Genomic DNA, 41,784 nt, shown 5'->3' with positions numbered 1-41,784 from the left:
CGAGGGGCACCATACCAACCCCGGACTCCAGTTATGACTGGTAGAGCTTTGGGGAGCACGTCAGCAGCGACGCGCGCCTCGTCGGAAATGTCGATCTGGAATACGTCCGCAGAGCCACCGGTTTCCCGGATTTGCGTGGCGATCGTCTCTGCACCGTCCAGATTGACGTCCGCCACGACGACGTTCGCGCCAGCCTCCGCCATGCGCAGGGCGATGGCGGCACCGATTCCCGAAGCGGCGCCGGTGACGATGGCGACCTTGCCTTGCATAAGGGGTTCCATTCTAGCTCCTCTCTTTTTCATTGCGGAACTGACCCGCTCTCATTCGGATCAATATCGATCGTGTATCGCCTTGATCCGATGATGATGGTCGCCCGGCACCTATCGAATGATATGTTTCGCGCTTTTCCTTCAGCGCCATTACGACATGGTTTCTGCCGTTGAGCCGGGCGTGGCCGCGTCGGCATAGGCGTTGCGCAGGAATTCGGTGATCTGCGCGCGATAGGCGGCTGCTTCCTCCGGCATGAGGCGGTCGAACGTCTGGGAACCGTGGATCTGCTCCTCCCAGAAGGCATAGGTGGTGGGCACACCGGCATCTGCGAGACGGCGGGCATAAGCCTCCCCCTCCGGCTGCAACTGGTCATATTCGGCGCAGATCACGAGTGCGGGCGGCAGGTCTGCAAGCGTCACTGCCAGCAAGGGCGAGGCGCGGGGGTCGTGCGCGTCCGCTTCGTCGCGCAGATACATCGGGCCATATCCCTTTTCGGGCGCGATGGTGATGCCTTCGTCCTCGAAGCTCAGTGCCTGCGCATGGGTGAAGTCGGTGACGGGAATGTCGAGGACCTGCGCGAGGATCGGCGGACCTTTGCGATCGCGGGCGAGTTGCGCGACGACGGCGGCAAGACCGCCGCCGGCACTGACCCCGCCCACCGACAGCCGCGCCGGATCGATCCCAAGTGCACCGGCATTGTCCACTACCCACAGCAGCGCAGCATAGCTGTCCTCGGCCGCGATCGGAAAGCGATGCTCGGGCGCGAGACGATAGTCGACGGAGACGACGACGCAGCCTGCTTCGCCGGCCAGCCGACGACATACGTCATCGAAATGCTCCAGCGCGCCGACGATGAAGCCTCCGCCGTGATAATAGACATGGCAGGGCAGGATCGCGTCGCCGGAAATATTTCGGTACAGGCGTGCGCCGATCTTCCCTCCGTCGACAGGGATCGTCAGGTCGCGCTTGGTTGCCACCGCCGGCACAGGAACCGAAAAGGCGAAGCAATTCTCCTGCATCATGGCGTGAACCGTTTCGCGCATCTGTGCGGGATCGACGCCCTCCGGGATCAGTGTCGGAGAATTCTGTGCGTCGAACATGGCTTTCAGCGCGGGATTGAGGGGCATGTCGGTTCTCCGGAAAGGTCATGCAGGGGCGATGGGGATACCGTTCAGGATCCGTTTTCGACCTTGGACGCTTCCTTCGCTGGAAACGTCATGTTCGACGAACACGGCGTCACCGCCGATTTCCGGAGCGACGTCGCGACCAGCCGCCGCAGTGAGATCCGTCAGGACGACCTTTGCGCCCCCTTCGCCTTCGTCGGCGCCCATGCCGCTTCCTGCGCCGGTGACGATGGCGACCTTGCCGAACGACTGCATCCCGGTTCTCCAGTTTATCGTCTGTTTTCGTCGGCGGCCTCGCTCGGGTGATATTCTTGGGCAACGGGCGGCCGAATACACATATCTTTGGATAGGGCGAGTTTATCTCCCCCGCACGACGGGGCGCATCGAACGGCTCTCCGGCGCCGTCGCGACCGCCGTTTTTATCGGCGACAGCAGATCAGCCAGAAATTTGCCGCTCGCCTTGTGCGCATCCGCCGAACGCCATCGTTCCGGAAAAAGGAAAACCGACTGGTTCTCCATGTCCTGGTAAAGAGCCACGCCGTTGCACCCATCGATCTGGCGAACGGCGTCGGGCGGCATCGGGCCGACGCGACACGCGGCCCGTGTGGAAGCTCGTGCTCGCAGCACGTTCGAGATCGAACGCTACAGCCGCGAAGGCGCGAAGTGGGCTTCGGTCAGCACCGCAAAGCCGAAGCCCGCCGCACAGCATCGGAGGAGATGGAGTTCGCGGCCGGAGTGATGCCGTATCGGCCAGCATCCGGCTCTGGAACGCTCCCCGCCAGCAGAGCAGCCGATCCGCCAACCCGTTTCCAACTATTTCGCGGGCGGCCCCGGCGTGGGATCGCGGTCCCCGCGTCAGCGTTCGACGACGTCCCGGTGCATCGGCGCGAGTTTCGCGAGGAAGCGGTTCTGCGCCGCGAACGGGACGCCCTCCGCGCGCATCGACGCCTGGAGGTTCTCGACCAGCGCGCCCATGTCCGCGCGCTGGACGCCCAGGTTCCTGTGCGCATCCTTCATCGTGCGCCCGGTGTAATCGCACCCGCCACCCAGGATGTGGCAGAAATGCTCGCGCAGGACGCGGCGCAGGCGGACGAGGTCCTGCCCCTTGAAGATGTCCGCGATCCGCGCGTCCTTCTGCACGCGGTCGACCATTCCGTCGACCACGCGGCCGACGCCCGGCCCCTCGTGGAAGGCGCGCCACAGCGCCGGATCGGCCACCGGCGTCGCGCCCGCATTGGCGTTCGACACGACATAGGGATCGACCGGCTCCTCGCCGGCGGGAAGCGCCTGCACCAGCAGCGCGAGGGCGAGGATCATCAAAAGGCTCCCTGGATCGAGAGGAACGCGCCGCGCTGCTTGCGCACGGTCGCGATGTCGCCGAGGTCGACATAGGCGGCGGTCAGCGACACGTTGCGTGTCACCGCCCAGGCGGCGAAGGCATCGAACGCGTCCTGTTCGCGTGCGAAGCCCAGGTTGTCGGGCTTCGTGCGATATTCGGTGCCTACCACGATGCGGCGGCTGAGCATATAGGCGGCGGATGCCTCCACCTGCGCTTTGTGCGCCGCGCCGCGATCGCCGCCGAAGCCGAGCAGGCCGAACTGGTTCGCCTTCGTGAACCGCACCGTGCCGTTCAGCAGCAGGCTGCGCGCCAGCAGCAGCTTCGTCGCGGCGACGTACAGGTCGGTGCCCTTGTCCTCGCGCCCGCCGACCGCGCGGATCACCGCGCCCCGATCCGCGCGCTTGTGCTGCACGCCCACCGCGATCTGCGGCAGCCAGCGGTCCTGTTCCCACACCGCGTCGCCGATCACGCGCACCTTCGCGCCGATGACGTGCTGCCCGAACGTGAACCCGCGACCCAGCCCCAGCGCGGCGCCCGCGGCGCGCGTGTCGAAGCTCTGCCGCGCGTAGGACAGCTCGACGCGATCGGCGATTCCGACCGCCGCGCCGAAGGATTCCAGGTCGAAATCGGGCAGCGCGACCAGCGTGGCATGCGCCGACGCACCGATCCCGTCGCGCGTCTCGTTCCCCGCGATCACCGCCCAGGTCGACAGCCCGCCGCCCGAGCTGCCCTCCACCGTCGTCACGCCGTTGGTCAGCAGCAGCTTGCCGCCCGCGCGACGGCTGCCGCCTGCGCTCGCGGGGGTGGCGGCGACGGCCAGCGCCACCGCGCCGGTGAGGATGATGCGGTTCATGGCCACGGCTTTTGGCGGGAAGGCGCAAAGACATGGTTAACGCCGCGAACCTTTACGGTCGCGAAAGCAACATGCCCTAACGCAGCGCGTATGCGCATCCTTCTGCTCTCCGCCGTCGCCGCTCTCGCCCTGCTGCCGGTGGCGGCCGGCGCGTCCCCCGTGGTGGTGACCGTGACCGGCTTCGACGGTCGCCCGCTGGAGGGTGCGGTGGTGACGCTGGCGATGCCGGGCGTCGCCGCGCCGGTGCCGCGCGGCCCCTATGTCATGAAGCAGCAGAACATCGCCTTCGCGCCGCATATCCTGATCGTGCCGGTCGGCGCGTCGGTCAGTTTCCCCAACCTCGATCGCGTGCGCCACCACGTCTATTCCTTCTCCGCACCGCGCAAGTTCGACCTGAAACTGTACGGGCGCGAGGAGAATCGCAGCATATCGTTCGATCGCGCCGGGGCGGTGGCGCTGGGGTGCAACATCCACGATGCCATGAACGGCGTCGTCTACGTCGTCGCCACACCCTATGCGGCGGTCACGGGCGCGGACGGCCGCGTGCGGATCGACGTCGACGCCGCGGGCCGCGGGACGCTGTCCGTATGGCATCCGTCGATCCGCGCGTCGGGCAACGTCCTGTCGCAACCCGCGGCGGTCGGCGGCGCCGGGCTGACGACCGCGGTCCGGCTTCGCCGGTGAGGGCCGCGGTGCGATTCGGCACGCTCAGGACGCGGCTGACGGTCCTGTACGCGGGGCTGTTCACGCTGGGCCTGATCGCGCTTGCGGTCACGGCGCAGATCATGATCCGCGACGGGGCGCAGCGGTCGGCGGCGGACGGGCTGGCGGCCAGCGGCACCGTGTACGACCGGCTGTGGCAGGTGAAGGAGCGGTCGCTGACCGGCGCGGCGGACGTAGTCGCGCGCGATTTCGGCTTCCGCGCCGCGGTGGCGACGAACGACACCGCGACGATCGCGTCCGCGCTGGACAGCCTGCGCACCCGTGCGGAGGTGCCGCATGCGGTGCTGATCGACCAGGCGGGCGGCGTGATCGGCGACGCCGGGCCGCTGCGCGGGCGCATCGCGGGGCTGACCGACGTCGACGCCGGGGTGCGCGACACGGTCGTGGCGATGCACGGCCGCGTCTACCGCATCGTCACCGCACCGGTGATGGCGCCGTTGCAGATCGGCCGGATCGCGTTCGTCCTGCCGATGGACGACCGCGAGATGAACGCGCTGGAGCGACTGTCCGCGATCCCGCTCACCGCCTCCCTGGTGATCCGCCGCCCCGACGGCCGGTGGAGCGACGGGACGACGATCCTGCCGGGCGACACCGCCCCGTCGACCGTCGCGATGCTGGCGACCGCCGCCGGGCGCAGCTTCGCGATCCTGAAGCCGATGGCGGGGCCGGACGGCGGCGCGCAGGCGGCCCTGCTGCTCAGCTACCCGATGGACCGCGCCATGGCGCCGTATCGCTCGATCCAGATCGGGCTGGTGCTGGCGGGGCTGGCATGGCTGATCGTGATCGTGCTGGGCAGCGGGCGGCTGGCGCGCGGGATCGCCCGCCCGCTGGCCGCGCTCGATCGCGCCGCGCGACGGCTGGAGGACGGCGAGCGTACCGAGGTGGCGGTGGAGGGCGATGACGAGATCGGGCGCCTCGCGACCTCGTTCAACCGCATGTCGCGCGGGATCAAGGAGCGCGAGGAGCGAATCACGCACCTCGCCTTCCACGACGGCCTCACCGACCTGCCCAACCGCACCTTCTTCCACCAGGCGCTCGACCAGTCGGTGTCGCGCGCGGCGCGGACGGGGGAGCAGGTAGCGATCCTGTGCCTCGACCTGGACGGGTTCAAGGGCATCAACGATACCTTGGGCCATCCCGTCGGCGACGCCTTGTTGCGCAGCGTCGCGCGGTTGCTGGGCGACCTGGCGGAGGATGCAATGGTCGCGCGGCTGGGCGGCGACGAATTCGGCATCGTGGTGACCGAGAGCGAGGATCGCGGCCGCGCCCGCCGGCTGGGGCAATCGATCCTGGACGCGATGCTGGAACCCTTGGACGTCGACGGACAGGTGCTGGCGATCGGCACCAGCATCGGCATCTCCGTCTACCCCGCCGACGGCACGAGCGCGGAGACGTTGGTCAAGAACGCCGACCTGGCGCTGTATCGCGCGAAACAGGACGGTCGCGGCGCCTATCGCTTCTTCGAACCCTCGCTGGACGAGGCCGCGCGCCGCCGCCGCCGGATCGAAAGCGACCTGCGCGTCGCGATCCGCACCGGGCAGCTGGAGCTACATTTCCAGCCGATCGTGGCCAGCGGCAGCGCGTCGATCTGCGGGTTCGAGGCGCTGTTGCGCTGGCCCCACCCCGAACGCGGCTTCATCCCGCCCGTGGAATTCATCCCCGTGGCGGAGGAGACCGGCCTGATCGTCGCGATCGGCGAATGGGTGCTGCACGAGGCATGTCGCCTCGCCAGCCGCTGGCCGGAGGATATTCGCGTCGCGGTCAACGTCTCCCCCATCCAGTTCCGCTCGCCCGGCTTCCGCAGCATCGTGATGCAGGCGCTGGCGCAGAGCGGGCTGGCGCCCGGGCGGCTGGAGATAGAGATCACCGAATCGGTGTTCCTGGAGGGGCAGGACAGCGTGAAGCAGGTGCTGGGCATGTTGCGGAAGATCGGCGTGCGCGTCGCGCTGGACGATTTCGGCACCGGCTATTCCTCGCTCAGCTACCTGCGCGCCTTTCCGTTCGACAAGATCAAGATCGACCAGTCGTTCGTCGCCAACATCGCGAACGACCCCAGCGCGGCGGCGATCGTGAAGGCGATCGTCGACTTGGCGACCGCCTTGCATATGGAAACCACCGCGGAAGGGGTGGAGAACGACGGTCAGCTGGCGCAGCTGGAATTGCAGGGGTGCAGCACGTTGCAGGGCTATCTGTTCGGTCGCCCGCTGGGGATCGACGCGTCCACCGCGCTCCTGAACCTGCAACGCGCCCCCGTCGCCGTCCGCGCGTAGGCGCGCCGGACGCTTTCTGACCGGGATCGTGGCGACCCCGGCGGCGGGTATGCGATCACAGCAGCAGCCGGACGCCGACGATCAGCAGCACCGCCGCCAGCGCGGGCGTCACCACCTTGTCCGACACCCGCGCCGCGAACGTCGATCCCAGCGCCACGCCCGGGATCGACCCCAGCAGCAGCCAGCCGAGCAGCGACAGATGGATGTTGCCGATGAACGCATGGCCGATCCCCCCGACCAGTGCGACGGGCACCGCGTGCAGGATGTCGGTGCCCACCAGCCGCCGGGGCGTCAGCCGGACGGGGTAGAGCAATAGCAGCAGGCTGGCGCCCAATGCGCCCGCGCCCACCGACGTGAGGGTGATGAGCGTGCCCAGCAACGCGCCCGACGCCACCGTCAGCACTGGTTGCCAGCGCAGGAACGCGGCGCTGCGATGCCCCCCGACCCGCGCCGCATGCGCGACCAGCCGCGCGCGGAACGGCGTCAGGAGCGCGGACAGGACCAGCGCGATGCCCAGCGTCGTGACGATGACGCCCGTCTTCTCCGCCGATTGCTGGTGCGCCCACAGCCACCACAGGGTCAGCAAGGTCGCCGGGATGCTGCCCAGCCACAATCGCCGCGCCACCTGCCAGTCGGCATTGTCGTGGCGGTGGTGGATCGTGCCGCCCACCGCCTTCGTGATCGCGGCGAACCACAGGTCGGTGCCCACCGCGGTGGCGGGCGCGACGCCGAACAGCAGGATCAGGATCGGCGACATCAGCGATCCGCCGCCCACGCCCGTCACCCCGACGATCGCGCCGACCAGGAATCCCGCCAGCGTGCTCAGCCAATCCACCCGTTGCTCCCCGTCGTGCGTCGCCGCGGCATGGCGGAGGGACGGGCGCGGTGGCAAGCAAGCAAGTCTTCACGCCCGGTCGCGCGGAACCTTGCCGCCCGCGCGGGGATTTGGTGCGCGAGCGGCGGAAGGAAGCAGCATGAAACTGGCGATGATCGGTCTCGGCCGGATGGGCGGGAACATGGCCCGGCGACTGATGAAGGACGGGCACGAGATCGTCGCCTGGGACCGCGACGCCGACGCGGTGGCGAAGCTGGCGGCGGACGGCGCGATCGCGGCGGACTCGCTGGACGACGCGCGCGCGAAGCTGGGCCAGCCCGCGCATTGGTGGATCATGCTGCCCGCGGGGCAGATCACCGACGACGTGATCGACCGCATCGCGGCGGGCGCGCAGGCCGGCGAGGTCGTGATCGACGGCGGCAACAGTTTCTACAAGGACGACATCCGCCGCGCGAAGGCGCTGCGCGAGAAGCAGGTCGATTACGTCGACGTCGGCACCTCGGGTGGGGTATGGGGCATCGACCGCGGCTATTGCATGATGATCGGCGGCCCCGACGACGTCGTCCGCCGCCTCGACCCCGTCTTCGCGACGCTCGCGCCCGGCATGGGCACGGTCGGCCGCACCGCAGGCCGCGTGGAGGGAAAGACCGATCCGCGCGCGGAGCAGGGCTATATCCATGCCGGCCCCGCCGGCGCGGGGCATTTCGTGAAGATGATTCACAACGGCATCGAATACGGCCTGATGCAGGCCTATGCCGAGGGTTTCGACATATTGAAGGGCAAGGCGTCGGACAAATTGCCCGAGGACGAACGCTACGACCTGAACCTGACCGACGTGGCGGAGGTGTGGCGGCGCGGCAGCGTCATCTCCTCCTGGCTGCTGGACCTGACCGCGCTGGCGCTGGCGAAGGACGGGAATCTGGAGGCGTTCGAGGGCAAGGTCGCCGATTCGGGCGAGGGCCGCTGGACGATCGACGCTGCGATGGAGGAGGCGGTCCCCGCCAACGTCCTGAGCGCCGCGCTGTACGCGCGCTATCGCAGCCGCGTCGACACCACGTTCGGCGACAAGATCCTGTCCGCGATGCGCTTCGGCTTCGGCGGGCATGTCGAGATGCCGCAATAGCATGACGATCCGCCTGTTCGTCTCCGACCTCGACGGCACGTTGGTCGATCCCGACAAGGAACTGACCCCCGGCACGATCGCCGCGGTCGCGCGGCTGCGTGCGGCGGGGGTGAAGTTCACGGTCATCAGCGCGCGGCCGATGTCGGGGGTCATGCCGCTACTGGGCCCGCTCGCGCTCGACGGCACGGTCGCGGCGTTCAACGGCGGCATCCTCTTCCGCCGCGACGGCACGATCCTGTCGCGCCACACCGTCCCCGCCGACGTGGCGCAGGGCGTCGTCCGGCTGGCACGCGAGACGCCCGCCGCGATCTGGGTCTTCGCCGACGACCGCTGGTACGCCACCGACGGCACCGGCGCGCACACCGACGGCGAGCGTGTCAGCGCGGCGCAGGAGCCGGTGGTGGTGGACGACATCGCGACCGTCATCGATCGCGCCGACAAGATCACCTTCGTCGACGACGACGCGCCGCGGCTCCACGCGCTGTGGGAGCGGTGCCACGCCGCCTTCGGCACGCAGGCGACGATCGCGCAGTCGCAGACCTATTATCTCGACGTCACCGCGCCGGCCGCGAACAAGGGCGACGGCCTCGCCGCGCTGGCTTTGGCGAACGACGTGCCGCTGGACGCGGTCGCCGCGATCGGCGATCAGGCCAACGACCTGCCGATGCTGGCGCGCGCCGGGCTGGCCATCGCGATGGGAAATGCGCCCGACGCCGTGAAATCCCGCGCCGGCCACGTCACGCTGTCCAACGACCGCGACGGCGTCGCGCACGCCATCGATACGCTCATCCTCGGGAGTGAATGAATGAAGAAGCTCGTCGCCTTCGACCTCGACGGCACGCTGGCATTGAGCAAGCAGGCGGTGCAGCCCGACATGGGCGAGGCATTGTCCGACCTGCTCCAGGTCGCCGACGTCGCGGTCATCTCCGGCGGCGACTGGCCGCAGTTCGAGAAGCAGATCGTGCAGAACCTTCCCGGGCGCGCCGACCTGTCGCGATTGTGGATGATGCCCACCACGGGGACGAAGCTGTTCGTCCATCGCGAGGCTGCGTGGCAGACGGTCTACGCCGAACTGTTCGACGACGCGGAGCGGAAGAAGATCGTCGACGCCTTCACCGCGTCGCTCGACGCCACCGGCTTCGCGCCCGAGAAGACGTGGGGCGAACGGATCGAGGATCGCGGTAGCCAGATCACCTTCAGCGCGCTCGGCCAGCAGGCGCCGATCGAGGAGAAGGAGCATTGGGATCCCAAGTTCGAGAAGCGCAAGGTCATCCAGGCCGACCTGAAGCAGCGGCTCCCCGGCCTCGCCATCAACATGGGCGGCGCGACCTCGATCGACATCACCCGCGAGGGCGTGGACAAGGGCTACGGCCTGAGGAAGCTGGCGGAGCATAGCGGCTATACCCTTGCCGATATGCTGTTCATCGGCGACGCGATCTTCCCCGGCGGCAACGATTATCCGGCGAAGGAAGCCGGCGTCGACGTCGTGAAGGTCCGCGATCCGGCCGAAACAATCAGCGTCGTGACCGCGATCGTCGCCTGCCAGAAGTGAGCGGGGCTAGTGTGCATCTCTACGACGGCGGGACGTTTGGGACACCCGGCGAGTAGCCACCAGCACACCGTCACCCCGGACTTGTTCCGGGGTCCATCGTGCCGCCGGATCAACGGCTTCTGCTCTCGCGGCACGGTGGATGCCGGGACACGCCCGGCATGACGGAGATGATTTCTGCAACGGTCTGACGAAGGCCGCGCGGCGTCCATGCGCGATAGGATAACGACTACTTGACCGACATCCCCGCCCTATGGTTCCGGTTCGTCCAGTGGATCGGCGACGGCACCGGCCTGCCCGACGCGATCCTGCACATCCACGCGGGCATGGCCGTCCTGATCGTCGCGCGCGTGCTGACCGGACGCGGGCTGGGGACGTTCATCCCCTTCTGGTTCGTCGTCGCCGCGGAAACGGCGAACGAGGTGCTCGACCGGATGCATTACGGGTCGTGGCGCTGGCCCGACACGACACTGGACGTGTTCAATACGCTGTGGTGGCCGCTGGTGCTGACGATCGGCGTGCGGCTGCGGCCGATGCCGGCGAAGGACCGGCGGCGGCGGTAGGGGGCGGTTCGGATCGCGCGATCTACCCGCGCTGCACAAGCTGTTCGATCGTGTCCGGCGCGGCGCCGATCAGCGCCAGCAGGACCCGCGCCGGGGCGTCGGGCTGGCTGCGACACTGTTCCCAGTCGCGCACCGTTCCCAGCGGCAGATGATATGCCCGGGCGAACTGGTCCTGCGTCTTGCCCGTGCGCTTGCGGATGGCGGCCACGTCGATCGGCGTGGCGAGCTTGCCCCGCCCGGCTTGGCCGTTGGCATGCGCAATGGCGTCGTCGAGGCCGGCTGCGATCTTGTCGAAAGCGCTTTTCATGTCTTCCTCGCGAGGCTGTCCGTCAGTGTCTTCGTCAGGACCGCGAGCGCATTGCGTTCGCCCTTGGTCAGGTTCGTCTTCTCGTTCTTCCCGAACACGGTAATCAGGAAGGTGGGGGTGTCGATGCCCGCATAATAGGTGATAATCCGATACCCGCCGGATTTTCCGCCGCCGGGCCGTGCCACCCGTAACTTTCGCGCGCCGCCGCACCCCGGCATGATCTTGCCGGCATCCGGCTTCGCGGCGATGAGGTCGACCACCGCCTGCTGCTCTTCCACGGTCATCCCGGCATCCTTCGCCGCGGCGAGATAGGCACTGGTTTCGATGACCGCCTGCATGGACTGCTTATACGGGATACCCGTAGTCGAGCAAGTGGCGAAATGGGTCCTACCGCCCCATCGCCACCGCCGCCCGCTCCGCCAGATGCGCCACCGCCGCGCCATGGATGCCCGGCGCGCTCACCAGCACGCCGAACGCGCGCGGATCGGGCTTGTTGAACGCCAGCGCCGCCCCCAGGGCGTCGGTCGCCGCGGCGCCCGCCTCCGCCGCTAACAGCACCGCGGCGGCGATGTCCCATTCGTTGCCCCAGCGCAGCGTCGCGACCAGGTCGGCGCGGTCGTCGGCGACCATCGCGATGCGCAGCGCGATGGAATTGGGCTTCTCCACCGCGGTCAGGATGCGGTCGGCCTTGGGCAGGGCGTCCACCGGCACGCGCGCGCCGTCCAGCATCGCGCGCGTCCCCGCCCGCACGCCCGCGCCGTTCAGCGTCGCGCCGCCGCCCGCCGCCGCGGTCCATGTCTCGCCCCGCGCGGGCGCGTCCAGCACGCCCAGCACCGGCCGCCCGTCCTCGATCAGCGCGATCGACACGCACCAGCCGGGTCGCCCCCGGATATAGTCGCGCGTGCCGTCGATCGGATCGACCACCCAAACCCGCCGCGCCGCCAGCCGGTCCGCATTGTCCGCCGTCTCCTCCGACAGCCAGCCGGCCTCGGGTAGCAGCGCGGTCAGCCGCGCGCGCAGCATCCGGTCGATGTCCAGGTCGACCTCGCACACCGGGCTGCCCGGCGATTTCTCCCACCGCGCGAAATCGGTGCGCCAGCGCGCGAAGGCGAGCTGCCCTGCCTCGCGCGCGATCCCCGCGACCGCCTCTGCCAGCGCGGGGTCAGCCACCCGCGACCGTCATGCCGTCCACACGGATCGTCGGCACGTTCACGCCGTAGCGAAAGGCGAGGTCGTTGGCGGGGGTCAGCTGCCGGAACATGTCGGTCAGGTTGCCCGCGATCGTGAATTCCGCCACCGGACCCGCGATCTCGCCGTCCACGATGCGGAAGCCCGCGGCGCCGCGGCTGTAGTCGCCGGTGACCGGGTTCACGCCCTGTCCGATCAGCTCGGTCACGTACACGCCGTCCGCGATGTCCGCGATCAGCGTCGCGACGGGCACCTTGCCCGCTTCCATGTACAGGTTGCTGGTCGTCACCCCCGGCCCGCCGCCGATGCCGCGCGACGCATGGCCGGTCGGCTCCAGCCCCAGCTGCCGCGCCGACGCGCTGTCGAGCAGCCACGTCTCCAGCATCCCGTCCTCGACCAGCGCGACCGGCGACACGGGCAGGCCCTCGCCGTCGAACGGGCGGCTGCGCAGGCCGTGCGGGCGATGCGGATCGTCGCGGATGCAGATGCCGGGCGCGAAGACGCGCGTGCCCAGCGCGTCGAGCAGGAAGCTGGTCTTGCGCGCGATCGCCTGTCCCGCGATCGCGCCGGTCAGGTGCGCGATCAGGCTGGACCCCAGTCGCGGCTCGAACACCACCGGCATCGGCCCGCTCGCCACCTTGCCGGGGTCCAGCCGCGCGACCGCGCGCTCGCCCGCGCGGCGGCCGATGTCGGCGGCGCGGTCCAGCCGGTCGCGGTGGCGCGCGGAATGGAAGTCGTAGTCGCGCTGCATCCCCGCGCCCGTGCCCGCGATGACGCTGGCGGAAATGCCGTAGCCGGTGGTGCAATACGCGCCCGCGAAGCCGTGGCTGGTGGCCAGCGCCCACACGCTTTCGGACGCCGACGCGCCGCCGCCCTCGCTGTTGGTCACGCCGTCGACCGCGCGCGCGGCATCCTCCGCTTCCGCCGCCGCGTCGCGCAGCCGTTCGGGCGTGGCGTCGGCATGGTCGGCCAGGTCGAGCAGCGGCGGGGCGCCATGCATCAGCCGCTCCTGCGGCGCGAGGCCCGCCCAGCGATCCTCCGGCGCCTCCCGCGCCATCGCGACCGCGCGCGCGGCGAGCTGCTCCAGCGCCTCGCCCGACAGGTCGGTGCTCGACACGCTGGCGGACCGGCGCCCGACGAACACGCGCAGGCCCAGGTCCTGCGATTCGGACCGGCCGACGTCCTCCAGCTTGCCCAGTCTGACCGACACCTCGGTCGCGGCATCCGCGGCGAAGACGGCATCGGCGGCGTCGGCACCCGCGGCGATCGCGCGGCGGACGATATCCTGGGCGCGCTCCTGCGCCTGATCGGGGGTCAGCATGAAGCGGACTTAGGCGCGGGCGCGGGCGAGGCCAAGGGTGGTTCGCGCGAAGACGCAGCGGGCAGGGGGGTCACGCGGAGGCGCGGAGGCGCGGAGGAAGAAGGGGTGTTCGCGCCGAGGCGCAGAGAACGCGGAGGCGTCGTGGCCATTGCCACGTCGGCTGCGACAGCAGCCCCTCCGCGATCGGCTGGCGACGAGTATGAAGGTCTCGCTGATGCGAGACGACGGCGACGAACGCAACACCTCCGCGCCTGCGCGAGAACGATCAGATCATCGTCCCCACCGTCACGCACGCCAGGAACACCAGCAGCCCCGCGAACCGGTTCGACCGGAACCGCGCCAGTGCCCCTGCGCCGTCGTCGGGGCGCAGCGTCGCGACCTGCCAGGACAGATGCGCCGCGGCGGGCAGCAGCGCCAGGAACACCAGCGGATCGGCGCGCACCTGCCACAGCGCCGCGCCCCACAATATCACCGCCAGCGCGTAGCATCCCGCCACCCCCGCCCGCACATGCGCGCCCAGCCGCAGCGCGCTGGAGCGGATGCCGACCAGTGCGTCGTCCTCGCGGTCCTGCAATGCGTAGATCGTGTCATAGCCCACGACCCACAGGATCGTCCCCGCATACAGCGTCAGGCCCGGCCACGTCGGCGCGCCCCACCCTTCGGTCCAGCCCACCAGCGCGGCCCAGCTGAACACCATCCCCAGCCACGCCTGCGGCCACCAGGTGATCCGCTTCATGAACGGATAGGCCGCCACCGGCGCCAGCGCGACGAGCGCCACGATCGCGGCGGGCAGGCGCAGTTGCAGCAGCACGACCAGCCCGACGAGCGCGAGCGCGACCAGCCACACCCACGCCGCGCGCACCGACACCGCGCCGCTCGCCAGCGGGCGGTCCCGCGTGCGGGCGACCTGCCGGTCCAGGTCGCGGTCGACGATGTCGTTGTACACGCACCCCGCGCCGCGCATCGCGATGCTTCCGACGAGCAGCCACAGCAGCAGGTCCCAGCGCGCGAACGCCTGCCCCGCCAGCGCGACGCCCCACGCGCCGGGCCAGAACAGCAGCCACCACCCGATCGGCCGGTCGAACCGCGCCAGCAAGGCGAAGGCCCGCACGCGCGGGGGCAAAGCGGCGACGAGCCCGCGGGCCTCGCTGTCGGGGACGATGGCGGTCATGGGGGGCATCTACCCATTCCTACCCTTCTTCGTCACCCCGGGCTCGTCCCGGGGTCCACCGTGCTGCGACATGACGCTGTCTGTTCTTGCGGTGCGGTGGATGCCGGAACAAGTCCGGCATGACGGGTGGTCTGGCAACGTCACGTGCGCGACAGGGCGACGCGAGTCCTGCGCACATCCGTCACCCCGGACTTGATCCGGGGTCCATCGTGCGGCGAGGATAGGGTCCGTTTCTCTCGCGCTCCGATGGACGCCGGATCAGGTCCGGAATGACCGCAGCCCCCCCTCACATCCCGAACATCTTCAGCCCTGCGTCGATCATCCCCTCGATCCCCCGCGCCGGCCCCGCGCGCCGCCCCGCGAACGGCGCCTCCTCCACGATCAGCACCCCGCCGCCCGCCTCCACCCGGTCCTTCAGCAGCGATTCGCGCCCCAGCAAATACGGCCAGAACGTCTCGGTCCGCGTGACCGAATAGGCGAGGTCGGCGGAGAAGCCGACCAGCTGGTCCTGCCCGAACACGCGCCCGCGCTCCGCCCGCTCGACCCGCACGCCCCGCCCGCCCTTCACCACCAGCCGCGCGGGCCCGTGGAAGACCAGGTAGCGCAATTGCAGCGTCAGCCACGCGTTGAGCGACCCCAGCCGCCAGTGACTGGTCACCCGCAACGCCCGCCCGATCGGCTGCGCCACCGCCGCGAGCGCGCGCGGATGCAGCACGCACGCGGCGCCGTCGGGCAGGTCCACCACCGTCACCTCCGCGAACGGATCGCGCGTCGCCGACACGGTCGTCACCTCGCCCGCACCGCGGATGCGCGTCAGGAAGGTCAGGCCGGTGACGACGCTGGCGAAGGGATGGCGCCAGTCCAGCAGCCATTGCGTCCCCTTCGCGCCCGCATGGCTGGTGGTCTGCAAATAATCCTGCCGGACCAGCACTTCCCACCCCTCGTCCAGTCGCACGCCGACGGATGTCGCGGACCGGTCCGCGGGCGGGATCGCCACCCCCGCACCGCCCGGCACCGCCAGCCGGATCGCCGCGCGCCGCATCGCGACCGGCGCGAGGACGTAATAGCAGAACAGCCGGATCAGCAGCGGCATGGCGAGGATCAGCAGCAGCGCGATCCCCGCCGCGCGCATCGCGCGCGGCACCTCGTTCGCCTCCGCCCAGGTCCGCGCCTGCTCGATGCGGTTGTCGGTCAGCGCGCGCGCCCGCTCGTCGGTCAGCGCGGCATAGGCATCGCGCGCCCGCGTCATCGCCGCCCCCGCCGCCTGCGTCGCGCCCGCGACCCCGCGCTGCGTCGCGGTCAGCGCCTCCACGTTGCGCCGCGCCGTGGTGTGATATCGCCCGGCGGACGCGATCAGGACGCGCAGCGCGGCCATGTCGGTGCGCTGGAGGAAATCGGGCACGTAGTCGCCGTCCAATATCGCCAGCTTCGCGCGCGCCGCGCGATCGATCGCGGCCGCGCGCGCCATCACGCGCCGGTGGCGCGCGATCGCGGCATCCACCGTCTCGCCCGGCCGCCGCGCGTCCACGCTGCCGCGGATCGCGCGCAGCGTGTCGATCTCGCGCGTCAGCATCGTCGCCTGGAAACAGCGCCTGCGGTTCTCCACCACGCCGCCCGCACCGCGCAGCACCAGCGCGCCCAGATCGCCGCCGCACGCCGCCTGCAACGGCGCCCTTTCCGCGGTCGCCGCCGCGATCCGCGCGTCCAGCGCCGCCGCGCCCATCGCGCCCGCCGCCGCGACGCGCGCATTGGCGGCGTCGATCGCGCCGGTTCCCGCCGCCGCGACGTCGGCGCGCCCCGCCTGCAACCCCGCCGCCGTATCGCGCAGCCGCCCGTAGCTTTCGAACGACGGCCGCGTCGACCAGTAGAACAGGATCGCGCCGACGAGCGCGAGGTACAGCAACCCCTTGCGCCCCAGCCATCCCATCACGCGTCCGATCGTCGCCATGCGGCACCCGTAGTGCGGAACGGGCGCGCGCCAAAGGCCGCACATGTGCCATTTGTGTCCCCGCGAAGGGCACCCATCAAAGTATTACTTTGATGGGACCCAAGGCGGGGACACAGTCTGGGCTCCCGCCTTCGCGGGAGAACGGGGAGGCGTGGCGGACGCAGCCGTTCGATTGGAAGCCGCCTTACCTTCGCCCCAACCACTCCCTACCTTGCCCCCATGCGTATCCTTCCCTTCCTCGCGGCCGTCGCCGCCATCGCCACGCCCGCCGCCGCGTCGGCCCAATCCATCGCCGGCACCTGGCGCAATCCGGGCGACAGCGTCCGCATCCGCGTCGCCCCGTGCGGCCCCGGCCTGTGCGGCACCGTCGTCGCGGCGAGCGAGCGAGCGAAGGCGGACGCCGCCGCCGGCGGCACGCCCGACCTGGTCGGCACGCAATTGCTGCGCGATTTCCGCCGCGGACCCGACGGGGGGTGGGAGGGCAGCGTGTTCGTCCCCGACGTCGGTACCACCGTCGACGGCACGCTGGCGCTGGACGGGCGCGACACGCTGGTCGCCACCGGGTGCCTGTTCGGGATGCTGGGGTGCAAGGCGCAGCGCTGGACCCGCGTCGCCGCCCCATCGGCGAAGCCGCCCGCGAAGAAGGCGCGGTGATCCACCTGTCGGTCGCGATCGGCCGCTTCTTCGAAGCGTTGCTGTTCGCGGTCCTGCGCGTGGCGGGCATGGTGACCGGCGTCGTCCTGCTGATCGCGCTCGGGGGTGGCCTGCTGTTCCTCGCCGCGCGCTTCCTGCTCGCGCGCGGGCGGCCCTAGATGGGCGCGACTCCCGCCTGGCCGCCGCGCTCGACCCCGCGCCTGTATGTGGAACGGCCGCTCGCCCCCGGCCCGTTGACGCTGTCCGGCCCGCCCGCGCATTACCTCGTCGGCGTCATGCGGACGAAACCGGGCGACCCGGTCCGCCTGTTCGACGACGCGACCGGCGAATGGCTCGCCGTCGCCGCCAGCGTGGGCAAGCGCGATATCGTCCTGGACGTCACCGATCACCTGTCGGGGCGCGAGGCGGTGCCCGACCTGTGGCTGGTCGCCGCACCGCTGAAGAAGGGGCGGGTCGACTGGATGGCGGAAAAGGCGTGCGAACTGGGCGTCGCGCGACTGGTCCCCGTCGTCACGCGACGGACGGTGGTGGACCGGCCCAACACCGACCGCCTGCGCGCGCACATGATCGAGGCGGCGGAGCAATGCGGGCGTACCGCGCTGCCGCAGGTGGCGGAACCGGTGAAGCTGGCCGCGCTGCTGCGCGACTGGCCCGCGGCGCGCAGCCTCTTCTTCGCGGACGAACTGGGCGGCGCGCCCGCCTTGGCGGCGATGCGCGACCGGCCCGGTCCGGCGGCGATCCTGATCGGGCCGGAGGGCGGCTTCGACGACGAGGAACGCGCGCTCGTCCGCGCGCATCCGCAGGCGGTGGGCATCGCGCTCGGCCCTCGCATCCTGCGCGCCGACACCGCGGCGGCGGCGGCGATCGCCCTGTGGATGGCGGCGGCGGGGGACTGGTAGCGCCTGTCCTACATCCGTGGCGAGGGGCATAAGGGGGTATGCCGCCACCCGATCCAAAGTTGCGAGCGACCGCCAAAAACGCGCCGGCGCCTCAACATTCGCAACATTCGCGGATGCGGCCCCCGCCCACTAGCGCGTCCGTTCATCCCGGCGTAAGGCGCGCGCCATGACGACGAAGACGGTTTCATCCAGCAACTCTCCCATCGTCGAATCGCGCGACCAGCTGATCGCGCATTTCGCGGGCGGCGAGAAACCCGCCGACCGCTGGCGCATCGGGACCGAGCACGAGAAGTTCGTCTATTCGGTAGCCGATCATCACGCCCCGTCCTACGACGAACAGGCGGGCATCCGTGCCTTGCTGGGTGAGCTGGTGCAGCACGGCTGGAAACCGGTGGAGGAGGGCGGGAACGTCATCGCCATGTCGGGCGCGGACGGATCGATCAGCCTGGAACCGGCGGGCCAGTTCGAACTGTCGGGCGCCCCGCTGGAGAATCTCCACCAGACCTGCGCGGAAACCGGGCGGCACCTGGCGCAGGTGAAGGCCGCGGGCGAGAAGCTGGGCATCGGCTTCCTCGGCCTCGGCATGTGGCCGGACAAGGCGCGGGCCGAACTGCCGATCATGCCCAAGGGCCGCTACGCCATCATGCTGCGCCACATGCCGCGCGTGGGGTCGCTCGGCCTCGACATGATGCTGCGCACCTGCACGATCCAGGTGAACCTGGACTATGCCAGCGAAGCCGACATGGCGAAGAAGTTCCGCGTCGGCCTCGCGCTGCAACCGCTGGCGACCGCATTGTTCGCGAATTCGCCGTTCACGGAAGGAAAGCCCAACGGCTTCCTGTCCTTCCGCAGCAACATCTGGTCCGACACCGATCCGCACCGCACCGGCATGCTGCCGTTCGTGTTCGAGGACGGGTTCGGCTACGACCGCTACGCCGACTACATGCTCGATGTGCCGATGTACTTCGTCTACCGCGACGGGCGCTACATCGACGCCGCCGGGCTGTCGTTCCGCGATTTCCTGCGCGGCGAACTGTCGGTCCTGCCGGGCGAGAAGCCGACGATCGACGACTGGAACGACCATCTGTCGACCGCCTTCCCCGAAGTGCGGCTGAAGACGTTTTTGGAAATGCGCGGCGCGGACGGCGGGCCGTGGAACCGCATCTGCGCGCTGCCGGCGTTGTGGGTCGGGCTGCTGTACGACGATGCCGCGCTGGATGCGGCGTGGGACGTGGTGAAGGGGTGGACGATCGCGGAACGTCAGGCGCTGCGCGACGCGGTGCCGAAGCTGGGCCTCGCCGCGCCGATCGCGGGCGGGGGGACGCTGCGCGACATCGCGGGGCCGGTGCTCGACATCGCGCATGGCGGGCTGGAGGCGCGCGCGCGGCACAACGGGTCGGGCGACGACGAGACCGGGTTCATCGAACCGTTGTACGATATCGTGCGCAGCGGGAAGGTGCCGGCGCAGCGCCTGCTCGACCGCTATCACGGCGCATGGGGCGGCGACGTATCGAACGTATACGCGGAAGAAAGTTTCTGACGTCGGGACGCCCCTGCCCGTCGGGGCAGGGGCCTGTCCTTCAGGCGAAGGCGACCCGCGCCTTCGTCGCGTTCCGGCGGCGCATCGCGCCACCGACCGCCCCCATCCCCAGGATCATCAGCGCCCAGGTCGTCGGCTCCGGCACCCCGCCCGCCAGCGTCTCGATCGAGAAGCTGCGCGCGCCGATATACCCGTTGCTCAGCACCAGCGACGAGATGTCGTTGGACGTGCGCGAGAAGCCCCAGAAGCCCGGCGCCAGCATATTGCCCTTGCCGCCGTCGAAGGTGATCGTCTCCAGGAGGTTGGCCGACGAATCGAAGATGGAGGCGGTGACCGTCTCGCCGTATCCGCCCGCCCAGTTGATGTCCGCCACCACGCCCGACACCGCGCTGGCGAAGGTGAAGGTCATCGCGCCGCGGTTGATGTTCAGCCCCGCCATCGCGTCGCCGCCGCTCCACGACCCGTTGCTGTCGAAGCCATAGCCCCTGTCGTACCCGATCACGCTATTGCTCTCGGTCGAGGCGTAGGTGATCGGCCCGAACGTCGTCCGGTCCGCCGTGAACGACTGCGTCACCGGCATCGCGACCGCGGTCCCGCCCGGCAGCGCCCTGACGATGTCCGCCCCCGCGGGGACCGCGATCGCGAGGGACACCAGGGCGGCGGCGGAGAGGAAAGCCTTCATCGTTTCGATCCTTTTGCGGTCGCCGTCACGGCCCCGTCGCGGCCCTGCGTACCGACCGCAGGCACCGCGCCCAGCCGGTGGCGCGGGCGAATTCGTGCCGAAACGGGAATCGGGGCCGGGACGGATGAAGGGGCAGGGTTAAGGCCCCGGAACGGGACGGACGGCGGCGGTCACTGCCGCGCGGCGCGGTCGATCGTCGCCCAATATCCCTTTCCCGTGGCGTCGTACCGCCGCATCGATTCGATCATGTCGCGGCGCGACCGGGTATCCACCATCGCGGCGGGCAGCAGCGGGTCGAGGTTGATCGCGCGGATGACCGACTGGCCCAGCAGCAACGTCTCGCGCGCCGCCTGCGTCGCGGACAGGCCCGGCAGTCGCGCCTCGCTCGCCGCGATCTGCGCGATCCAGTGGCGATATCCGTCCGCGATCTCCTCCCCCGGCCACAAGGCGCGCCACGCCGCCGCGGCGTGGTCCGGAACCGCGACGTCGCCCAGCACCGGCGCGCCGGGTTCCAGCCCCAGCGCGCACAGCTGCGCCGCAAGATCGGGCAGCGGCAGCGCCAGATTGTCGGGGCGCACCCACAATCCGCTGTCCGCGCGTACCAGTCCGGTCAGCCGCAACGCCCGTTCGCGCAGCCGCAGCGCGCGCCGGTCGCCGCGGCCCAGGTGGTCCACCGCCACGACGATCCACCGGCCGTGCCAGTCGCGCACCCGCGCCTCCGCCTGCGCCCAGCCGCGCGCAAGCCGGTTCACCGCCTGCCCGCGCGCGCCAATCGCGTACAGGCCCCGCGCGGGCTGCTCCACCACGCCGTCGCGGACCAGCCGTCCCAGCGCCATCCGCACCGCCGCGCCGTCGACGTCGCATATCTCCGCCCGTCGGATCAGCGCGGCGGTCCGCATCGGTGCGCGCGTCGTCGACAGGAACGCCAGCGCCACCGCGCGCGCCGACAGCGGCGTGCGCCAGTCATGTAATTCCATTTGACCCAATCGCGCGTTTCCCGTTACAAAATGACATGGCCCGAACCACGAGTTTCACCGACGTCCTGACCCGCGAGGAAGTGGCACGTCTGACCCGCACATCCAACGCCCGCGCGTGGTGGACGGTTGTCGTCAACTGGGCGTTGATCGCGGGCGCCTTCGCCATGGCGATACGCTGGCCGTTGACCATCCCGCTGGCGGTGCTGGTGATCGGCGGTCGGCAGCTGGGGCTGGGCATCCTGGTCCATGACTGCGCGCATCACGCCTTGTTCCGCACGCGACGGCTGAACGAGCAGGTCGGTCATTGGCTGGCGGGGGTGCCGATGATGACCTCGCTGGCGAAATATCGCACCTATCACCTGAAACATCATCGCCACGCCGGTACGCCCGACGACCCCGATATCGGTTTCGTCCGCCATTATCCGGTCACCCGCGACTCGCTGCGGCGCAAGTTCGCGCGCGACCTGACCGGACGCACCGGATTTCGCGATCAGGCGCAGGCGTTGAAACGTTTCGACATGGCGGAACACTGGCCGTGGCTGGCGTTTCACGCCCTGCTACTGGGTGCCTGTACGCTGGCCGGTGGATGGTGGGCGTACGCCCTGTGGTGGGTGGCCTTGCTGTTCGTCTATCCCGCGATCGTCCGGTTGCGGCAGATCGGCGAGCATGGCGTGGCGAGCGATCGGACCAGCCTGGATCCGCGGATGAACACGTCGACCACGCTGGTCGGCTGGTGGGAACGGCTGTTCATCGCCCCCAATCACGTCAGTTTCCATCTGGAGCATCACATGGCGGCGGGCGTGCCGCCGTACCGGTTGCGCGAGATGCATCGGTTGCTGGCGTCGCGCGGATTCTACGACGGCCATGCCTGCATCGCGAAGGGCTATGCCGACGTGCTGCGCCGCGCCGTCGCCGCCTGAGGCCCGCGCGCCCAGCGCCAGAAACGCGGCACCGCGCCGTTGCGCACCATCCACGCGCTGTAGGCGACGTACGCGGGATCCGCGCCCAGATGCCGCTCCTCGGTCTTCGCGCGCCAGTAATAGATGCCGCTGACCATTCCGAGCAGGATCGTCGCCCGCGCCGCATCGACCATGCTGCCGGTCGACAGGATCGGGATCGTCGACAGCCACCAGAACAAATTCTTCGAAAGATAGGCCGGATGCCGCGACCATGCATACGGTCCGTGGGTCAGGATGCCGCGATGCGTGAGGTTGGAGAAGCGCAGCCCGAACGCCACCGTCGCCCAGGCATAGATCGCGGTCAGCGCGACCAGCGCCGCGCCGGTGACGGCCAGCAGCCACGGATGCCCCGCCATCCAGTAGGACCATTCCGCGGTGCCCGGCCGATAGTCGAACGGCCGCCCGTCATCCATCATGATGAAGGGCGGATAGCACAGCAGCGCGGCGGTCCATGCGGCGGCATGGGGATCGGCGCTGCGGATGTGCGCGTCCAGCGGGCGCATCGTCAGCAGGTAGCCGACGCAGGCGAAGGCGACGTCGACGACGAACATGAGGGTGATGAGCCAGCCCGCGAGCCGCACGGGATCGCGCCACGCCGCCGACAGGTCGGTGCGGACGAAATCGCCGAAGCCGCCGGGCACGATCGCGATCATGAAGGCGAGGAAGAATCCCTTCACCGCCCATGCCCGCGCGTGGCCCGCGACCGCGGGCGCATCCAGCGGCGCGGCCCCGATCATCCACGCGCCCAGCTTCCACGCCCCGTCGCGTGGCTCGATCAGGTATCGGTCGAGCCACAGGACGTAGGGAATGGAGGCGACGAACAGGATCGGCGCCGCCACCGCCAGCGTGCCCATCGCGAAGGTGTACGGCCCCTGCCAGTAGAAGCGGAACGTAGCGTAGAGCAGCGCGATCGCGCCCCATGTCGTCCAGAGCCCGGCCAGCTTGACCAGGCCGACATCGATCGTCTCGCGCCATGGCCGGGGGGTCGTCCAGTCGATGCCGGTGGACGGGCGGCGATGTACCTTGTCGACCGCCGTCGACCACAGCACCATCGGTATCCCGCACGCCAGCACGCCGACCAGTGCCGCATACGGGCCGTCCATCCCGTACCATCGCGCCACCGCGATCCACGCGCCCAGGCCCGCCAGCCCGGCGATGCCGACGCCATGCCCCACGGCAGAGGCCGGGCGCGGATCGGCGCGCGTCTCGTGCAGGCGGGGGTCGTGATACATTCCCGCCGGGTAGGACGGGGATGGTTAGGATCGCGTGAAGGCGGTGCCGTCCTCCATGCCGCGGCGCGGTGGACGGCGGGACGGGCCGGGCGTGCCCGCTACCCCACCGCCCGCCCGTGTCCCTGCCAGTATGGTGCGCGCAGCTCGCGGCGCAGGACCTTGCCCGACGGATTGCGCGGCAGGACGGGGATGAACTCCACCGATTTGGGCGCCTTGTACCCCGCGATCCGCGCGCGTGCCCAGTCGATCACCGCCTGCGCATCCGGCGCCGCGCCCTCGGCAAGGACCACCAGCGCCTTCACCGCCTCGCCCCAGCGCGCGTCGGGGACCCCGATCACCGCCACGTCCGCGACGCCCGGGCAGCCCGCGATCGCATTCTCCACCTCCGCGGGATAGACGTTCTCCCCGCCCGACACGATCATGTCCTTGATCCGGTCGTGGACGTGATAATAGCCGTCGGCATCGCGATAGCCCGCGTCCCCGGTGCGCAGCCATCCGCCCGCCAGGGCCTCCGCCGTCGCCTCCGCGCGGTTCCAGTATCCCTTCATGACGATGTCGCCGCGGATCATGATCTCCCCGATCTCGTCGTCGCCCAGCGCGTTGCCGTCGGGGTCGAAGATCGCCATTTCCACCCCCGGCCATGGCTTCCCGCACGACGTCAGCCGCCCCGGCTCGTCGTGGCTGCCGGGCGACAGCGTCGATCCGCTGCCCGCCGATTCGGTCATGCCGTAGAATTGCACGAAGCCGCAGCCAAACACCTCCCGCGCGCGGATCAGCGTCGCCTCCGAAATCGGCGAGGCGCCATAGGCGATCGTCTTAAGCGCCGGGAACGATGCGCCGTGGATCGCGGGCGATTGCAGCAGCATGCCGATCAGCGCGGGCGCCAGGAAGCCGTGCGCCATCCGCTCCGACTGCATCAGCGCGATGACATCCGCCGGCACAAAATCCCTGACCAGCAGGATGCGCCCGCCCTGCGCCAGCCCGGTGAAGCACAGGTTGGTGCCCGCGACATGGAACAGCGGCATGACGGTCAGCACCACGTCGCCGGGATCGTAGGCGAAGCCGTCGACCGCGGTCGCCAGTTCCAGGAAGCGGCGATAGGTGAAATTCGTCAGCACCACGCCCTTGGGAAGGCCGGTCGTGCCGCTAGTGTACAGCTGTAGCACGTCGTCGTCCATCCGCGGCGCATCGGCGGGCGGGTCGCCGCCGCCGGACAGGAACGTGTCGAGCGGCTCGAACGCGGGATGCGCACCATACAGCGCCACCAGTCGCGGCTTGTCCGACAGGTCCGCGACCGCCGCCAGCGCGGTGGCGAAGAAATCCTCGCCCACCAGGAGCAGTTTCGGTGCCGCGTCGCCCAGGATGAAACCGATCTCGTGCGCGGTCAGGCGGCAGTTGATCGGCGCCAGGCACGCCCGCGCCCGCGCCGCGCCGAAGAAGGCGGCGAACCAGCCGTCGTGGTTCTTGGCCAGCAACGCCACGCGGTCCCCCGCCCCGATACCCGCGGCGACCAGCGCCGCGGCCATCCGTGCGCTGGCCGAATCGAGCGCGGCATAGGTCGTGTCGCGCCCCTCGAACGATACTGCGACGGCATCGCCGCGCACCGCCGCCTGCGCCGCGGGAATGTCCGCCAACGTGCGGATCGCATCCAGATCGAACAATCGCCCCTCCTCTTTTGGCGGCAGGATGTCGGATCGCCGCCGACGTGTCCATCGTCGCCGGCGGGCGGCGGGGACGACCGCAATTCATGCCTAACCGCCCGTTAACCATGGCCCCCCAACCGGCGTTAACCACGCAGCCGCTACGTCCCGATCGACCGAAGCGGAGGGCGAGCGGCCGTCCGCACCCGGGGGATGACGACAGTGCTGGACGATGGTGATGCGCTGCCGTGCGCGGCGCAGGCGGAGGCGTGCGCCCCGGAAATGACGGGCGCCGCGACGGGGGCGGGGAAGGGCGCCGGCGCAATCGGCGCCGCCCTGTTCCTAGCCGCGTGCGGCGGTGGCGGCGACGGTGGTGGCGGTGCGACCGGCGACGTGGGCGGCGGCATCGCGGGACCGACCCCGGTGCCGACCCCCGCGGCGACGCCGACCCCGACGACCCCGATCGTGGTGGTGGAGGCCAAGCCCACCGCCGCGGAGGCGAGCCGCTTCCTGCACCAGGCCACGATGGGCGCCACGCGCGCCGGTATCGAGGCGGTGATGGCGAAGGGCTATGCCGCGTGGCTGGACGAACAATTCGCCACCGCGCGCGAAACCAGCCACTGGGACTGGCTGGTCGCGGGCGGCTTCAACGTGTCCGGCAACATGTTCAACGAAAGCGGCTTCGACGCGACGATGTGGCGGCAGCTGATCGTCGATCCGGCGCAGCTGCGCCAGCGCGTCGGCATGGCGTTGCTGGAGATACTGGTCGTCGGCATCTCGGGAATCGGCGGGGCGTACCGCCAGTTCGCGATGGCGGCCTATGTCGACCTGCTGCTGGACAAGGCGTTCGGCAATTACCGCGATATCCTGGACGCGGTGACCTTCAGCCCCGCGATGGGCAGCTTCCTGACCTTCATGGGCAATCGCAAGGCGAACCCGTCCACCGGCGCGATGCCGGACGAGAATTATGCGCGCGAACTGCTCCAGCTGTTCACGATCGGGTTGCAGCAGCTGAACATGGACGGCAGCGTGAAGACCGCCAACGGCGCCGTGCTGGAAACCTATACGTCGGCCGACGTCTCCGGCCTGGCGCGCGTGTTCACCGGGTTGAACTGGGCATCGACCGACAATAGCACGCCGGACCGCCTGCGGCTGCCGCTGGTCATGAACGCCTCGTTCCACGAAAGCGGGCCGTCCACCTTCCTGGGCACGACCGTGTCGGGGGACGGCGTGGCGGCCATCCGTACCGCGCTGGATGCCATCTTCGCGCATCCCAACGTCGCGCCGTTCATTGCGAAGCAGCTGATCCAGAAGCTGGTCACGTCCAATCCCACCCCCGCCTATATCGCGCGTGTCGCCGCGGTGTTCGCGAACAACGGGTCGGGCGTGCGCGGCGACCTGAAGGCCGTGGTGCGTGCCATCCTGCTGGACGCGGAGGCGCGGTCGGCGGCGGCGCTGACCAGCACGTCGGCGGGCAAGCTGCGCGAGCCGATCATGCGGCTGACCGCGTGGGCGCGCGCGTTCAAGGTCGCGTCGCCGTCGGGCGCCTGGGCGTTCGGCGATACCTCCGCGGTCACGAACCGGCTCGGCCAGTCGCCGGGACGCAGCGGCAGCGTCTTCAACTTCTTCCGCCCCGGCTACACCCCGCCCGCCACGCGCCTGTCCGACGCCGGGCTGCTCGCACCGGAATTCCAGCTGGCGAACGAACAGTCGGTGGTGGGCTATATCAACTACATGCAGGTCACCGTCGGCAACGGCGCGGGCGATGCGAAGGCCGATTACGCCGACATGCTGGCGAAGGCGGGCGACAGCGACGCGCTGGTGGAGGAGGCGAACCTGCTGCTCGCCGCGGGACAATTGTCCCCCGCCACCGTGCAGACGATCCGGACCGCGGTGGACAGCGTGTCGATGACGCTGGGCACCGGCCCGATCAACCGTGTCGGCATCGCGGTCCTCCTGACGCTCGCCGCCCCCGAATTCCTGACGCTGAAATGATCGCGAGGATACGTCCATGAGCCAGTTCCAGCACGACCAGTCGCGCCGCGCCTTCCTGAAGCGTGCGGGCGCGCTCGGCATGGCGGGGGTCGCCGCGCCCTTCGTCACCAGCCTGGGCGCGATCGGCGAGGCGGCCGCCGCGACCAACAGCGATTACAAGGCGCTGGTCTGCGTCTTCCTGTACGGCGGCATGGACTATGCCAACACGTTGGTCCCGTACGATACCGCCGGCCACGCGCAATATCTGGCCGCGCGGCAGAATATCGCGATCCAGCGCGACGCGCTGGCCGCCACCGCGCTGACGCCGTCGGCGGACCTGAAGGGCGGGCGGCACTATGCGCTGGCACCGACGATGGCGTCGCTGAAGCCGCTGTTCGACGCCGGGCGGATGGCCCCGATCCTGAACGTCGGCACGTTGGTCGAACCGACCACGAAGGCGCAATACCAGGCCAGATCGGTGCGCCTGCCCCCGAAGCTGTTCAGCCACAACGACCAGCAGAGCTATTTCATGGCGTCGCAGCCGGAAGGCGCGACGTCGGGCTGGGGCGGGCGGATCGGCGACCTGTTCCAGGGCGGGAACGGTGCCGCGACGCTGACGTGCATCAACGCCAGCGGTAATGCGGTCTACCTGACGGGGCGCAACGCGATCCAGTACGCCACGGGCACCGGCGGCCCGGTCGCGCTGCTTAACAACGCCTCGACCCTGTACACGTCGGGCGCGGCGCAGCAGGCGCTCAAGACGCTGATGACCACCGCGCCGGGGCACATGATGGGTGCGGAACATGCCGCGATCTCGAAACGCGCGCTGGATACCTACGCGCAGGTCGCCGGGGCGCTGTCGGGTGCGCCCACGTCGGCCTTCCCCCTGTTTCCCACCAACAACACGCTGGCGGATCAGCTGAAGATGGTAGCGCGCATGATCTCCGTCTCCGCCGACCTCGGCGCGCGGCGGCAGGTCTTTTTCGTTTCGATGGGCGGGTTCGACCTGCACGACAATCTGGCGACCCAGCATCCGGTGCTGATGGGCCGCGTCGCCGACGCGATGCGCGCGTTCCACGATACGACCGTCGCCCTGGGCGTGTCGGAAAAGGTGACCAGCTTCACCGCCTCCGATTTCGGTCGGACATTGGTGTCGAACGACGACGGCTCCGACCACGGCTGGGGATCGATGCACTTCGTCGTCGGCGGCGCGGTAAAGGGGCGGCGCTTCTACGGCGAGGCGCCCGATATCGGCAACGGCACCGCGCACGACGTGGGGCAGGGGCGGCTGATCCCCGGCATCGCGGTCGATCAATATGCCGCGACCCTGGCGACGTGGTTCGGCGTACCCGCCGGTGACCTGTCGACGGTGCTGCCCAATATCGGCAATTACGACGCCTCGACGCGCGACCTGGGTTTCCTGTAACCGTCGACACGGGTTGATTTGCGTCAACCGCGCGCCGACAGGGGCGCGATGACGGACGCAGGCGACACCATGGACGCGGTGGGCGGCGGACCGGGGGCGCTGCCCCGGTTCGATCGCTATCGCGCGCTGTTCGACGCGATGGACGAGGGTTTCTGCATCATCCGTTTCCTCGACGGTCCGCACGGCCCGTTGAGCGACTACGTCCATGTCGAGGCGAACGCCGCCTACGCCCTGAACGCGGGCATTCCCGACGTGGTCGGGCAGCGGCTGCGCACGATGGTGCCGGACGAGGCCGACGCGTGGCTGGCGCGCTACGGGGAAGTGCTGCGCACCGGGACGCCGATCCGGTTCGAGCAGGAACTGGTCGCCACCCGCCGCGTCCTGGACGTCTCCGCCTTTCGCGTCGGGCCGCCGGAGGACCGGCTGGTCGCCGTCCTGTTCAAGGATGCGACCGCGCGGCGTCGGGCGGAGGAGGCGCTGGAGGCACGTGTCTCCGCCGCGTTGGCGGAACGGCGGCTGCTGGCCAACCTGGTCGACGGCAGCGACGCGTTCGTCCAGGTGATCGACATGGACGGGCGCTGGCGCGCGATCAACAAGGCGGCGGCGATCGAGTTCGAGCGGATCTACGGCGTGCGGCCCGAAGTCGGCCTTCGCGCCGCCGACCTGCTCGCCGACCGGCCCGATCAGGCGCGCAAGGTGGCCGCGGTATGGGAACGCGCACTGGCGGGCGAACCGTTCGTGGAGGTCGACGTCTTCGGCGATCCGGACCGCGACCAGCGTGCGTACGAAATGCGCTACAACGTCCTGCGCGACGACGAGGGGCGGCAGATCGGCGCGTATCAATTCGTCTACGACGTGACCGAGCGCCTGGCCGAACAGACCCGGCTGGCGGAGGCGGAGGAGGCGCTGCGCCAGGCGCAGAAGATGGAGGCGGTCGGCCAGCTGACGGGCGGGCTGGCGCATGATTTCAACAACCTGCTGGCGGGCATATCGGGCGCGCTGGAGATGATCGGCGTCAGGCTGGCGCAGGGCCGCGGCGCCGACGTCGACCGTTACCTGACCGCGGCGCAGAGCGCGACGCGGCGCGCGGCGGCGCTGACGCATCGACTGCTCGCCTTCTCCCGCCGGCAGACGCTGTCGCCCAGCGCGATCGTCATCAACAACCTGCTGCCCGACCTGATCGAACTGGTGCGCCGCACCGTCGGCCCGCAGTTCGTGGTGGAAACCGCCGCCTCCGCCGGGTTGTGGACGACGCTGGTCGACGCCAACCAGCTCGAGAACGCGATCCTGAACCTGTGCATCAACGCGCGCGACGCGATGCCCGACGGCGGCCGGATCACGATCGAGACCGCCAACAAGTGGCTCGACCTGCGCACCGCGGTCGAGCGCGGGCTCGATCCCGGACAATATGTCACCGTCTCGGTCAGCGACACGGGCACGGGGATCGAGAAGGAATTGCTCGACCGCGTGTTCGACCCGTTCTTCACCACCAAGCCGATCGGGGAGGGGACGGGCCTCGGCCTGTCGATGGTCTACGGCTTCGCGCGGCAGAGCCACGGGCACGTACGATTGTATTCCGAGGTCGGCCAGGGGACGACCGTCTGCATCTACCTGCCGCGCCATGTCGGCGAGGCGGACGGCCCCGCGGATACGGTCGCGATGCCAGAGGCGGCGGGGGACGACGGGCGTGGCACGATCCTGGTCGTCGACGATGAGCCGACGGTGCGGATGCTGGTGGTCGATGCGCTGGCCGACCGCGGCTATGCCTGCGTCGAGGCGGCGGACGGGCCGAGCGGACTGCGGCTGCTGGAGGCGACCGCGGGGATCGACCTGCTCATCACCGACGTGGGCCTGCCGGGCGGCATGAACGGGCGGCAGGTGGCGGACGCGGCGCGCGCCATGCGGCCTGGGCTGCGCGTCCTGTTCATCACCGGCTATGCCGAGAATGCGGTGCTGAACCACGGCCATATCTCGCCGGGGATGGAGGTGCTGACCAAGCCGTTCGCGGTCGAGGAACTGGCGGGACGCGTCGCGCGCCTGCTGCGCTGACCGGGAATTTTAGGCCGCGACGGACTTGCGCGGGGAACCGCCGGCGGCGTGGAACTTTATGCGCGGGTGGGGAACGGGGTCTTTTCGTCTGGCGGTGCGCCGCAATCGGTGTTCGCGACGTTCGGCGTTGAGGCGGAGCGGCTCGCGACGTTGACGTGGGTCATGGTCGGCGGCGCGGTGGTCATCGCGCTGGCCGTCGCGGCGTTGTTCATCGTTGCGATCCGCGCGAAGGAAGGGGCCCTGACCCACCGCGGCGGCATGCGTCTGCTGTTGTGGGCAGGGGGCGTGGTTCCCACGATCATCCTCTTCACCCTGCTGGTCGCCACGTTGCCGCAGATGCGCCCGATCCGCGCCGAGCCGGGCGACCTGCGCATCGCGGTCCAGGGCGAACAATTCTGGTGGCGCGTCCGCTACCAGCCACCGGGCGCCCCCGCGGTCGTCGCGGCGAACGAGGTGCGGGTGCCGGTCGGCCGGACCGTCGCCTTCTCGCTGACCGCGGGCGACGTGCTGCACAGTTTCTGGATCCCCGGCCTGGCCGGGAAGGTCGACATGGTTCCCGGCCGCGCCAACGCGCTGGTCGTGCGCGCGACGAAGGCAGGGCGCTATCGCGGGCAATGCGCCGAATTCTGCGGCCTCAGCCACGCATTGATGGCGTTCGACGTCGTCGCGATGGAGCCCGCGGCGTTCGAGGCGTGGCTGTCCGCGCAGCGCCGCGACGCCGCCGCCGACGACGCGACCTTCGCCGCGTACGGCTGCGGCGGTTGCCACGCCGTGCGCGGCACCGCGCACGCCGGCGCGATCGGACCCGACCTGACTCATCTGGCGACGCGGCCGACCCTGGGGGCGGGGATGCAGGCGATGACGCCCGCCAACCTCGTCCGCTTCGTGCGCGACGCGCCATCGGTGAAGCCCGGTGCGCGGATGCCCGCCTATCCGCAGATGACCGACGCCGAGGCGATCCGGATCGCACGCTATCTGGAAACCCTGAAATGAGCCTTCACGCGCAGGACGATCCGGCCCTTCGCGCCGCGCAGGAAGACCGCCTGCGCGCGACGTGGAAGCCGCCGCAGGGCCTGTTCCTGCGCTGGACCGACACGAACAACAACCGCGTCGGCATCTGGTATACGCTGACCGCGTTCGGCTTCATGCTATTCGCGGGCGTATTGGCGCTCATCATGCGCACGCAGCTGGCGGTGCCGGACAACGACCTGGTCACCGCGAACACCTTCAACCAGCTGTTCACGCTGCACGGCTCGATGATGATGTTCCTGTTCGCCGTCCCGATGTTCGAGGCGGTGTCGATCATCCTGCTGCCGCAGCTTTTGGGCGCGCGCGACCTGCCGTTCCCGCGATTGAGCGCGTTCGGTTACTGGTCGTTCCTGATCGGCGGCGTGTTCGTGTCGGGCTCGATCTTCTTCGACGCCGCGCCTGACGGCGGATGGTTCATGTATCCGCCCTTCACCACCCGCACGGACCTCAGCGGGCTGGGCGCGGACATCTGGATGCTGGGCCTCAGCTTCATCGAGGTATCGTCGGTCGCCGCCGCGGTCGAACTGATCGTCGGCGTCCTGAAATGCCGGCCGCCGGGGATGCGGCTGAACCTGATGCCGCTCTACGCCTGGTATATCCTGGTCGTGGCGGTGATGATCCTGTTCGCCTTCCCGCCGTTGATCGCGGGGGATATCCTGTTCGAACTGGAGCGGCTGCTTGGCTGGCCGTTCTTCGACCAGGCGCGGGGCGGCGATCCGATCCTGTGGCAGCACCTGTTCTGGATCTTCGGCCATCCGGAGGTCTACATCGTCTTCCTGCCGTCGATCGCGCTGTTCGCGATGATCGTGCCGACCTTCGCGCGGCGGCACTTGCTGGGTTATCCGTGGATCGTGCTGGCGGCGGTGGGGACGGCGTTTCTGTCGTTCGGGCTGTGGGTCCACCACATGTTCACGACCGGCCTGCCGAAGATCAGCCTCGCCTTCTTCTCCGCGGCATCCGAAGCGGTCGCGATCCCGACGGGTATCCAGATCTTCGCTTTCATTGCCACTTTGTGGGCGGGGCGCGTCGTGTGGTCGACGCCGTTGCTGTACGCGGTGGGATCGATCGCGATCTTCGTCATCGGCGGGCTGACCGGCGTGATGGTCGCGATCGCGCCGTTCGACTGGCAGGCGCACGACACCTATTTCATCGTCGCGCACCTGCATTACGTGCTGATCGGCGGGACGCTGATCCCGCTGTTCGGCGGGCTGTATTATTACTGGCCGCTCATCACCGGCAAGAAGCTGTCGGACCGGATGGGGCGGACCGCGTTCTGGCTGTTGTTCGTCGGCGTGAACCTCACCTTCTTCCCGATGCACTTCAGCGGCCTGATGGGGATGCCGCGGCGCGTGTTCACCTATCCCGGCGACTTGGGCGTCGATGCGTTCAACATGGCGTCGACGCTGGGATCGTACGTGTTCGCGTTCGGCGTCGCGATCATCTGCGTCGATCTGGCGCGCAGCCCGTGGCGGGCGAAGGCGACGCGCAATCCGTGGCAGGCGGGGACGCTGGAATGGTTGGCGCACCCGGACGACGAGGATTGGGGCATCCGGTCCGTCCCCTTAATCGAAAGCCGCTACCCGATCTGGGACCAGAAGGACTTCGTGCGCAAGGTGGACGAGGGTCGTTTCTTCCTGCCGGATGCGGAGGAGGGACGGCGCGAGACGATCGTGACGACGGTGCTGGATGCGCGGCCGTTGCAGGTGCTGCGGCTGGGCGGGCCGTCGTGGAAGCCGATGGCGACCGCGGTGGCGCTGGGCAGCGTCTTCATCCTGACGACCTATCACCTGTACTGGTGGTCGCTCGTCGGGGCGGTCGCGACGCTGGCCATGGTGCTGTGGTGGCTGTGGACCGGCACCGCGGAAATCCCCGAAAAGGACGAGAAGCCGATCGGTCACGGCATCACGCTGCCGATCTATATATCGGGCACGTCGGCGAGCGGGTGGTGGGCGATGTTCATCACGATGCTGGCCGACATGACCGCCTTCTCCGGTCTCGTCTTCGGCTATTTCTTCTTCTGGACCCGGCATGAGGATTTCCCGCCGTCGGGCGCGGGGCTGGACGGGCCGGGCGTGTTCTGGCCGATGGCCGCGTTGACGCTGACACTGGTCAGCTGGGCGATGACGGTGGCGGCGCGGGAGAGCAATGCGCGCGGCGCGGTGGGCGCGGCGCGCGGGTTGCTGGCGGCGGGCGCGGCGCTGTCGCTCGCGGCGATCGGCGCGGGACTGGCGGGACCGTGGGTGACCGGGCTGGAACCGACGCTCCACGTCTATCCCGCGATCGTCTGGACGCTTGCGATCTGGACCACCGCGCATTCGGGCGTGGGCGCGATTTGCCAGCTCTATACCCTCGCGCGCAGCATCGCGGGGCGGATGACGCCGCGGCACGATGCCGACGTGCGCAACATCACCGTCTATCATCACTTCCTCGCCGTCACCGCGATCGTGACCTACGCCACGATCGGCCTGTTCCCGGTGCTGTCGTGAGCGACCGGAAGCCCAGCCGGATGCGCGACGGGTTGCGCACGCGCATCCTGGAGCTGAAGGTGACGTTGTGGACGCTGATCGTGCCGCCGACGGTGTGGGCGGTCCATTTCCTGTTCTGCTACCTGTGGGTCGCGATCAGTTGCGCGAAGGCAGGGGGCTTCCCGCGGTTTCCGGCGGCGTTCGTCGCGGGCACGACGATCGCGCTGCTGGTGATCGTCGCGTCGGGGACGATCGCGTGGATCCAGTCGCGGCGACCGGGCGATCCGCCGCCGCACGACGGGTCGACCGACACCGACCGGCTCCGCTTCCTCGCGGCGGCGACGATGCTGCTGGCCGCGCTCAGTTTCGTGGCGGTCCTGTTCACTGCCGCGCCCGCGCTGATGTTGACGGATTGCCGGTGACCGCGGTCGGCATCCTGGTCGCGATCGTGGCGACGGTGCTGGCCTTCGCGGGGCTGGGGATGACCGGGCATATGGCGGCGCACATGAGCGCGGTGGCGGTGGCGGCGCCGGTGCTGGCCTTCGGACTCCCTCTATCCTCCGCGAAGAGCGTCGGGGTGAGGGGCCGCCAGACAATGCTGCGTTCGTGGCTGCCCCTCACCCAACCCTCTTCCCGCGGGGAAGAGGGCGGCAGCAACTCCCCCCTCCTCTGGGCGGCGGTCGAGTTCGCGATCGTGTGGGCGTGGCACGTCCCCGCCCTTCGCGACGTCGCGGACATGTCGGTCGCGGTCGCGCTGCTCGAACAGGCGATGTTCCTCGGCGTCGGCGTTATGCTGTGGCGCGCCGCGTTCGCGCAACCCGCGGCGGGCGTGGCGGCGTTGCTGCTGACGTCGATGCACATGACGCTGCTGGGCGCGCTGATCGGCCTCGCGCCGCGGCCCCTGTACGCGATGATGGCGATGCATCCCGCGCCGGGGCTGGACGCGCTGGCGGACCAGCAGCTGGGCGGCGTCGTCATGCTGCTGGTCGGCGGGGCGAGCTATTGCCTCGGCGGGCTGTGGCTGCTGTCCACCCTGCTTCGAAAGCCTGCGACATGACGATCCGGATCACCTGGAAACGCGTCGTTGCGGCGCTGGTCGCAATCCTCGCCGCCGTCCTGCTGGCGGCATGGTCGGGGGTCATCACGGTCGCGGCGTCGTCGGGGCATTGGGCGGTGACCGACTGGTTCCTGCACTGGACGATGCGCAATTCGGTGCGGACGCATGCGTGGCTGGATTCGCCGAACGAGCCTATCGCGCGCGACGGACAATTGGTCAGCGCGGCGGGACATTTCGCCGCCGCCTGCGCCTCGTGCCACGGTGCGCCGGGTGTCCGCCCGTCGCCGGTGATGCAGCAGGCGACGCCCCCCGCACCCGACCTGACCCGGCTGGATTCGGACAAGTGGAGCGACACGCAGCTCAACTGGATCCTGACGCACGGGGTGAAGATGACGGGCATGCCCGCCTGGGGCGCGGAGGATCGCCCGGACGAGGTGCGGCGGATGGTCGCCTTCGTCCGCCGCCTGCCCTCCCTGACCGCGGCGCAATATCGCGCGCTGTCGGGCGAGGCGGCGGGGGCCGGGACGGTCGGCGTGGCGGGGGTGAGCAGCGGGACGCTGGCGGGGTGCGTCGCGTGCCACGGTCCGGACGGACGCGGGCGCGGGCAGGGCGACATTCCCGTGCTGGGCGGTCAGGACGCCGCGTATCTGGAGCGTGCGCTGGCGGACTATGGCGCCAACCGGCGGGCGAGCGCGGTGATGCAGAACGCCGCCGCGACGCTGACCGCGGACGAACGGCGCGCGCTGGCGCGGCATTTCGCGGCCATGCCGGGCCTGGGCGCGGTGCCGTCGGGCGGCGCACGGGCGCGGGAGATCGTCGAGCGCGGAATGCCCGCGATCCAGCTTTCGGCCTGCGCCAGTTGCCACGCGGCGGGCAAGCGTCAGCCGGTGCTGGCGGGGCAGAAGGCCGAGTATATCGCGCAACGGCTGTGGCACTGGCGTGGCGAGAAGGAGGTCGTGGACGCGCGCAAACCGCAGGACGCGATGGCGGTGATCGCGCGGCGCATTCCCGAGGACATGGTCGAGCCGCTCGCGCGTTACCTTGCGGGTGCGCCCGCCGCCCCGTAACGCGACCTGCCCGAAGGAGAATATTCCGTGAAGACCAGAGCCGCCGTCGCGTTCGAGGCGAAGAAGCCGCTGGAGATCGTCGAACTCGACCTGGAGGGCCCGAAGGCGGGCGAGGTGCTGGTCGAGATCATGGCGACGGGCATCTGCCACACCGACGCCTATACGCTCGACGGGCTGGACAGCGAGGGCCTGTTCCCCAGCGTGCTGGGGCACGAGGGCGCGGGCATCGTGCGGGAAGTCGGCGCGGGCGTGACCAGCGTCGTGCCCGGCGACCACGTCATCCCGCTGTACACGCCCGAATGCCGCCAGTGTAAGTCGTGCCTGTCGGGCAAGACCAACCTGTGCACCGCGATCCGCGCGACGCAGGGCAAGGGCCTGATGCCCGACGGCACGACCCGCTTTTCGTACAAGGGGCAGCCGATCTTTCACTACATGGGCTGTTCCACCTTCAGCAATTTTACCGTCCTGCCCGAGATCGCGGTGGCGAAGATCCGGACCGACGCGCCGTTCGACACCAGTTGCTATGTCGGGTGCGGCGTCACCACCGGTGTCGGCGCGGTGGTGCATACCGCGAAGGTGCAGCCGGGCGACACCGTGGTCGTGTTCGGGCTGGGCGGCATCGGGCTGAACGTGATCCAGGGCGCGAAGCTGGCGGGGGCGAAGATGATCGTCGGCGTCGACATCAATCCCGATCGCGAGGAATGGGGTCGCCGGTTCGGGATGACGCATTTCGCGAACCCGAAAGATGTCGGCGATATCGTCGCGCACATCGTCGCGCTGACCGACGGCGGCGCGGACTACAGCTTCGATGCGACGGGCAATACCGACGTCATGCGGCAGGCGCTGGAATGCTGCCACCGCGGCTGGGGCACGTCGATCGTGATCGGCGTGGCGGAGGCGGGGAAGGAGATATCGACCCGTCCGTTCCAGCTGGTGACCGGCCGCAACTGGCGCGGCACCGCGTTCGGCGGCGCGCGTGGGCGGACCGACACGCCAAAGATCGTCGACTGGTATATGGACGGGATGATCCAGATCGATCCGATGATTACCCACCGGCTGACGCTGGAGGAGATCAACAAGGGCTTCGACCTGATGCACGCGGGCGAGAGCATCCGGAGCGTGGTGATCTATTGAGCCGTGCTCCCCTCCCTGAAAGGGAGGGGCTGGGGGTGGGTGCGGGCCGGGCGATACGCTCGCTCCGCGCCCTGACCTTGCCGTATCTCGAAGGTCCGACCCGCCCCCTCCCTTTCAGGGAGGGGAGCTACCCCGCCCGCACGTCCCGGAACGCTATCGTCCGGTCGACCTCCGGTTCCTTGGGCAGGCCCAGCACGCGTTCGCCGATGATGTTGCGCTGAATCTGGTCCGTGCCGCCGCCGATCGAGGTGAAATAGGCGTTGAGCGCGAGGAAGTTGGCGTCCTCCGCGCGCGGATGGTCCGGCCCTTCCAGCAGGCTTTCGGGTCCCAGCAGCAACGTGCGGACGCGCGCGTCCTCGTGCAGGATGCGGCTCATCGCCAGCTTGCCCAGCGACATGATCGGCGACGACGTGCCCTGCGCCATCTCCGCCTTCGCGCGGCGCGTGTTGAGCGCGTTCAGCGTGCGCCAAGCGATCGCCTGCGCCACGCGTTGCCGCACGACGGGATCGCCCAGCCGCCCCGCCTCGCGCGCCAGCGCCAGCAGGTCGTTCCCGCCCGCCCCCGATCGCGGCCCGCGCGCGCGGTCGCCCATGACCGAGCGTTCGTAGGCAAGCGCGGTCTGCAACACGCCCCAGCCGCCGTTCAGCGGGCCGAGCAGATTGTCCTCCGGCACGAAGGCGTCGTCGATGAACACCTCGTTGAAATGCGCCTCGTCCGTGATCTGGCGCAGCGGACGGACGGTGACGCCGTCCTGCTTCATCGGCAGGAAGAAGAAGCTGATGCCGCGATGCTTGGGCACGTCCCAGTCGGTGCGCGCGATCAGCATGCCGTAGTCGGCCACCGCCGCGCCGCTGGTCCACACCTTCTGCCCCGTCACGCGCCAGCCGCCGTCGACCCTGTCGGCGCGGGTGCGGACCGCGGCCAGATCGCTGCCCGCGCCGGGTTCGGAATACAGCAGGCACATGCCGACCTCGCCCGCCAGCAATTGCGGGACGACCTCGCGCTTGAACGCATCGGTGGCGTGCGCGAGCGCGGTGTTGGCCCACAGGTTCGTGCGGTCCTGCCCCGCGCCGGGCGCGCCGACGCGGGCGAAGGCGCGCTCGACCAGCCGCGCCTGCGCATCCGGCAGGTCGCGGCCGTACCAGTCGGCGGACCAGCGTGGCACGGCCCAGCCGGCGTCCCTTACCTGCGCCAGCCATGCGGCGCGCGGATCGCGGCCGAACTGCTCGTGGGAATCGGGCGCGCCCTTCCAATGCGCGGCCAGCCAGGCGTCTACCTCGGCGATGAGGTGATCGTCGGTCATGCCGCTGCCTCCAGTGCCGTCAGGTAGCGATCGCGCCACCGGTCGCCGTCGCCGAACAATTGCGCCCCCGATCGCGCGCGACGCAGGTACAGGTGCGCGGGGTGATCCCAGGTGAAGGCGATCCCGCCATGCATCTGGATCCCGTCGGCGGCGACGCGGACGAAGGCGTCGGCGCAAGCGAAGGCGGCGAGCGCGACCGCGGCGTCGCGACCGGGCGCGTCCTCCTCGACCTGGCGCGCGGCGTCGCGCGCGGCGCTGACGGCGCTTTCCACCTCCAGCAGCAGGTCGGCGGCCATGTGCTTGACTGCCTGGAAGCTGCCGATCGCGCGGCCGAACTGGTGGCGGTCGCGCGCATAGGCGATCGTGCGGTCCAGCATCGCGCGTGCCGCGCCCGCCTGCTCCCCCGCCAGCGCGACGATGGCGAGGTCGTGCGCGGGGCCGATCGCCTCCGGGCCCGCTACCTGCTTCACGGGGGCGTCGAAAGTGAGGTCGGCCATGCGCCGCGTGCGGTCGAAGACGGGGAGCGGAACGACGCGGACGTCGGCGCGGTCGACCGCGAACACGCCCTCGTCCGCGGCGACGAGGAAGACGTCCGCGATCCCGGCATCGGTCACGAACCGCGCGGTGCCTGCGACCCGGTCGCCGACCGTCACGTCGCCGCGCCCGGTCCAGTCGTGCGCACCCGCGAAGGCGACGGTCGCGATCCGCGAACCGTCCGCGATATCGTCCCGTAGCGGGTCGTCCGCCAGCAGCGCCGCCGCCATCGCGCAGGACAGCAGCGGCGCGGGAAGCAGCGCCGCGCCCGCCTCCTCCATCGCCAGTTCCAGCGCGGTCGGAATCGTCAGCCCCGCCAGTCCCAGGTCCGCGAGCGCGCGCCATAGCGCGGGGTCGTGCCCGTCCGGCGTGTCCATGATCCGGCGCACGTCCGCCTCGGTACAACGGTCCGCGAGCAGCCGGCGCACGCTGTCGCGCAGCGCGTCGGCTTCCGCGCGACCGAAGCCGCCATCCTCGACCGTCATTGCGTCCCCTCCGTAACCAAAGTTATGATGCGCCGGACGCGGCGGCGAATCAACCGTCGTGCGTCGGGGGAGGAACCATGCGACGGTTCGAGGGCAGGGTGGCGATCGTCACCGGCGGCGCATCGGGCATCGGCGCGGCGACCGCGCGGCTGCTGGCGCAGGACGGCGCCACGGTGGTGGTGGCGGACCTGAACGGCGATGCCGCGTGGGAAACCGCCGCGGACATCGGCGGCACCGCCTGCCCGGTCGACGTCGCGGATCGCGGCGCGGTGGAGGCGATGATCGCGGCGGCGGTCGCGGACCACGGGCGGCTCGACGTCCTGGTCAACAATGCGGGCATCGGCAGCTTCGGGAAGACGCCCGATCTCGACCCCGTCGAATGGGAACGCGTGATCGCGATCGACCTGCACGCGGTCTTCTACGCCTGCCGCGCCGCGCTGCCGCACCTGATCGCGGCGAAGGGCGTGGTGGTGAACACCGCGTCGATCTCCGGCCTCGCCGGCGACTACGGCTTCTCCGCCTATGCCGCGGCGAAGGCCGCGGTCATCAATTACACGCGGACGCTGGCGATCGATCACGCGCGCGACGGCGTGCGGGTGAATGCGCTGTGTCCCGGCCTGATCGCGACGCCGATCACCGCGGGGCTGACCCAGCTGCCCGATCTGGCGGCGGCGTGGCACGCGACGATCCCGATGGGCCGCGCGGGCACGCCGGAGGAGATGGCGCAGGCGATCGCCTTCCTCGCGTCCGACGCCGCCAGCTATATCACCGGCGCCGTGCTGGTCGCCGATGGCGGGCAGACCGCGTGGACCGGCCAGCCCAACCTGTTCCGCTACCTTGGAGACGCATGATGGTGACGATGACGGTGCTGTATCCCTATGATGCCGAGAAGCCGTTCGACGAGGCGTATTTCACCGCCACGCACGTGCCGTTGCTGAAGGAGGTGTGGGGCGATGCGGTGACGGTGGTCAGCGTCCACCACGCGCTCGCCGGCCTGTCGGGCGATCCCGCCTTTTCCACGATCGCGCAGGTCGACTTCGCCTCCATGGAGGCGTTCCAGCAGGCGATGGCGCAGCCGCGATCGGCGGAGGTGCAGGGCGACGTCGTCAATTATTCGGGCGTCGTGCCGCAGGTGCAGCTGAGCCGGAAGGTGGCGTGACGGCGAGCTGGGTCCCCGACGCCGACAGCGGCATCCGCATCCGCGAGGTCGCCGCCAACGGCCTGACGTTCGAGGTGGCGGAGGCGGGGGAGGGCGATCACCTGATCCTGTGCCTGCACGGTTTTCCCGAGCTGAACTATTCGTGGCGTCACCAGATGCCGCTGCTGGCGGCGAAGGGATATCGCGTCTGGGCGCCGAACCAGCGCGGCTATGGCGCGTCGTCGCGACCGGGCGCGGTCGCGGATTACAGCGCGGACCGGATGATCGCGGATGCCGCCGCGCTGTTCGACGCGAGCGGGGCGACGAAGCTGACGCTGGTGGCGCACGATTGGGGCGGGGCGATCGCGTGGATGTTCGCGATCAAGCGGGCGCGGCCGGTCGAGCGGCTGGTGGTGATGAACCTGCCGCACCCGATGTGCTTCGCCGCGGCGTTGCGGAAGTGGCCGCAGCGGCGCCGCAGCTGGTACATGGCGTTCTTCCAGCTGCCCTGGCTGCCCGAACGGATGCTGCTGGCGCGCGATGCGGCGGGCATCCGCAAGGCGTTCCGCGGGATGGCGGTGGACAAGGCGCGCTTTCCCGACGCGGCGCTCGACGTCTACGCCCGCGCGGCGCAGCGGCCCGGCGCGATGACCGCGATGCTGAACTGGTATCGCGCTGCCGCGCGGCACCGCGACCGCATGAAACTGGACAACGGCGGGCGCGTGGACGTGCCCACGTTGGTCATATGGGGCGAGGCGGACAGCGCGCTGGGGCTGGAAACGCTCGACGGCACCGACCGCTACGTCCGCGATCTCACGATCCGGCGATTGCCGGGCGTGTCGCACTGGGTGCAGCAGGAGGCGCCGGAGGCGGTCAACGCCATCCTTGGCGAGTGGCTGCCGGATGCGTGAGATGTAAGGCAGGCGATACCGCCCTCACCCTTCCGCGGCTTCGCC

42 protein-coding genes are annotated in these 41,784 nt (G+C 69.9%); 23 read left to right on the top strand and 19 right to left on the bottom strand.

Annotated features, from left to right (window positions below):
• The 6 genes from ASG29_RS15890 to ASG29_RS15865 form a co-directional block, all read right to left on the bottom strand.
• On the bottom strand, nucleotides 1–281 hold a 281-nt coding region (locus ASG29_RS15890; protein ID WP_156458093.1), incomplete at its 3' end, for an SDR family NAD(P)-dependent oxidoreductase.
• Between the two features lie 138 nt (nucleotides 282–419).
• The gene (locus ASG29_RS15885) at nucleotides 420–1,397 is read right to left on the bottom strand and encodes an alpha/beta hydrolase (protein WP_055986536.1); all 978 of its coding nucleotides are present in this window, start codon (nucleotides 1,395–1,397) and stop codon (nucleotides 420–422) included.
• Between the two features lie 18 nt (nucleotides 1,398–1,415).
• On the bottom strand, nucleotides 1,416–1,649 hold the full coding sequence (locus tag ASG29_RS16520; protein ID WP_200932548.1) for a hypothetical protein: 234 nt from the start codon (nucleotides 1,647–1,649) through the stop codon (nucleotides 1,416–1,418).
• 102 nt (nucleotides 1,650–1,751) lie between these two features.
• Complete coding sequence (locus ASG29_RS15875) at nucleotides 1,752–1,973, bottom strand: antibiotic biosynthesis monooxygenase (protein WP_055986528.1); 222 nt, start codon at nucleotides 1,971–1,973, stop codon at nucleotides 1,752–1,754.
• Nucleotides 1,974–2,249: 276 nt separating this feature from the next.
• Nucleotides 2,250–2,711 (bottom strand): group I truncated hemoglobin, encoded by a 462-nt coding sequence (locus ASG29_RS15870; protein WP_055986525.1) that lies wholly within the window; start codon nucleotides 2,709–2,711, stop codon nucleotides 2,250–2,252.
• Nucleotides 2,711–3,586: a DUF3034 family protein gene (locus tag ASG29_RS15865; protein WP_055986524.1), complete on the bottom strand. Its 876-nt coding sequence runs from the start codon at nucleotides 3,584–3,586 to the stop codon at nucleotides 2,711–2,713. The genes ASG29_RS15870 and ASG29_RS15865 overlap by 1 nt, the downstream gene beginning before the upstream one ends.
• 90 nt (nucleotides 3,587–3,676) lie before the next feature.
• Between ASG29_RS15865 and ASG29_RS15860 the strand changes: the two genes are divergently transcribed.
• On the top strand, nucleotides 3,677–4,270 hold the full coding sequence (locus ASG29_RS15860; RefSeq protein WP_055986519.1) for a hypothetical protein: 594 nt from the start codon (nucleotides 3,677–3,679) through the stop codon (nucleotides 4,268–4,270).
• An 8-nt stretch (nucleotides 4,271–4,278) separates the two neighbouring features.
• A complete protein-coding gene (locus ASG29_RS15855; RefSeq protein ID WP_235532967.1) occupies nucleotides 4,279–6,579 on the top strand; it encodes a putative bifunctional diguanylate cyclase/phosphodiesterase in 2,301 nt (766 codons plus the stop codon).
• Between the two features lie 55 nt (nucleotides 6,580–6,634).
• Here the strand turns inward: ASG29_RS15855 and ASG29_RS15850 are convergent, their stop codons facing one another.
• Nucleotides 6,635–7,414 (bottom strand): sulfite exporter TauE/SafE family protein, encoded by a 780-nt coding sequence (locus tag ASG29_RS15850; RefSeq protein WP_055986516.1) that lies wholly within the window; start codon nucleotides 7,412–7,414, stop codon nucleotides 6,635–6,637.
• A 139-nt stretch (nucleotides 7,415–7,553) separates the two neighbouring features.
• Here ASG29_RS15850 and gnd point away from each other — a divergent pair, with 139 nt between their 5' ends.
• The 4 genes from gnd (at nucleotide 7,554) to ASG29_RS15830 (ending at nucleotide 10,649) form a co-directional block, all read left to right on the top strand.
• Entirely contained in the window at nucleotides 7,554–8,537 is a 984-nt protein-coding gene (gnd, locus tag ASG29_RS15845; protein ID WP_055986514.1) for a phosphogluconate dehydrogenase (NAD(+)-dependent, decarboxylating), read from the top strand.
• A 1-nt stretch (nucleotide 8,538) separates the two neighbouring features.
• Complete coding sequence (locus ASG29_RS15840) at nucleotides 8,539–9,342, top strand: Cof-type HAD-IIB family hydrolase (RefSeq protein WP_235532966.1); 804 nt, start codon at nucleotides 8,539–8,541, stop codon at nucleotides 9,340–9,342.
• Nucleotides 9,343–10,089 carry an HAD-IIB family hydrolase gene (locus ASG29_RS15835; protein WP_055986508.1) on the top strand — a complete coding sequence of 249 codons (747 nt, stop codon included), beginning with the start codon at nucleotides 9,343–9,345 and terminating at the stop codon, nucleotides 10,087–10,089.
• Between the two features lie 230 nt (nucleotides 10,090–10,319).
• Nucleotides 10,320–10,649, top strand: a complete 330-nt coding sequence (locus ASG29_RS15830) for a hypothetical protein (protein WP_200932547.1) — start codon at nucleotides 10,320–10,322, stop codon at nucleotides 10,647–10,649.
• 22 nt (nucleotides 10,650–10,671) lie between these two features.
• Here ASG29_RS15830 and ASG29_RS15825 read toward each other — a convergent pair whose 3' ends face one another.
• From ASG29_RS15825 to ASG29_RS15800, 6 genes are all read right to left on the bottom strand, one after another.
• On the bottom strand, nucleotides 10,672–10,956 hold the full coding sequence (locus tag ASG29_RS15825; RefSeq protein WP_055986505.1) for a helix-turn-helix domain-containing protein: 285 nt from the start codon (nucleotides 10,954–10,956) through the stop codon (nucleotides 10,672–10,674).
• On the bottom strand, nucleotides 10,953–11,294 hold the full coding sequence (locus ASG29_RS15820; RefSeq protein WP_055986502.1) for a type II toxin-antitoxin system RelE/ParE family toxin: 342 nt from the start codon (nucleotides 11,292–11,294) through the stop codon (nucleotides 10,953–10,955). Before ASG29_RS15820 ends, ASG29_RS15825 begins: the two co-directional genes overlap by 4 nt.
• Nucleotides 11,295–11,343: 49 nt before the next feature.
• Nucleotides 11,344–12,126, bottom strand: a complete 783-nt coding sequence (locus ASG29_RS15815; RefSeq protein ID WP_055986499.1) for a 3'(2'),5'-bisphosphate nucleotidase CysQ — start codon at nucleotides 12,124–12,126, stop codon at nucleotides 11,344–11,346.
• On the bottom strand, nucleotides 12,119–13,465 hold the full coding sequence (locus tag ASG29_RS15810; RefSeq protein ID WP_055986496.1) for a TldD/PmbA family protein: 1,347 nt from the start codon (nucleotides 13,463–13,465) through the stop codon (nucleotides 12,119–12,121). The genes ASG29_RS15815 and ASG29_RS15810 overlap by 8 nt, the downstream gene beginning before the upstream one ends.
• 265 nt (nucleotides 13,466–13,730) lie before the next feature.
• Nucleotides 13,731–14,636: a 4-hydroxybenzoate octaprenyltransferase gene (ubiA, locus tag ASG29_RS15805; RefSeq protein WP_156458091.1), complete on the bottom strand. Its 906-nt coding sequence runs from the start codon at nucleotides 14,634–14,636 to the stop codon at nucleotides 13,731–13,733.
• A gap of 286 nt (nucleotides 14,637–14,922) precedes the next feature.
• The gene (locus ASG29_RS15800) at nucleotides 14,923–16,584 is read right to left on the bottom strand and encodes a hypothetical protein (RefSeq protein ID WP_055986491.1); all 1,662 of its coding nucleotides are present in this window, start codon (nucleotides 16,582–16,584) and stop codon (nucleotides 14,923–14,925) included.
• Between the two features lie 219 nt (nucleotides 16,585–16,803).
• Here ASG29_RS15800 and ASG29_RS15795 point away from each other — a divergent pair, with 219 nt between their 5' ends.
• The 4 genes from ASG29_RS15795 to ASG29_RS15780 all read left to right on the top strand — a co-directional run bounded on the left by ASG29_RS15795 (nucleotide 16,804) and on the right by ASG29_RS15780 (nucleotide 19,677).
• On the top strand, nucleotides 16,804–17,238 hold the full coding sequence (locus ASG29_RS15795; protein ID WP_055986487.1) for a DUF2147 domain-containing protein: 435 nt from the start codon (nucleotides 16,804–16,806) through the stop codon (nucleotides 17,236–17,238).
• On the top strand, nucleotides 17,235–17,396 hold the full coding sequence (locus ASG29_RS16910; protein ID WP_156458090.1) for a hypothetical protein: 162 nt from the start codon (nucleotides 17,235–17,237) through the stop codon (nucleotides 17,394–17,396). Before ASG29_RS15795 ends, ASG29_RS16910 begins: the two co-directional genes overlap by 4 nt.
• Complete coding sequence (locus tag ASG29_RS15785) at nucleotides 17,397–18,137, top strand: 16S rRNA (uracil(1498)-N(3))-methyltransferase (protein WP_055986484.1); 741 nt, start codon at nucleotides 17,397–17,399, stop codon at nucleotides 18,135–18,137.
• A gap of 166 nt (nucleotides 18,138–18,303) precedes the next feature.
• On the top strand, nucleotides 18,304–19,677 hold the full coding sequence (locus tag ASG29_RS15780) for a glutamate--cysteine ligase (RefSeq protein WP_055986481.1): 1,374 nt from the start codon (nucleotides 18,304–18,306) through the stop codon (nucleotides 19,675–19,677).
• 40 nt (nucleotides 19,678–19,717) lie between these two features.
• Here ASG29_RS15780 and ASG29_RS15775 read toward each other — a convergent pair whose 3' ends face one another.
• Entirely contained in the window at nucleotides 19,718–20,359 is a 642-nt protein-coding gene (locus ASG29_RS15775) for a PEPxxWA-CTERM sorting domain-containing protein (RefSeq protein WP_055986478.1), read from the bottom strand.
• Between the two features lie 170 nt (nucleotides 20,360–20,529).
• A complete protein-coding gene (locus tag ASG29_RS15770; protein ID WP_055986474.1) occupies nucleotides 20,530–21,336 on the bottom strand; it encodes a hypothetical protein in 807 nt (268 codons plus the stop codon).
• A 35-nt stretch (nucleotides 21,337–21,371) separates the two neighbouring features.
• Here ASG29_RS15770 and ASG29_RS15765 point away from each other — a divergent pair, with 35 nt between their 5' ends.
• Nucleotides 21,372–22,256: a fatty acid desaturase family protein gene (locus ASG29_RS15765; RefSeq protein WP_055986471.1), complete on the top strand. Its 885-nt coding sequence runs from the start codon at nucleotides 21,372–21,374 to the stop codon at nucleotides 22,254–22,256.
• Here the strand turns inward: ASG29_RS15765 and ASG29_RS15760 are convergent.
• Both ASG29_RS15760 and ASG29_RS15755 read right to left on the bottom strand, forming a co-directional pair.
• Nucleotides 22,220–23,527, bottom strand: coding sequence for a methyltransferase family protein (locus ASG29_RS15760; RefSeq protein ID WP_200932546.1), 1,308 nt, complete (start codon nucleotides 23,525–23,527; stop codon nucleotides 22,220–22,222). The two genes, ASG29_RS15765 and ASG29_RS15760, sit on opposite strands and share 37 nt — an antisense overlap.
• A gap of 98 nt (nucleotides 23,528–23,625) precedes the next feature.
• Nucleotides 23,626–25,188: a long-chain-fatty-acid--CoA ligase gene (locus tag ASG29_RS15755; RefSeq protein WP_055986469.1), complete on the bottom strand. Its 1,563-nt coding sequence runs from the start codon at nucleotides 25,186–25,188 to the stop codon at nucleotides 23,626–23,628.
• A gap of 201 nt (nucleotides 25,189–25,389) precedes the next feature.
• On the opposite strand from ASG29_RS15755, the gene ASG29_RS15750 reads away from it, so the two are divergent.
• The 9 genes from ASG29_RS15750 to ASG29_RS15710 are packed head-to-tail and all read left to right on the top strand — an operon-like array spanning nucleotide 25,390 to nucleotide 37,368.
• On the top strand, nucleotides 25,390–27,162 hold the full coding sequence (locus tag ASG29_RS15750) for a DUF1800 domain-containing protein (protein WP_235532965.1): 1,773 nt from the start codon (nucleotides 25,390–25,392) through the stop codon (nucleotides 27,160–27,162).
• A 16-nt stretch (nucleotides 27,163–27,178) separates the two neighbouring features.
• Nucleotides 27,179–28,567, top strand: a complete 1,389-nt coding sequence (locus ASG29_RS15745; RefSeq protein ID WP_055986467.1) for a DUF1501 domain-containing protein — start codon at nucleotides 27,179–27,181, stop codon at nucleotides 28,565–28,567.
• A gap of 48 nt (nucleotides 28,568–28,615) precedes the next feature.
• Complete coding sequence (locus ASG29_RS15740) at nucleotides 28,616–30,616, top strand: ATP-binding protein (protein ID WP_082516209.1); 2,001 nt, start codon at nucleotides 28,616–28,618, stop codon at nucleotides 30,614–30,616.
• Nucleotides 30,617–30,664: 48 nt separating this feature from the next.
• On the top strand, nucleotides 30,665–31,609 hold the full coding sequence (coxB, locus tag ASG29_RS15735; RefSeq protein ID WP_055986463.1) for a cytochrome c oxidase subunit II: 945 nt from the start codon (nucleotides 30,665–30,667) through the stop codon (nucleotides 31,607–31,609).
• Nucleotides 31,606–34,131 carry a cytochrome c oxidase subunit I gene (gene ctaD, locus ASG29_RS15730; protein ID WP_055986460.1) on the top strand — a complete coding sequence of 842 codons (2,526 nt, stop codon included), beginning with the start codon at nucleotides 31,606–31,608 and terminating at the stop codon, nucleotides 34,129–34,131. Before coxB ends, ctaD begins: the two co-directional genes overlap by 4 nt.
• 20 nt (nucleotides 34,132–34,151) lie before the next feature.
• Nucleotides 34,152–34,532, top strand: a complete 381-nt coding sequence (locus ASG29_RS15725; RefSeq protein WP_055986456.1) for a hypothetical protein — start codon at nucleotides 34,152–34,154, stop codon at nucleotides 34,530–34,532.
• The gene (locus tag ASG29_RS15720) at nucleotides 34,529–35,167 is read left to right on the top strand and encodes a cytochrome c oxidase assembly protein (protein WP_235532964.1); all 639 of its coding nucleotides are present in this window, start codon (nucleotides 34,529–34,531) and stop codon (nucleotides 35,165–35,167) included. Before ASG29_RS15725 ends, ASG29_RS15720 begins: the two co-directional genes overlap by 4 nt.
• Complete coding sequence (locus ASG29_RS15715; RefSeq protein ID WP_055986450.1) at nucleotides 35,164–36,234, top strand: c-type cytochrome; 1,071 nt, start codon at nucleotides 35,164–35,166, stop codon at nucleotides 36,232–36,234. The genes ASG29_RS15720 and ASG29_RS15715 overlap by 4 nt, the downstream gene beginning before the upstream one ends.
• Before the next feature lie 27 nt (nucleotides 36,235–36,261).
• A complete protein-coding gene (locus ASG29_RS15710; RefSeq protein WP_055986447.1) occupies nucleotides 36,262–37,368 on the top strand; it encodes an S-(hydroxymethyl)glutathione dehydrogenase/class III alcohol dehydrogenase in 1,107 nt (368 codons plus the stop codon).
• Between the two features lie 127 nt (nucleotides 37,369–37,495).
• Here the strand turns inward: ASG29_RS15710 and ASG29_RS15705 are convergent, their stop codons facing one another.
• Together ASG29_RS15705 and ASG29_RS15700 are read right to left on the bottom strand one after the other, a co-directional pair.
• Nucleotides 37,496–38,671 carry an acyl-CoA dehydrogenase family protein gene (locus ASG29_RS15705; protein ID WP_055986444.1) on the bottom strand — a complete coding sequence of 392 codons (1,176 nt, stop codon included), beginning with the start codon at nucleotides 38,669–38,671 and terminating at the stop codon, nucleotides 37,496–37,498.
• On the bottom strand, nucleotides 38,668–39,690 hold the full coding sequence (locus ASG29_RS15700; RefSeq protein WP_055986440.1) for an acyl-CoA dehydrogenase family protein: 1,023 nt from the start codon (nucleotides 39,688–39,690) through the stop codon (nucleotides 38,668–38,670). Before ASG29_RS15700 ends, ASG29_RS15705 begins: the two co-directional genes overlap by 4 nt.
• Nucleotides 39,691–39,767: 77 nt before the next feature.
• Here ASG29_RS15700 and ASG29_RS15695 point away from each other — a divergent pair, with 77 nt between their 5' ends.
• The 3 genes from ASG29_RS15695 to ASG29_RS15685 are packed head-to-tail and all read left to right on the top strand — an operon-like array spanning nucleotide 39,768 to nucleotide 41,739.
• Nucleotides 39,768–40,541, top strand: coding sequence for an SDR family NAD(P)-dependent oxidoreductase (locus ASG29_RS15695; RefSeq protein WP_055986437.1), 774 nt, complete (start codon nucleotides 39,768–39,770; stop codon nucleotides 40,539–40,541).
• Complete coding sequence (locus ASG29_RS15690) at nucleotides 40,538–40,849, top strand: EthD family reductase (protein WP_055986435.1); 312 nt, start codon at nucleotides 40,538–40,540, stop codon at nucleotides 40,847–40,849. The genes ASG29_RS15695 and ASG29_RS15690 overlap by 4 nt, the downstream gene beginning before the upstream one ends.
• Nucleotides 40,846–41,739, top strand: coding sequence for an alpha/beta fold hydrolase (locus ASG29_RS15685; RefSeq protein ID WP_055986433.1), 894 nt, complete (start codon nucleotides 40,846–40,848; stop codon nucleotides 41,737–41,739). The genes ASG29_RS15690 and ASG29_RS15685 overlap by 4 nt, the downstream gene beginning before the upstream one ends.
• The last annotated feature ends 45 nt before the right edge of the window (nucleotides 41,740–41,784 follow it).

This window comes from Sphingomonas sp. Leaf412, from assembly GCF_001425405.1.
GTDB lineage: Bacteria > Pseudomonadota > Alphaproteobacteria > Sphingomonadales > Sphingomonadaceae > Sphingomonas.
The sequence above is the reverse complement of the archived record's forward strand: the minus strand, read 5'-3'. Positions and strand labels throughout refer to the sequence as shown.

Coding starts and splice junctions, on each gene's coding strand:
- ASG29_RS15885 (WP_055986536.1), bottom strand. CDS start 1,397: ATGCCCCTCAATCCCGCGCTGAAAGCCATGTTCGACGCACAGAATTCT.
- ASG29_RS16520 (WP_200932548.1), bottom strand. CDS start 1,649: ATGCAGTCGTTCGGCAAGGTCGCCATCGTCACCGGCGCAGGAAGCGGC.
- ASG29_RS15875 (WP_055986528.1), bottom strand. CDS start 1,973: ATGCCGCCCGACGCCGTTCGCCAGATCGATGGGTGCAACGGCGTGGCT.
- ASG29_RS15870 (WP_055986525.1), bottom strand. CDS start 2,711: ATGATCCTCGCCCTCGCGCTGCTGGTGCAGGCGCTTCCCGCCGGCGAG.
- ASG29_RS15865 (WP_055986524.1), bottom strand. CDS start 3,586: ATGAACCGCATCATCCTCACCGGCGCGGTGGCGCTGGCCGTCGCCGCC.
- ASG29_RS15860 (WP_055986519.1), top strand. CDS start 3,677: ATGCGCATCCTTCTGCTCTCCGCCGTCGCCGCTCTCGCCCTGCTGCCG.
- gnd (WP_055986514.1), top strand. CDS start 7,554: ATGAAACTGGCGATGATCGGTCTCGGCCGGATGGGCGGGAACATGGCC.
- ASG29_RS15840 (WP_235532966.1), top strand. CDS start 8,539: ATGACGATCCGCCTGTTCGTCTCCGACCTCGACGGCACGTTGGTCGAT.
- ASG29_RS15835 (WP_055986508.1), top strand. CDS start 9,343: ATGAAGAAGCTCGTCGCCTTCGACCTCGACGGCACGCTGGCATTGAGC.
- ASG29_RS15825 (WP_055986505.1), bottom strand. CDS start 10,956: ATGAAAAGCGCTTTCGACAAGATCGCAGCCGGCCTCGACGACGCCATT.
- ASG29_RS15820 (WP_055986502.1), bottom strand. CDS start 11,294: ATGCAGGCGGTCATCGAAACCAGTGCCTATCTCGCCGCGGCGAAGGAT.
- ASG29_RS15810 (WP_055986496.1), bottom strand. CDS start 13,465: ATGCTGACCCCCGATCAGGCGCAGGAGCGCGCCCAGGATATCGTCCGC.
- ubiA (WP_156458091.1), bottom strand. CDS start 14,636: ATGACCGCCATCGTCCCCGACAGCGAGGCCCGCGGGCTCGTCGCCGCT.
- ASG29_RS15800 (WP_055986491.1), bottom strand. CDS start 16,584: ATGGCGACGATCGGACGCGTGATGGGATGGCTGGGGCGCAAGGGGTTG.
- ASG29_RS15795 (WP_055986487.1), top strand. CDS start 16,804: ATGCGTATCCTTCCCTTCCTCGCGGCCGTCGCCGCCATCGCCACGCCC.
- ASG29_RS15785 (WP_055986484.1), top strand. CDS start 17,397: ATGGGCGCGACTCCCGCCTGGCCGCCGCGCTCGACCCCGCGCCTGTAT.
- ASG29_RS15780 (WP_055986481.1), top strand. CDS start 18,304: ATGACGACGAAGACGGTTTCATCCAGCAACTCTCCCATCGTCGAATCG.
- ASG29_RS15775 (WP_055986478.1), bottom strand. CDS start 20,359: ATGAAGGCTTTCCTCTCCGCCGCCGCCCTGGTGTCCCTCGCGATCGCG.
- ASG29_RS15770 (WP_055986474.1), bottom strand. CDS start 21,336: ATGGAATTACATGACTGGCGCACGCCGCTGTCGGCGCGCGCGGTGGCG.
- ASG29_RS15765 (WP_055986471.1), top strand. CDS start 21,372: ATGGCCCGAACCACGAGTTTCACCGACGTCCTGACCCGCGAGGAAGTG.
- ASG29_RS15760 (WP_200932546.1), bottom strand. CDS start 23,527: ATGTATCACGACCCCCGCCTGCACGAGACGCGCGCCGATCCGCGCCCG.
- ASG29_RS15745 (WP_055986467.1), top strand. CDS start 27,179: ATGAGCCAGTTCCAGCACGACCAGTCGCGCCGCGCCTTCCTGAAGCGT.
- ASG29_RS15740 (WP_082516209.1), top strand. CDS start 28,616: ATGACGGACGCAGGCGACACCATGGACGCGGTGGGCGGCGGACCGGGG.
- ctaD (WP_055986460.1), top strand. CDS start 31,606: ATGAGCCTTCACGCGCAGGACGATCCGGCCCTTCGCGCCGCGCAGGAA.
- ASG29_RS15725 (WP_055986456.1), top strand. CDS start 34,152: ATGCGCGACGGGTTGCGCACGCGCATCCTGGAGCTGAAGGTGACGTTG.
- ASG29_RS15715 (WP_055986450.1), top strand. CDS start 35,164: ATGACGATCCGGATCACCTGGAAACGCGTCGTTGCGGCGCTGGTCGCA.
- ASG29_RS15705 (WP_055986444.1), bottom strand. CDS start 38,671: ATGACCGACGATCACCTCATCGCCGAGGTAGACGCCTGGCTGGCCGCG.
- ASG29_RS15700 (WP_055986440.1), bottom strand. CDS start 39,690: ATGACGGTCGAGGATGGCGGCTTCGGTCGCGCGGAAGCCGACGCGCTG.
- ASG29_RS15695 (WP_055986437.1), top strand. CDS start 39,768: ATGCGACGGTTCGAGGGCAGGGTGGCGATCGTCACCGGCGGCGCATCG.
- ASG29_RS15690 (WP_055986435.1), top strand. CDS start 40,538: ATGATGGTGACGATGACGGTGCTGTATCCCTATGATGCCGAGAAGCCG.